At 41.6% G+C, this 57,671-nt stretch carries 41 protein-coding genes; 29 read left to right on the forward strand and 12 right to left on the reverse strand.

Annotated features, from left to right (window positions below):
* Positions 1-849, reverse strand: a complete 849-nt coding sequence (locus tag BLR37_RS10340; RefSeq protein ID WP_090768157.1) for an AraC family transcriptional regulator — start codon at positions 847-849, stop codon at positions 1-3.
* Positions 850-936: 87 nt separating this feature from the next.
* On the opposite strand from BLR37_RS10340, the gene BLR37_RS10345 reads away from it, so the two are divergent.
* A complete protein-coding gene (locus BLR37_RS10345) occupies positions 937-1,878 on the forward strand; it encodes an NADP-dependent oxidoreductase (protein WP_090768160.1) in 942 nt (313 codons plus the stop codon).
* Positions 1,879-2,118: 240 nt separating this feature from the next.
* On the opposite strand, the gene BLR37_RS10355 is transcribed toward BLR37_RS10345, so the two are convergent.
* On the reverse strand, positions 2,119-2,331 hold the full coding sequence (locus tag BLR37_RS10355) for a DUF3606 domain-containing protein (RefSeq protein ID WP_167356589.1): 213 nt from the start codon (positions 2,329-2,331) through the stop codon (positions 2,119-2,121).
* 219 nt (positions 2,332-2,550) lie between these two features.
* On the opposite strand from BLR37_RS10355, the gene BLR37_RS10360 reads away from it, so the two are divergent.
* From BLR37_RS10360 to BLR37_RS10380, 5 genes are all read left to right on the forward strand, one after another.
* The gene (locus BLR37_RS10360; protein ID WP_090768169.1) at positions 2,551-3,759 is read left to right on the forward strand and encodes a glycosyltransferase family 87 protein; all 1,209 of its coding nucleotides are present in this window, start codon (positions 2,551-2,553) and stop codon (positions 3,757-3,759) included.
* Positions 3,760-3,836: 77 nt separating this feature from the next.
* Positions 3,837-4,133: a Dabb family protein gene (locus tag BLR37_RS10365; RefSeq protein ID WP_090768172.1), complete on the forward strand. Its 297-nt coding sequence runs from the start codon at positions 3,837-3,839 to the stop codon at positions 4,131-4,133.
* A gap of 128 nt (positions 4,134-4,261) precedes the next feature.
* Complete coding sequence (locus BLR37_RS10370; protein WP_090768175.1) at positions 4,262-4,582, forward strand: hypothetical protein; 321 nt, start codon at positions 4,262-4,264, stop codon at positions 4,580-4,582.
* A 103-nt stretch (positions 4,583-4,685) separates the two neighbouring features.
* Positions 4,686-4,883 carry a hypothetical protein gene (locus tag BLR37_RS10375; RefSeq protein WP_039472104.1) on the forward strand — a complete coding sequence of 66 codons (198 nt, stop codon included), beginning with the start codon at positions 4,686-4,688 and terminating at the stop codon, positions 4,881-4,883.
* A 28-nt stretch (positions 4,884-4,911) separates the two neighbouring features.
* On the forward strand, positions 4,912-5,415 hold the full coding sequence (locus tag BLR37_RS10380; RefSeq protein ID WP_090768812.1) for an RICIN domain-containing protein: 504 nt from the start codon (positions 4,912-4,914) through the stop codon (positions 5,413-5,415).
* 59 nt (positions 5,416-5,474) lie between these two features.
* Here BLR37_RS10380 and BLR37_RS10385 read toward each other — a convergent pair whose 3' ends face one another.
* A complete protein-coding gene (locus BLR37_RS10385) occupies positions 5,475-7,877 on the reverse strand; it encodes a TonB-dependent receptor (RefSeq protein ID WP_090768178.1) in 2,403 nt (800 codons plus the stop codon).
* Between the two features lie 156 nt (positions 7,878-8,033).
* On the opposite strand from BLR37_RS10385, the gene BLR37_RS10390 reads away from it, so the two are divergent.
* Both BLR37_RS10390 and BLR37_RS10395 read left to right on the forward strand, forming a co-directional pair.
* Positions 8,034-9,209 (forward strand): DUF3095 domain-containing protein, encoded by a 1,176-nt coding sequence (locus tag BLR37_RS10390; RefSeq protein ID WP_090768183.1) that lies wholly within the window; start codon positions 8,034-8,036, stop codon positions 9,207-9,209.
* A gap of 78 nt (positions 9,210-9,287) precedes the next feature.
* Positions 9,288-10,433, forward strand: coding sequence for a sensor histidine kinase (locus BLR37_RS10395; protein WP_090768186.1), 1,146 nt, complete (start codon positions 9,288-9,290; stop codon positions 10,431-10,433).
* Positions 10,434-10,480: 47 nt separating this feature from the next.
* Here the strand turns inward: BLR37_RS10395 and mgrA are convergent, their stop codons facing one another.
* Both mgrA and BLR37_RS10405 read right to left on the reverse strand, forming a co-directional pair.
* Entirely contained in the window at positions 10,481-11,470 is a 990-nt protein-coding gene (gene mgrA, locus BLR37_RS10400) for an L-glyceraldehyde 3-phosphate reductase (protein WP_090768189.1), read from the reverse strand.
* A gap of 65 nt (positions 11,471-11,535) precedes the next feature.
* A complete protein-coding gene (locus BLR37_RS10405; RefSeq protein ID WP_244154635.1) occupies positions 11,536-13,542 on the reverse strand; it encodes a beta-L-arabinofuranosidase domain-containing protein in 2,007 nt (668 codons plus the stop codon).
* A gap of 259 nt (positions 13,543-13,801) precedes the next feature.
* Here BLR37_RS10405 and BLR37_RS10410 point away from each other — a divergent pair, with 259 nt between their 5' ends.
* Positions 13,802-14,974, forward strand: coding sequence for an aldose epimerase family protein (locus BLR37_RS10410; RefSeq protein WP_090768192.1), 1,173 nt, complete (start codon positions 13,802-13,804; stop codon positions 14,972-14,974).
* Between the two features lie 147 nt (positions 14,975-15,121).
* Here the strand turns inward: BLR37_RS10410 and BLR37_RS10415 are convergent, their stop codons facing one another.
* A complete protein-coding gene (locus BLR37_RS10415) occupies positions 15,122-15,787 on the reverse strand; it encodes an HAD family hydrolase (protein WP_090768195.1) in 666 nt (221 codons plus the stop codon).
* A 214-nt stretch (positions 15,788-16,001) separates the two neighbouring features.
* Here BLR37_RS10415 and BLR37_RS10420 point away from each other — a divergent pair, with 214 nt between their 5' ends.
* Entirely contained in the window at positions 16,002-16,619 is a 618-nt protein-coding gene (locus BLR37_RS10420) for a Crp/Fnr family transcriptional regulator (RefSeq protein ID WP_090768198.1), read from the forward strand.
* Here BLR37_RS10420 and BLR37_RS10425 read toward each other — a convergent pair.
* Both BLR37_RS10425 and BLR37_RS10430 read right to left on the reverse strand, forming a co-directional pair.
* On the reverse strand, positions 16,616-17,254 hold the full coding sequence (locus BLR37_RS10425; RefSeq protein WP_090768201.1) for a phosphatase PAP2 family protein: 639 nt from the start codon (positions 17,252-17,254) through the stop codon (positions 16,616-16,618). The genes BLR37_RS10420 and BLR37_RS10425 overlap by 4 nt on opposite strands.
* A 566-nt stretch (positions 17,255-17,820) precedes the next feature.
* Complete coding sequence (locus BLR37_RS10430) at positions 17,821-18,171, reverse strand: hypothetical protein (protein WP_090768204.1); 351 nt, start codon at positions 18,169-18,171, stop codon at positions 17,821-17,823.
* A 199-nt stretch (positions 18,172-18,370) separates the two neighbouring features.
* Here BLR37_RS10430 and BLR37_RS10435 point away from each other — a divergent pair, with 199 nt between their 5' ends.
* From BLR37_RS10435 to BLR37_RS10520, 19 genes are all read left to right on the forward strand, one after another.
* Complete coding sequence (locus tag BLR37_RS10435; protein WP_090768207.1) at positions 18,371-19,588, forward strand: sterol desaturase family protein; 1,218 nt, start codon at positions 18,371-18,373, stop codon at positions 19,586-19,588.
* Positions 19,578-20,270 (forward strand): lysoplasmalogenase, encoded by a 693-nt coding sequence (locus tag BLR37_RS10440; RefSeq protein ID WP_090768210.1) that lies wholly within the window; start codon positions 19,578-19,580, stop codon positions 20,268-20,270. The genes BLR37_RS10435 and BLR37_RS10440 overlap by 11 nt, the downstream gene beginning before the upstream one ends.
* Positions 20,271-20,744: 474 nt before the next feature.
* Complete coding sequence (locus tag BLR37_RS10445) at positions 20,745-21,353, forward strand: Pvc16 family protein (RefSeq protein WP_090768213.1); 609 nt, start codon at positions 20,745-20,747, stop codon at positions 21,351-21,353.
* Entirely contained in the window at positions 21,350-22,459 is a 1,110-nt protein-coding gene (locus tag BLR37_RS10450; RefSeq protein WP_090768216.1) for a hypothetical protein, read from the forward strand. Before BLR37_RS10445 ends, BLR37_RS10450 begins: the two co-directional genes overlap by 4 nt.
* Before the next feature lie 18 nt (positions 22,460-22,477).
* Positions 22,478-24,268, forward strand: a complete 1,791-nt coding sequence (locus BLR37_RS10455; protein WP_090768219.1) for a phage tail sheath family protein — start codon at positions 22,478-22,480, stop codon at positions 24,266-24,268.
* A gap of 3 nt (positions 24,269-24,271) precedes the next feature.
* On the forward strand, positions 24,272-25,717 hold the full coding sequence (locus tag BLR37_RS10460) for a phage tail sheath family protein (protein ID WP_090768222.1): 1,446 nt from the start codon (positions 24,272-24,274) through the stop codon (positions 25,715-25,717).
* A gap of 21 nt (positions 25,718-25,738) precedes the next feature.
* A complete protein-coding gene (locus BLR37_RS10465; protein WP_039472131.1) occupies positions 25,739-26,173 on the forward strand; it encodes a phage tail protein in 435 nt (144 codons plus the stop codon).
* A 5-nt stretch (positions 26,174-26,178) separates the two neighbouring features.
* On the forward strand, positions 26,179-26,637 hold the full coding sequence (locus BLR37_RS10470) for a phage tail protein (protein ID WP_039472133.1): 459 nt from the start codon (positions 26,179-26,181) through the stop codon (positions 26,635-26,637).
* 11 nt (positions 26,638-26,648) lie between these two features.
* Positions 26,649-26,810, forward strand: a complete 162-nt coding sequence (locus BLR37_RS25335; protein ID WP_156131399.1) for a DUF5908 family protein — start codon at positions 26,649-26,651, stop codon at positions 26,808-26,810.
* 2 nt (positions 26,811-26,812) lie between these two features.
* A complete protein-coding gene (locus tag BLR37_RS10475) occupies positions 26,813-27,532 on the forward strand; it encodes a CIS tube protein (RefSeq protein ID WP_039472136.1) in 720 nt (239 codons plus the stop codon).
* Positions 27,533-27,538: 6 nt separating this feature from the next.
* Positions 27,539-29,266 carry a type VI secretion system tip protein VgrG gene (gene vgrG / locus BLR37_RS10480; RefSeq protein ID WP_090768226.1) on the forward strand — a complete coding sequence of 576 codons (1,728 nt, stop codon included), beginning with the start codon at positions 27,539-27,541 and terminating at the stop codon, positions 29,264-29,266.
* 2 nt (positions 29,267-29,268) lie between these two features.
* Positions 29,269-29,547: a PAAR domain-containing protein gene (locus tag BLR37_RS10485; RefSeq protein WP_090768229.1), complete on the forward strand. Its 279-nt coding sequence runs from the start codon at positions 29,269-29,271 to the stop codon at positions 29,545-29,547.
* A 1-nt stretch (position 29,548) separates the two neighbouring features.
* Entirely contained in the window at positions 29,549-29,968 is a 420-nt protein-coding gene (locus BLR37_RS10490; protein WP_090768232.1) for a GPW/gp25 family protein, read from the forward strand.
* A gap of 4 nt (positions 29,969-29,972) precedes the next feature.
* The gene (locus tag BLR37_RS10495; RefSeq protein ID WP_090768234.1) at positions 29,973-33,098 is read left to right on the forward strand and encodes a baseplate J/gp47 family protein; all 3,126 of its coding nucleotides are present in this window, start codon (positions 29,973-29,975) and stop codon (positions 33,096-33,098) included.
* Positions 33,099-37,043 (forward strand): hypothetical protein, encoded by a 3,945-nt coding sequence (locus tag BLR37_RS10500; RefSeq protein WP_090768237.1) that lies wholly within the window; start codon positions 33,099-33,101, stop codon positions 37,041-37,043.
* Between the two features lie 11 nt (positions 37,044-37,054).
* Positions 37,055-40,693 (forward strand): hypothetical protein, encoded by a 3,639-nt coding sequence (locus BLR37_RS10505; protein WP_090768240.1) that lies wholly within the window; start codon positions 37,055-37,057, stop codon positions 40,691-40,693.
* A gap of 6 nt (positions 40,694-40,699) precedes the next feature.
* Complete coding sequence (locus tag BLR37_RS10510; RefSeq protein ID WP_090768243.1) at positions 40,700-42,193, forward strand: contractile injection system tape measure protein; 1,494 nt, start codon at positions 40,700-40,702, stop codon at positions 42,191-42,193.
* Positions 42,160-43,539, forward strand: a complete 1,380-nt coding sequence (locus BLR37_RS10515; RefSeq protein ID WP_208599631.1) for an ATP-binding protein — start codon at positions 42,160-42,162, stop codon at positions 43,537-43,539. The genes BLR37_RS10510 and BLR37_RS10515 overlap by 34 nt, the downstream gene beginning before the upstream one ends.
* A 2-nt stretch (positions 43,540-43,541) precedes the next feature.
* Complete coding sequence (locus BLR37_RS10520; RefSeq protein ID WP_090768246.1) at positions 43,542-47,585, forward strand: eCIS core domain-containing protein; 4,044 nt, start codon at positions 43,542-43,544, stop codon at positions 47,583-47,585.
* 55 nt (positions 47,586-47,640) lie between these two features.
* Here BLR37_RS10520 and BLR37_RS10525 read toward each other — a convergent pair whose 3' ends face one another.
* From BLR37_RS10525 to BLR37_RS10540, 4 genes are all read right to left on the reverse strand, one after another.
* Entirely contained in the window at positions 47,641-48,621 is a 981-nt protein-coding gene (locus BLR37_RS10525) for an SH3 domain-containing protein (protein WP_090768250.1), read from the reverse strand.
* A 166-nt stretch (positions 48,622-48,787) separates the two neighbouring features.
* Positions 48,788-51,169, reverse strand: coding sequence for a penicillin-binding protein 1C (pbpC, locus tag BLR37_RS10530; RefSeq protein WP_090768253.1), 2,382 nt, complete (start codon positions 51,167-51,169; stop codon positions 48,788-48,790).
* Positions 51,170-51,310: 141 nt separating this feature from the next.
* Positions 51,311-51,946 (reverse strand): hypothetical protein, encoded by a 636-nt coding sequence (locus BLR37_RS10535; RefSeq protein WP_090768256.1) that lies wholly within the window; start codon positions 51,944-51,946, stop codon positions 51,311-51,313.
* Positions 51,947-52,044: 98 nt separating this feature from the next.
* Complete coding sequence (locus tag BLR37_RS10540; RefSeq protein WP_090768259.1) at positions 52,045-57,636, reverse strand: alpha-2-macroglobulin family protein; 5,592 nt, start codon at positions 57,634-57,636, stop codon at positions 52,045-52,047.
* Between the last annotated feature and the right edge of the window lie 35 nt (positions 57,637-57,671).

Raw genomic sequence — 57,671 nt, forward strand, 5'->3', positions numbered from 1 at the left:
TTACATAATTGGTGCTTGTAAGGACTTCCTAAATGCTTTTGGACTATTTCCCCGCTGTTTTCTGAAAAATTTATTGAAATGGCTTTCATCAGTAAAACCAAACTCGTTTGCAATTTCATTCAGGCGCTTATCACTAAACTGCAAACGGTGCTCAATCATTTTCGTTTTGTAGTTGGCAATATACTGTTGCAGGGTTTCGTCTACATGTTTTTTAAAATAGCGGCCCAAATAGGCTTCAGAGATACTAAAATGATGGCTAATGGTATCTGCCCGCAATTTTTCGGGATAATAAATGTTGCTTTGTACATATTGTAGTATATCCAAAGCTTTTTCTTCCGTACCTGCATTGGCTTGCTCAGGCAGATATTTGGCGATGTTGCGGGCAACAATAATAATCAGCGTGTTAACCAGTTGCTGTACCAGTTCTTTATTGTACAGGTCTTTTTCGCTTTGCTCTTCAATAATATTCGATATCAATGAGCGAACAATCTTTTTGTCACGGGTATTTTTTAGAATACAGCCCGGCTGGTGGTTGGCATTTTGAAGGATATATTCCAGTCGCCTGATATTTTCGGTTTGTAGGCCACTATTTTTCAGATAGATGTCGTTAAAACGCAGGAAAAATAATTCAGAAGTTTCCTCAATAATCAGCTCATGGCAATCTTCCGGGGTAATTAAAAACATGTGTTCGGCGTGATAATTAAAGCGGCTGTTATTAATGCACTGTTTTCCGGTTCCATTTAACACAAAAACCAGTTCAAAAAAGTTATGTTTATGTGCCTGTTTGGGGCAATCGTTTAAAATAAGGTGCGCAGTTGAAAAAGGCTCGTACAGGTTTTCTTTTAGCATGAAGCAAAAATACCAAATTATGGAAATAATATACCAATATAATTGAAATTATTGGTATAAATTTGAAATATAAATTCAAGATAGAATATGAAAGCGATTATATTAAAAGATTTTGGAGGTGTAGAAAACCTCGAATTGACCGAAAAAGAAGTTCCTGCAGTTGGAGCCGGAGAAGTATTGGTTAAGTTAAATGCCATTAGTATTAACCCCGTTGATGTAAAAACCAGGTCGGGTAAGGGGATTGCAGGTTTGATTAAAGATCAGCTACCCGTTATTTTAGGTTGGGACATTTCGGGCACCATTACCGAAGTTGGAGAGGGCGTAACCCAATTTAAAACCGGCGATGCGGTATTTGCAATGTTAGCCTTTCCGGGATTAGGAAATACCTACGCCGAGTATGTGGTAGCTAAAGCGGATGAACTTGCACTAAAACCTGAAAATGTGAGCCATAATGATGCCGCTGCGGCAACTCTTGCAGCATTAACGGCCTGGCAGGCACTTACCACGCATGCCAACGTTCAACCTGGTCAACGGGTTTTAATTCATGCTGCTGCGGGCGGGGTGGGGCATTATGCCGTACAAATGGCTAAACATCTGGGCGCTTACGTAATTGGTACAGCATCGGCTGCTAACCGCGATTTTGTGCTGTCATTGGGTGCCGATGAGCATGTAGATTATCGTGCGCAGCCTTTTGAAGAAGTAATTGCGGATATCGATTTTGTACTCGATTCGATGGGTGGCGACTATATCGACCGCTCTTTACAAGTGACAAAAAAAGGCGGTACCATCATCAGTATCCCTTCAGGTCTAAATGAAACGGTAACCGAAAAAGCAAAAGCGCTGGGCATTAATGGTTATACCATTAGGGTTAAACCATCTGGAGAGGACATGCAGCAAATTGCCGCATTGTTGGCTGATGGTACAATCCGTTCGCATGTATCGGCTGTTTTTCCTTTCCAAAAAATGGGAGAAGCACATCAGCAAATCGAAACAGGCAGAACAGTAGGGAAAGTAGTGTTGACTTTTTAAGCTATAGACAAAAATATAGCCCGGCAAATGTGCTGGGCTTTTTGCTAAATAAGCATTAAAGCAAATTCATTAAGCCGTTTTTGGGATAAAAAACACTCAATACCCTGATGCAGGCTTTCGGATTAGTAACTGCATTACCTTTAACCTTATGATTAAAAACCGACTTTGTTGCGGGCAAATCGATCAGATGTGCGCAATCAGTTATAGGCTTTTCGTGCTTAACTTTCGATTGAATACCCATTACTGCGGATTAACAAAACGTTGATAGGTATTGGCCTCTTTAATCTTTTCCAGCATTAAGTAATCTTTCAGTTTGGAAAATTCCATGCTTTGAATTGCTTTAACAACTGATTTCAGCTTTTCACTACTTACACCTAAACGGGTAGCCCAGTACTGGCGGTCCTGCTCGTCAGCAATGTCGATAAATTCTTTCCTGGCATTTATCGAATTCATTTGATATTCCATTGATTTATAAATTGGTTAGGTAGGAAACACCTTTCCGGGGTATTTAGTTTTCGTGTTTTGTCAGCCAATTTTCATTTATCCAAATGGCTACAAGAAATATTTTTTGATATTGGTCAAATATTTCTAAAAGGAGTATTATTTTCTTTACAGAACTGTTGGAAATGTGATTTTTGCTTAATATTATTGTATTGTAATGTATTTTTTACAATGACTAATTATTCTATCCCGGATACCCTAAATACTTCGCCCAAAAAGTTTTATGAGCAAAACCGCTTCGTATTATTTTTATGGGTATTAGTCACACTCATCTTTGTAATCGATTCGTGGGCAACCCATCGGTTTAATAATTACCTCATTTTCGAAAATACTTTCAGAAACCTGCTTCACGAACGTTCATTGTATGCAACCTATCCGGCATTTCATGATGATGCGAATCACTACGGGCCCATTTTTAGCGTTTTAATTGCACCTTTTGCTTTCATGCCCAACAGTATCGGTTTATTGTTCTGGAATTTATTTAACTGTTTCCTGTTGTTTAAAGCCATTCAAACCCTGCCTTTAAGTGATGATAAAAAAGTCATTATCGGTTACATTGCCATTCCCTGCCTGATCGAATCGATGCTGAACCAACAGTTTAATGCGGGTGCAGCTGCGCTGATTATACTCAGTTTTACGCAATTGAACAAAGGCAATAATATATGGACTGCCTTTTTTATTGTGTTGGGTACTTTTATCAAACTTTATGGCATTGTGGGCCTGGTTTTTTTCTTCTTCGTTAAAAATAAACCCCAATTTATTCTTTGGCTGATCATTTGGTCGGCCGTTATTTTGGTTGTACCCATGTTGTTTGCCTCGCCGGCCTTTGTACTCCATTCATATCTGGATTGGAAAGCTTCGTTAATCGGCAAAAACGAAATGAATATTTTGGGTGGAGGTATCGACATCTCGATTATGGGCTTCTTCAGGGAGATTTTAGATCAGTCTGGCATACCCAACCTGCTTTTTCTTTCGCTGGGTGCTGTAGTGTTTATGCTTCCCTTTATGCGGATCGGCCGTTTTTCTAAACCAAAGTTTCAGCTACTTATATTGGCTTCAGTGCTCTTGTTTCCGGTGTTATTTAGTACCGGTGCAGAAGATTGTACTTTTATCATTTCAATTGTAGGGGTAGGGATCTGGTATATCTTTGAAAACAACCGCGGCATGAAAAAGGTACTGCTTCCCGTTTTACTTGTTATAACCTGTAATTTTCCTTTACTGTTGTTCCCTGTATTTGCGAAAGCGCATCCCTTATCACTGGCTATAATCAGTTTACCTTACTTTCTGGTATGGTTAAGGATCATTTACAATGCTGCTAAAGGTAATGTGGCTTACGCAGCAGATACCTCTGCTGATCTGCTTACTGCGTTAAGCAAATGATGATTAAATGATGCAGGTTTTCTGATAAAAAGGCTTAACTCTTGCCGCTTTCCTTATATTTGGGAAAAATTATATTCATGATCGCACACCACGTTTTATTCTGGCTAAAAGCCGATACCACTGAGGAGCAAAAACAGGCTTTTCGCAACAGTTTACAGACTTTAGAAAACATTGAAGTAGTTAAAACCTTCCACATTGGTGTACCTGCACCTATTGAGCGAGCAGTTGTAGATACCACTTATACTTTCAGTTTACTGTTGTTATTCGAAGATTTGGCCGCGCATGATGTTTATCAGGTTCACCCGCTGCATAAAGCCTTTTTAGACGAATTCAGGGTTTATTTTGAAAAGGTTGTAATCTACGATGCCGAATAAAGAAAAATGCCAGATGTAAGTCTGGCATTTTTTTTATCAAGCTGTAACATGAATAAAATTATTATTTGGAATTATTCTAAATAATGTGATATTTGTTTAATCCTATTGACGAATATTAAATTTAATTTATGTGTAAAACCACCGTTCTGTCTCAAAATGAAAACATTACTATTGCACAGTGCAAAAACTGCAGCGTTATCAATATCTGGCGGACAGGTGTTTTGATGAACTTTTCTTTCGATCAGTTTGATGCCTTTTACGTCGCAACCAAAAAACTCGCCTTTGACGATTTTCTGGAACGGGCCCCTGATGGGCGGGAGGTTGTAATTTTGTCTACCCCCTTTCCAGATATCAGTCTGGTGTTTACCCGAGGCGAATGGCATGAGTTCTTTGTGAAAATTGAGGAAGCCTTATATATGAAAAGGGTATATGAACTTGTTCATTACTAATTATATTTACACTAAAGTAGTTTGCTTTACTTATTTTTAAGTATTTTTAATTGCCACGAATCCAAAGCTTTTGAGATTACGTAGGTAGCTAAAAAACAAGCTCATGGAAAAAAGCGCTACATTAATTAAAAGGGCAGCAATTAATATAAACCAGCTGGATAGCATTAAAATTGGTGATTTTTTAGCAGATGAATACGGAAAATCCGGTAAAGTATGCGATATCGAAATCATTAACAGAAAAGGCGAATGCCATTATTATTTTAAGCTGCTCAAATCAGGAACAATTTTGATTATTGTTTAATTCTTTTTTACTGATTAAATTAGTGGTAATGAGACGATATCTGATTACAACTAGTTTGTTGCTGCTGATTAATGGTTATGTTTCAGGGCAAACCATAAAAGGTAATTACGCAATTAAAAATGTAGCAACCGGCATGCTTTTGCGCGTTAAAGATGCCAGTAACAAAAACGGAACACCTTTGGTGGCCTACACGCCACAAAACTGGAAATGCATGACCTGGAATTTTATTCCTGTAGCCGGCAATACTTACCAGTTAAAGAACCTGTTTACCGGCAAAACGTTTCAGCCGAAAACCGGTGATACCACAGAAACTGTTTTAGAAGAACAACCACTTACTTCAGCAAGCTCCATCCAACAGTTTGATTTTGAAACGGCAGGCAAAAATATTTATTGGATTAAGCTTAAAGGAACGGAGCTTTATCTAACTTCCGGCGATAAACAGGGTGCTGTAAATTTGCCGGTCATCCTCAGTAAAAAGAGTAGCAATAAAGAGCAGCAGTGGACGATATATGAACAAGCGCCAACGATGTAAAATAAAACGGGCTGGATTTAATCAAATCCAGCCCGTTCTGTTATAGCAAATGTAACTAATTAGAATTTATAAGATAGAGTAGTTAAGAATTGACGTGGCGCAATTGGATTAACACTGTAGTTTTCGTGTACAAAATAATTTAACTCGTTGGTAATGTTCGAAACTTTAGCCAGAAGCGAGAATCTTTTCCAGCTATATCCTGCAGAGAAATCTATCGTGGTAAATGCGCTTAAAGGAATTAGCCTTAAAGTTGTTGCATTTTTCGCATCGTTCCAACCGCCGTTACGTTTGCCTGTGTAGAATGCAGAAGCCCCTAGTTTAAGCCCTTTAACAGCTCCATCCTGGAAAGTGTAGAATAAGGTTGCATTAGCAGTATTTTTGGTTGTACCTACTAAACGTACATCTTCAATCATTCCGGTAACATCGGCAGTGTTGGTGTAACGCATAAAGTTGTAGCTATAGCCCAGTAAGAAGTTAAGCCCTTTAGCTAGTGTACCATTTACATCCAATTCCAAACCATCACTTGTAGTTTCACCGTTTAATTGTTTAAATACGGTACTTACGGTTCCATCAGCAAGTATAGCTGCCTGAGCAATATTGTTGTTGATTATTTTGTAATAGGTTAAATTAGCCGATAGTTTTCCTCCAAAGAAATCGTTCTTAACTCCTGCTTCGCATTGATTAACAATTGACGGCTGAAGCGCATTATTATTAATATCAACACCGGTATTAGGAATGAAGTTGTTGGCATAACTTACATACATGGAAGTACTTTTAAGCGGCTGATAAATTAAACCCAATTTAGGAGAAAAAGCATCATCAAATTTGGTTGCACCTGTTGCAGTAACCCCTGTTTCTAAATTTAAAGCTCTCGAGCTGGCATTTTTCTGATCCGTATAACGCAATCCGGCAAGTACTTTAAATTGTTCGGTTACCTCGATTAAATCCTGTACAAAAGCACCGTATCTGTATATTGGGGCAAGTGTTGAAGTAGTGCTGAATGCCTCAGGCATGATACCTGAACCATAATAAGTAGATTCGTCGAAAACGTTCACATTACCATAGTTGTAAGTGGTAATGTACGCTCCCTGGGCATTTTTACCGTAAGCAAATGCATTGCTGGTTACTCTAGATTGATCTGCATCCACACCAAATAATACTGTGTGTTTAATGCTTCCTGTATTAAAAATACCGTTAACATTAATTTGCTGATTGTATGTATACTCTTTACTTAACGCTCTGGAAAGGTTCCGTGCAGAAATACCTGCAGAATTTGCCTGGATACGGTCAGATCCGTAATAATTACGGTTATAAGCCTGGAATGATCCCACAGCACTTAATTTCCAGTTTTCGTTAAAGTTATGCGTTAAATTGGCCTGAGCAGTAGTGGTGTTGGTTTTATTATAAGCCCAAGGTACATTAATAAATTTATCGCGACCAAAATCAACAATCTGGCTGTTAACCGATCCTACACCAAAATCCGGAGTATAATCGCTTTTTAAATAATCACCCTGAACCAAAACTTCTGTTTGATCACTTATTTTATACAATAACGAAGGGTTAATGTAGATACGGTTTGATTTTACATAGTCTCTGAAACTGCCTGCATTTTCATAAGTACCTATAGCTCTAAAAGCAAGTTTTTTAGATATTGGTCCATAAAGATCGATAGTTGGTTTATATTGGTCGTAGCTTCCGGTTCTCATGCTCACTTCGCCACCGTTAACAAATTTTGGTTTTTTGGTAACCATATTTACTACAGCTCCGCCAGTTACACCACCATAAAGTAAAGCTGCACTTCCCTTTAAAACCTCTACCGATTCAAGCGTGCTGGCTTCCGGGCTACCACCAATAGTGGTTCTTGCACCGTTTTTGAAAATGTTATTGCTACCCAAGCTGTAACCTCTGGCAAAGAAGTTTTCGCCAACTGCGCCGCGGTTTGCACCCAGGGCAACTCCGTTAACGTTTTTCATTACATCGCCAAGGCTGTTTACCTGCTGATCGGTAATTACCTGATTGCCAATAACCTGAACCGCCTGTGGTAAATCCATTGGCGCTATTGCAATTTTACCCAGGTTAACAGGCTTTCTGTTTGGTGTTTTATAACCATTAACAGCAATTTCATCTAACTGAGAAGAAGACTGTGCAAGGGAAAAATCGGCGTTGGAGCTCTGACCAGCAGTAACCGTTACCTGTTTCTCTTGTGCTGATACGCCTACAGCCGAAGTTTTTAATGTATAAGTACCCGGAGCTACATTTTTAATGGTGTAGTTTCCTTTTTCATCTGTTTGGGTGGTTTTGGTAGTGTTCTTTAAACCCACGCTTACATAAGCTGCCGGATTGCCATCACTGGTTTTAATTGATCCTGAAATAGAACCGTTTTTAGATTGCGCCATAGCATTCCCGGCAATCAGCAGTACTACAACGATTAAAGTTAATAATCGGGTAATTGTTTTACTCATCTTTATTTAGATTAATTCTTAGTTGGCGCAAAGGAAATGTTTTTACTCCGGATTACCAAAATTATTTTTATTTGTTCTAAATAAGGGTTGTCCGATTTGATTTTTGAAATACACATCGCACTCAAATCCGTATATTTAGTTTGTTAAGCCAGTTTTATGTCTAATCATACCGATCATTTTTACGCTAATCTCCCGGTCAATAAAATGGCATTGGCCAAGTTGCTGATTCATAGTGATATGTTTAAGCCCGTACCAGCCGATTGGCAGGTAATTATTACCGACATTAAAAATTCTACAGCAGCAGTTAAAGCAGGTCAGCACGAAAATGTAAACCTCATTGCTACCGGTAGCATAGTAGCTGTGCTTAATATTGCTTTTAAAGCCAATATCCTGGTTCCTTTTTTCTTTGGCGGCGATGGGGCAACTTTTATTGTGCCGCCAGGTATGGTATCGGAGGTAATGAAATCGCTGTTAAAATACCGCGAAAATACTTTGCAAAACTTCAGTCTTGATTTGCGGGCAGGTATTATGGCTGTTGATGAAATTTACAAGGCTGGCCATCAGCTCCAAATCAGCAGGTATAGCAGTAGCGAAACCTTTTCGATTCCTATTGTTTTGGGCGATGGGCTGGCACATGCCGAAGCATTAATTAAAGGCGAAAATTATCTGCTGTCAACGCAGGATACAACCGCCAATGAAATTGATTTGAGTGGGATGCAATGCCGATGGGATAAAATTGAACCACCCGAAAACAGTGAAGAGGTGGTAACTTTAATTGTTGTGGCCCGGCAATGCGAACAGCAGGCAATGGTATTTAGCAAAGTAATACAACACCTCGATCAGATTTACGGTACACCCGAAAAAAGACAGCCCATATCGATACCTAAACTGATTTTTAAAACCAGCTTTAACAGTTTGGGTAAGGAAGTGAAACACCGTTTGGGTAAGATCAGGTTTTGGGAACTGCTCAAATCCTGGTTGATCAATATGTATGGTTATATCTACTTCCATACGGCCAGCGGTAAAAAGTATCTGAAACAGCTGGTAGAAATGTCTGATACACTGGTTATCGACGGGCGTATCAATACCGTAATTACCGGCACAGCAAAACAACGCCATGCGCTGCAGGAAGAACTGGATAAGTTAGAACAAAATAATGAGATTTTATATGGTTTGTATGTAAGCGGCGAATCAATCATGTCGTGTTATGTACGCGATTTGGAAGACGAGCATGTTCATTTTGTTGATGGGGCAGAAGGGGGCTATACCAATGCTGCCGGGGTGCTAAAACAGAAAATACGCGACAGACTTACTCCAACCAGTGATATTTAAGCACTAGCCCAAACATTTAAGGGCATTAGTTGTATGATAAATGAAAACTAATCAACAAGTTCAATAACCGTTAATTACATGAGCGCACATTCCAGAGTTTTAGATAGTAGTCAGCTTTTAGAGATTCTTGCCTTATCTAAAGATGCTACCGCTATTTATACCTCTGAAGATATTGTAATAGAGATGGCCAACGATGCGATGATTGCTTTTTGGGGCAAAGACCGCTCTATTATTGGTAAGCCTTTACAAGAGGCCGTTCCCGAATTGATCGGGCAGCCTTTTATCAATATGCTTAAGAATGTTTTGCTAACGGGGATCACCGACCAAGGTGACGCTGTTCCGGCAGAAACCATGCGCGATGGAAAATTGCAGACGGCCTATTATGCTTACGAGTACCGGGCTATTAAAGATGAATCGGGTCTGCCTTATTGCATTATCCATACCGCAAGCGATGTTACCGATATGGTTAAGGCGAGGGAGGCCATTAAAGAAACGCAACTGCAACGCGATGCCCTGGATCAGGAACAGGTTTTGATCAACATTAAGGAAGAGCAGCAGAAACACGATTTCATCAGCATGGTAAGCCATGAACTGAAAACACCTTTAACTTCCATAAATGCCTATATTCAGCTGATGCAGTCGAAAAGTTCATCCGATCAGTTTATGGTAAATACATTGGATAAAGTGCAGTTACAGGTCAGGAAAATGAGCACCATGATTAACTCATTTTTAAATGTTGCCCGGCTCGAATCTGGTGAAATTCATTTGACCAAAACAAATTTTGATCTGGATCAGGTAATCATAGATGCTATATCAGATGCCAGATTCATTTATTCATCAAATTTGATTGATTTCACTACCGACGGACCTAAAATAGCGCACGCCGATAAAGAGAAGTTAACATCAGTTGTTTCAAACCTGATCAGTAATGCCATTAAGTATTCTGATCATGGGAGCACCATTGCAGTGCAATCGGAAATTGCCGGCGACAACATACAGGTGAGTGTTACTGATAACGGAATCGGGATTAAAGAAAATGATCTGGAGAAACTTTTCGACCGGTTTTACCGGGTAGAAAGCACACAGACCAAAACAATTTCAGGCTTTGGCATCGGATTGTACCTGAGTGCAGAAATTATACACCGCCATAAAGGAAAAATATGGGCAGAAAGCACTTACGGCGCAGGTTCTACCTTTTATTTTACGCTTCCTTTAGCAGATTAACCTGATGAAAAAGCCCCTGTACTTTTTATAGCAAGGGGCTGTTTCGGTTATTTTAAGATTTCGTCTATCTGTTTTATTTCTGCTTCGCTAAATTCGATATTATCCAAAGCTTTAATGGAGTCGGTAATTTGTTCTGGCTTACTGGCGCCTATCAGCACTGTGGTAATTCTTTTATCTTTCAAAATCCACGATAAAGCCATATGGGCCAGCTTTTGACCGCGAGATTTGGCTACCCCATTCAATTTGCCAATTACCTCCAGCTTCTCAGGCGTAATGTTGCTCTCTTTTAAGAAAATGCCACTGGTGGCCACACGCGAATCGGCCGGAATGCCATGCAGGTATTTATCGGTTAGCAGGCCCTGTGCCAATGGAGAAAAAGGAATACAACCCACACCATTATTTGCTAAAACATCAAGCAGCCCACCTTCAACCCAGCGTTCAAACATCGAGTATTTGGGTTGGTGGATTAAGCAGGGCGTACCATTTTGCTTTAAAATTTCGATAGCTTTTGCAGCTTCTTCGGCCTGGTAGTTAGAAATACCAACGTACAAAGCTTTTCCTTGTTGAACGAGTAAGCTCAATGCGGCCATGGTTTCTTCGAGTGGGGTTTCCGGATCTGGGCGGTGGTGATAAAAAATATCAACATAATCAAGCTTCATCCTTTTTAAACTCTGGTCTAAGCTTGATACCAGGTATTTTTTCGATCCCCAATCACCATAGGGACCATCCCACATGGTATAACCGGCTTTGCTTGAAATAATCATCTCATCGCGGTAACCATTAAAATTTTCGCGTAGTATTTTACCAAAAACTTCTTCTGCCGAACCCGGAGGCGGACCATAGTTGTTGGCCAGATCGAAATGGGTAATGCCATTGTTAAAGGCCGTATATATGAGGTTTTTGCTGTTTTCAAAAACGTTTACATGTCCGAAATTATGCCATAATCCCAACGAAATTGCAGGTAATTTAATGCCACTGTTTCCACAACGGCGGTATAACATTTTGTCGTAACGATCGGTTGAAATGTGTTGATTCATAACTGGGTTTTGATTGGTCGCAATATTAATCAGTTTTAACGGATTTTACTTCATTGGTTGAAAGATTATCTGCCCACTATTGGGAATTGTGAAATCCTTAGCCTTGTGGATCCGTACGGAATCAGGGTAATTTCTTCAGTTTCTTTGGCTGTTTCTAACTGGTAAGTAATGCTGTAAGGGATAGGACCTGCCATTTCATTGTATAATTTCCAGGAAGGGATCCGTTTGGCTTTCGTTTTAATCTGGATCGGTGCATTTTCAAGGTTCCAGGGATAGTTACTGATCGGCGCTGCTTGTTCTACCGTGAATTTTTCCTCCAATTTATTATTCGGTACATCGAAGAGCCCATAATTCCATGGGGTGGTTGGGTGAACTTCATCGAAAGCATCACCTGTGTCAATTGGATCGATCGTATTTTTAACCGGCTTTACGGCTTCACCCATTTTTAAAGCATAGGTTATGGGGCCTCTTTCTACCGAAACTGAATTTTCGAACCAGGTATTTTTAAAAATATGCATGGGCAATTGCAGTTCAACTACATCACCCGATTGCCAGTTGCGGTTGATTTTAACAATCGCATTTCCTTTTGAAGTTTGCACTTCGGTACCATTTACTTTTACAGTAGCTGCTTTACACCAGGCAGGTATCCTTAAATGAAAGGGGAAATTGATGGCTTTTGATTTTTTGACAAAGCTGATCGAAAATTTAATCGCTTCCTGAAAAGGATAATTGGTTTCTTCCTTAATGGTTATTTCTTTTCCATCTGCAACAGCTAGTTTCACTTCGCTTGGCGAATAAACCAATGCGGCTACACCTTTATCAGCAGTGGCATACCAGAGGTTTTGGGTAAACTTTGGCCAGCCCTGATGCATATTGGAAGTACAGCAAGGATAACCGGAAAGCAATCCATAACATAAATCGGTACCATGATGGTTTACATCGAAATTGTGCATTTGCCTGCTAATCATTACCTGGTTTGCCTGCTGGAAGTATTGCCTGCTCATATAATCGTCTGATGCCTGTGCAGGCAGGGCGTTAAAGGCAATTTTTTCTAAACGGTCTGCATAATCTACGTCACCGGTAATTGCTAAAGCCGTTTCCAGGGTAAACATCATTTCAACAGCTGTACATAGTTCTGAACCCTGGGTCGGATTATTGCCATGCAAAGATTCGTCGCCGCCAAACATACCGTTGGCAAAGCCATTGTATTTATCCAGGTCTTTAAAACCTTTTTTCAGTGCATCCAGGTATTTTTGTTCGGGGTGTTGCTGGTAGTAAACCAAAGGTTCTTTCATGCCTTGTGCCAGATTTACGGCATGTACACTGCCAAAGCGGGTAAGCATTTTCCCATCAGCAAAAGCGTTGGTGAAATCGAAGGTCTGGCGGTGAATCAGGTCGGCCAGTTCCAGTAAAAACTGGTCATTGGTTTTATTGTATAGCCAATATACCACAGCTAAATTGTCACCGGCACGGTATCTGGCCCAAAACGACCAGTGATCGAGTGGTTTCGATGGCAGTTCTTTCAACTGGTATTTGAAATAATTGGTCATCAGCGTAATAATCCGCTTATCGTTAGTTGCGGTGTAGTATTGCTTTAAAATTTTAAGCATTACCATTTTTGGCCACCAGTCGCGGCTATTATCACGTTGCAAACCAGGCTCGTTGCCATAATCTTTAATGGGGCCGAAATAACCGTCGGGTTGCTGGCTTCTAATGGCCCACTCAACCCAGGGTTTGGTTTTGGCAATCAATTCCTTATCCTGTAAAATATAAGCAAGAGGCAGTAAACCATCTACCCAGTAGGGGCCACGTTCCCATTGGTCGCCATCGCCGCCCAGCCAGCCATTACGCTGTCCCATAACTGAAGGATAAAGCTTGTCGAGATTTCCTGTTGCACCTGTTTTTTGTCTTACCAGCATTTCTTTTAACCAGCCTTCGGCTTTAATGGCACCAAGGGGCAGTTCGAGGTAAGGGTTTTTACGGAGAGCAGTAGCCTGCCCGTTTTGGCCTTGTGCAAAGCTTGCTGTAGTGAGGCAGAGCAAGGCAATTTTAAGTAAATTTTTAAGCATCATTTGTGTGTTTTGGTTAGAAAAATTAGTGTTCTTTTTTGGCGTTATAATTCTCATATTTCCGCTGGTGGTTCAAAAAGAGTAAAGGTTTATACATTTTGTGATCACCATTTCTACATATCGTCTCATAGATGGTGGTTTGCTCAAAATATGCTGCAATATATTGTTTTGAATTCTTCTAAATCGTTTTATTTGTAAAATTAAGTGATATCATTATATTTAAAAACTTAATTAAAAAACGCTAAACCAAATATTCATTTCTATGAAATTAAAATCATTAACGGGCCTGGCAGTTGTAGCTGCAATGGGATTTGTTTCCTGCCAATCTGGAACCAAAAATGCTTCATCAGCTGATAGTGCAAAAATCGATTCAGCAGCAGTGGTTAAATTAGTTGCCGATTCGTTTAAAAAAGAGATCGATGGTAAACAAACCGCCTTGTATACCTTAAAAAACAAAAACAATGCAGAAGCCGTTTTCACCAATTACGGCGGGCGTTTGGTAAGCTTACTGGTGCCTGGTAAAGATGGTAAACTGGTTGATGTGGTTGTAGGTTTTAAAAGTGTGGGTGATTATGAAAAATCGACTGAGCCTTATTTTGGGGCAACAATCGGCAGGTACGGGAACCGCATTGCCAAAGGTAAATTTACTTTAGAAGGTAAAACTTATTCGCTGTTTACCAATAATGGGCAAAATACGCTTCATGGTGGTAAAAAAGGCTATCAATATGTGGTTTGGGATGCTGAGCAACCCAATGCAAACACGTTGGTATTGCACTATTTATCAAAAGATGGTGACGAAAATTTCCCTGGCAATCTGGACGTTAAAGTAACCTATACATTAACTGACGATAATGAGCTCAAAATGGATTATGAAGCCAAAACTGATAAAACTACCGTGGTTAACTTAACCAATCATGCCTTTTTTAACCTGAATGGCGATGGCAGTGGTGAAATCTTAAATCATGAGCTTCAAATTTATGCTGACGAATTCACGCCGGTAGATTCGACATTGATTCCGACCGGAAAATTGGAAAAAGTTGCTGGTACACCTTTCGATTTTACTAAAGCTACTACCATTGGTGCACGTATTAATGATAAAAACGAACAATTAACTTTTGGTAAAGGCTACGATCATAACTATGTGCTTAATAAAACCGCAGGCATGGGTATGTATCATGCAGCGACCGTTAAAGGCGACAAATCGGGCGTTGTGATGGATATTTATACCCAGGAGCCAGGATTACAGTTTTATAGCGGTAACTTTATGCAAAGTAAAAATACTTTTAAATCTGGTGCTAAAGACGATTTTAGAACGGCAATTGCTTTAGAAACACAACATTTCCCTGATTCTCCAAACCAACCGGCTTTCCCGTCAACGGTTTTGAAACCAGGGCAGGTATATAAAACGAGTTCTGTTTACAAGTTTAGTAAATAGGTTATGTAGCCAACAATTGTGATCGTCATTCCTAACTTGATCCGATAGTTATCGGATGGGAATCTTAATTCATTTTGCTTTAAGATTCCCGCCTGCGCGGGAATGACGATCATCTTTTTATTGGGTAATGCTTAAATGCAGCCTGAGTTAAAAAAGTTGCTGTAAAGCAGGGTCGGTATAATCTTTAATAAATGCAATGATGTTGGGGTAATCGCCAAACTCCTCCCGGGTGTGCATCGTGGTGAGCACCACACAAGGCATCCCTGCATTTAAGGCAGCTTCAACACCTTTAGGTGCATCTTCAAAAACTACACAATCACTTGCGGCTACTCCTAAAATTTCGGCGCCTTTGGTAAAGGTTTCCGGATCAGGTTTGCTATTGGTTACATCTTCAGCGCTTACAATAGCTTTAAAGTACGACCTGATTTTTAAATTATCCAGCACGAAATTAATGTTGAAAGGAATAGCAGCCGAACCAATGGCCATTTGGATACCTGCAGCCTGTGCCTGATTGAGAAAATCGCCCAGTCCGGCAATTAGTGTTAAATGTTTTTTATAGGCCGCCTGGTAGCGGTATTCTTTTTCTATCGATATTTGATCGATCTGTTCCTGAGAAAAATGACCCACGCCAAAAACACGTTCCAATAAGTCCTGGTTTTTACCGTACATCTGTTTTTTAACAGCATCGAAGCTAATTTTTGCGCCTAAATCCTGCGTTAATATATTGTGCCAGGCATGATTATGAAAGGCCATATCGTCAATCATCGTTCCGTTCAGATCGAAGAGAAAAGCTTTGGGTTTGTGATTCGTCATGGAGGCAAAATTATCAGATTTTTTTAATCAGCATGTTAAAATGCAATGATCTAACAGAAAATTAACAAATCGCAAACAGTTCATAAATTATTGTTGTAAGGGTTGAAAAATAAAAAACTGTTGCACTGTAATTTTTTTGCTGTTGGATACGTTTTGGTTTTGGAAATCCGGGAGCAGTGCAATAACTTGCATATAAAAAACGGATTAAAATATTATGGTTGCGGCTAGTCATGAAAGCGATCCCCTTATTCAATTCTTAAATGTGTTACAGCCATTGAGTGCTGAGTTGATTGAGGAGGCAAGAAAAGAAACTTTCAAAATTTCTGTGCGCAAGAATAATATCCTGCCTTCTTTCGCAGAGCTGGTTAAGGATGGCTGTTTGTTTTTTGTAGCTAAAGGGCTTGTCAGGGCTTTTGTAGTAGATGACGGGAAAGATATTACCACCTGGTTAACCGATGAAAATGATTTTATTGGTAATATCAGAAATCCGGGTACTTTTAAACCAACTTTCGAAGAACAATACCAGGCTTTGGAAGATTCGGAACTGCTGGTGTTGCCTTACCGTGTGATTGATGATATGTACACGTTGTTTCCTGAAGCGAATGTACTGGCCCGAAAATTACTGGCTATACAGTACCACATGTCGCAGGAGCGCTCTATTTTATCCCGTATTCCATCAGCTGAGGCCCGTTATAAACAGTTTAAAATCGGGCATCCAACCATTAAATCTCGTGTACCCTTAAAATTTTTAGCAAGTTACCTGGGGATGCGGATCGAAACCCTGAGCAGGATTAGAAAAAAAGGAAAAATTGATGCCTCGGCTGAAGATTAGACTTTTTTATTTCTGAAATAGTAATAACATAGCGGAAACAGGCAAATTAAGCCCAGCAAGAACCCACCCAAAGTATCAGTAAACCAGTGTGCTCCTAAATAAATTCTGGAAGGGGCAATAGTAAAGATTAAAAATGCCGACAAGCAAGTGAATGTAACGCGTGTTACTTTGGGGACGCTTTTTAAAGTATTCATCAAAATAATCAGGAACCCGAAAAAAAGGGTGTAAGAAAGCACATGCCCGCTTGGGTAGCTCTGAAACCGGTTAACTTCTACCAAACGTACATGAAAAGCGGTAGGGCGTGGGCGGTTAATGATGTTTTTGATCCCAAGTATAATTAATCCCGAAAGTAGTACAGAGGCCATGTAAAGCCCTTCCCGCTTGTACTTTTTCCAGTAAAATATTGCGGCCACAATTACCACCGACAGGAGCGAGTAGGGCAGTTCGCCGAAAAAGCTAATGGCCAGCATTAATTTATCCAGCCAGATTGCCTGATAGCGCTGAATAAACAAAGAAGTTTTGATGTCGAAATCCCAGATAGGGTGTTGCGCTACAAAAAAGCTCAGATAGCTGAAAGCTGCAATGAGGACAATTAGTATAAAAATTAAAGTATTTCGTTTTAATAGAGTAGACATAGGCACATCGGAAAATCAAAACTAGAAATTTTAAGTGAATTGCAGTAAAAATCTTAGACTTTTGGAACGCAGTCGGACAGAAAAGTTGTAAAATAATACCATTTTTATCACTAATATGAGATAAAAATAATGTGCTCCGAATGCTATTTAAACCGAGTTTTTTATACCTAAGCATTAAGTTCATCAAGGAAACAAAACGATTCATCACGGAAATGTACCTTTATGTGTAACCTGTTTTGAAAAGTTAAAATGAATTGCAACCTTCGTCGTAGATAATAAGGATATCTATGCTTATGAGGTTGGCAGGATCTAATCCTGCCGACTGAAAAGGCAACTGCCACTACAATTTATTTACAAATTATACTTTTTGTATTAACGCTCCGACCGAAGCTATCCTCCTTAAAACTAGGAGGCAGCTTGGTTGATTAAAATAAATCTACACCTGCCTTTTTAGAGGTAATTACAAATTCAAAATTGTTTCACGTAAAATTTATCGGTCATGCCAGCAATTAGGCTTTTAGGCCTTGTTGATTTTGAGTTGAGGAATAATTTAGCTTGACGGGAGGTTATTTAACCACAATTTGTTTCGGATCAGTAACCACAATCTGCTTTTTACCTTTAAAATCGGTTATGGTACCGGTAACGCATATTTTATTTCCCATAAACATGCTCGAAGGTTCTGAAGGGAATTTAGCCTGATCTTCTTTGTTGATCACTACAGTAAGCAACTCTTTTGGGTAGGCGCCACCTAAATTAATCAAAGTAATTTTATCCAAAGCCTTTGTGCTGTAAACCGAATCGCAAATGGTTACACTTTTTCCAACATATTGTGCTGCATCCTTAGCCAGAACCAAAGTTTGACTTTTTGCGTAAAATGCCGGAGCAATAAGCAATAAAAGCAGAAATAATTTTTTCATGATGCCGGGATGAAGGTGAAAAGCAATTGATGAGCTATAGATCAGCTCAATTACCCAAAGGTATGATGAATTTTGGTCTAAGCAATGCTTATATCTAAAAAAGGCAGAAATATTACACAAACTAGATTTTATCTTAACACGAATATTAGCTAAATTGTAGCAACAATATGCTAACCAGATTATTCCTTTTTCCCTCCCTATGAAAGTAGATTACATTGCTTTATCTGTGCCTGTTTTTTTTATCCTGATTGGGATAGAGCTTGCCTATAATTTTTATAAAAAGCTGAATTATTACCGGCTAAATGATAGTATTGCCAATTTGAGTCAGGGAATAGGGCAGCAGCTTACCGGTATATTTATGAAAACCGCACTGTTTTTTGGTTACAAATACATTTTTGAGCATTGGCGCTTATTCGAAATGCCCAAAACCATTTGGGTATGGATAATTTTATTTATCGGCGTCGATTTTTTCTATTACTGGTTTCACCGGATGAGCCACGAGATAAATGCACTTTGGGCTGCTCACATTGTGCACCATCAATCAGAAGAGTATAACTTGACTGTAGCCCTGCGCCAGAGCTGGTTTCAGGGTTGGTTTAGCTGGGTGTTTTACCTGCCGCTGGCTTTTGTGGGCTTTGATCCGATTATGTTTCTAACCTTAAGTTCTTTCAATACCTTATATCAGTTCTGGATTCATACCCGTGCCATTAAAAGTATGGGCTTTTTGGAATATATTTTGAATACGCCGTCGCATCACCGGGTGCATCATGGCTCTAACCCAAAATATATTGATAAAAACCATGCGGGCACTTTAATTATCTGGGACAGGCTATTCGGTACCTTTCAAAAGGAAGAAGAGGAGGTTTATTATGGCATTACCAAGCCGCTGGCCAGCTGGAACCCGGTTTGGGCTAACCTGCACTACTGGGACGATTTAGTTAAGACTGCCCGGCAATCGCCCAAAATAACAGATAAGATAAAAGTCTTTCTGAAGCCTCCGGGCTGGTTCCCTGAGCATTTGGGTGGTTTTCAGCATGCGCCAGAAATCGATGTTGATGGTTATCGTAAGTATGATCCGGTTTATCAATCAAAACTTACCGGTTATGTTTTGGTACAATTTATAGTGGCTTTAGCCGCCGGATCGGCTATTTTATTTTCCTACCATAAAATGGAAACCTTAGCCTTAATATCGGGAACCATATTTACATTGTTAACTTTAATTGCTTGTGGCGCGCTGCTGGAAGGGAAAGCCTGGTTGGTTAAATTCGAATATTTCAGGTTAATGCTGGGCATATTGCTGCTACTATTATTAAAATTCCCGGTCGGATATCAGGTAATTTTTGCGGCCATTCAGTTAATATCCGTAATTTGGTTCTTGAATTTGCAAAAGGCAAATCCCAACACTGATGAAAACTAAACTATTCTCTTTCATTTTTGCACTCGTATTTATTGTTCAATTGTATGCCGAAACAGCTGGCAATATATTCCTGCTCCAGTTTTCTAAGCCTTTAATTGTTATCAGCTTAATGGTTTGGCTTTACAGCAGTACTAACCTGAAAGGAAGGTTTCACAAGCGCATTTTCACCGGATTAATTTTTGCTTTGGCAGGCGATGTACTGCTCATGCTGCAAGCAGGTAAGCCAGCTTTCTTTATGTATGGATTGATTGCTTTTTTGCTTTGCCATATCTTTTACATCAGGGCTTTTACTTTAGATCACAGATCAAATCCCAAGCATAGAACACCTTATTTTTTATGGATTGTAGGTGTGTTTGCCATCTTTTGTTCAGGTTTATTCTTCTATTTGCAGCCCAAATTAGGCGCAATGCAGTTCCCGGTATTAATGTACGCCATTATTATTACCGTAATGGCACTTATGGCGGTAAATCGCTACGGAAAGGTAAATATTTTTAGTTTTAAACTCATTTTATACGGGGCACTGTTCTTTCTCTTGTCTGATAGCGTGCTGGCCATTAATAAATTTGCACAGACCATTCCACAAGCGGGTGTACTGATTATGGCTACCTATATGATTGCCCAATACCTGATTGTGTATGGTACGGTAGTGCGCGAACTGGTGGTAAAACGAACAGCGGTTTAAATCCCGAAACGATAAAAACATCCGGTTTTGGTATAAGCATTTTGATGCACTCAATTGAATGGGCGTTTGTAAAAAATACAGACGCTTTTTTTGTTTTTTACCCTTTCAAAAAAAATAAAAAAAATGGCGAAGTATCATTAATAATACGGTTTAAAAGGGCGTTTGTACGCTTTTTGAGCAGTTTTAGCCCTGTTTTAGCGCAACTTTTTTGAAAAAGGAAATCTGTTTCTGAAAAAAATGGTTTTTTTGGCTTTGTTTATTTTTAACAACTTGATTTTTAGTATGTTAAAAACTAAGTTTTCAGTCGGTTTATTTTGCTAAAAAACCTTTTCTATTTATTCCTCATAGTTGTTTTTTGCACAACCAAAAATGTTAATAACTTTTTTTGAAATTGTTAATAACTATAGGAGTTTTCGGCTTTAAGTTTATGTTAATCGTTTGATTACCAAATAAATCTGAACCGAATTTTTATCTATGATTAACGCAGCCCTGGATTTTTTTTCGAAGGAAATTAATGGTTACCTGAACCATGTTGCCAATACCACCAATGATGAATATATTGTGGTAAGCAGCATTGTTTCGGATGGTAAATTGGCCATACCCGAAAAAACAATGGGCATTACTTTGATGAATATTGAAGAGGACAGGGCCTTGAAAGATCAAAGGGTTAGCGTGAAGAATATGTTTGGTGATATTGAAACCCGTAACCCCGATATTTACCTCAACCTGTACGTACTCATATCGGCCAATTTTAACAGTGCCGGCACCGAATCGCCAACGCTTGATTATCTGGAGGGCTTGAAAAGACTATCACAGGTTATTGCTTTTTTTCAGGGCAAGAATGTATTTACGCAAGCCAATTCGCCATTGCTTGCCACCATTGATAAAAATATAGAACGCTTAAGTGCCGAACTTTTTAGTTTCAATTTTGAACAGATGAACCATTTCTGGAGCATTATTGGCCACAGTTATTTGCCATCTGTTTTATATAAAATCAGAATGATTACCGTGCAGGAAAATGTGCAGTTGGTGCCGGATGGATTAGTGGAGAATATTCTATTAAACACAAAAACCAGGTTATGACAGCTTACCGCAAGTTATTTTCTGTTCATGTACAACACGATTACTATGAAGATAATTTGTGCAATAACCTCGTTTTCGTACCGGCTGCCGAAACGCTCAAAACCATGCGCAACCAGCGCTGGCTGTTCAGGGCTTTTGCCACGGGTTTTAATCTGATTAGCGAAGTTGGTGCCGATTTCAAAAACAAAATTGAGCTTTTAGACACCAATTTGCACTTTGGCATCAGCTTAAATGATGCAGCCAGATTTTTTGCGGTAACCCAGTTGAACGAAACCGCTCCGGTTAAAGAATTTTTAAGCAATAAGAAGATCTATTTTTCAAACAATGCGCTTAATACTGCGCTTGAGTACCAGATTATTGATGGCATTGCAGGCGATTTAATGGCTTTAAGTTTTACGCTTCCGGCTGTAAATACCGAGGTAACCTTACGCGTAAATTCGGCAAGCGAAAACAATCTGATAATCGACTATGATTCTGCAGGTTTACCAATTAACGGACCATATAAAATTAAACTCAACGGCAGTAAGGTTTTCGAAAAGCTATTAAACCTGAGTAAGCTGGCTGATGGCTTGTATACCATTTCAATCAAAAATGCAGCCGATACCGGTAACGATTTGCTCACTTATAAGATTTTTAAAAGCAACAGCTTAAGTACCCAATCGCTTTTTGGTGTACTCGACATTAAACTGCCGGCCAGTACGGCTGTGGTTACTGAAACGCCGTTTTTAATCAGTTTCCTGCGGAAATCAACCATCTGGAAATATTATGTGATTAACCAGAGCGGTATCGATTTAGATGACTTTGATCTATTGGTAAAGGATAAAAGTTTGGATGGTACACCCAACGGTAACCCGGTATATGCAAAATATACTTTTGCCGGCAATCCTGTACCACCCAACGATCCCGATCCGATTAATAAAATTGCTGCTGCCGAAATATTGCTTTTTAAAAGCAACGTAAAGATCCCGTTTTTTCAGCAGGTAAAACTGGGGCTGCAACTGAGTAAGAAGGATGGTGGAACAGAGGTGGTTTTAACCAAGAATTTGCCCAATCCGATGCCCGAAAAACAAGTGGGCGAGGAGAGTAAAGTATATGTATATGTTTAAAAAATAATTCATTTCGATATGGCGCTAACATATAAACATCCAGGCGTATACGTTGAAGAGATTTCGACAATACCACCTTCCATTGCACAGGTTGATACCGCTATCCCAGGCTTTATCGGCTATACCGCAAAGCGGGAAAAGAATGGCGTAGCCTTCGCTATCAACACACCCATACGCATTACTTCGTTGTTAGAATTTGAGGCAAGCTTTGGCGGCGCCTTTCCCGAAGTTCTGGAAGTAACCATTAACGAACCCGAAAAGGATAAACTGACGCCTAAAATTGATGTAGCAGCCACAACGACAGCTAGTGGGGCTTCGGGTTATGTGTTGTATTATCATGTTAAAATGTTTTACGAAAACGGTGGCGGACCCTGCTGGATCGTTTCGGTAGGTACCTTCGAAGATACACCTGCATTAACCAAAGCAACATTAAAAGCCGGTTTGCTTGCTTGCGAGCGTGAAGATGAAATTACACTTTTGCTCATCCCCGAAAGTACTACTTTAACAAGCAGTTCGGATATTAAAGAGTTAAACGATGCCATGCTTGCACAATGCGCCAAACTGCAAGATCGTTTTGCCGTACTTGATGCCCCACAAATGGGGCAGGCAACGCCTTATCTGGTCGCCGATAAATTCAGGAACGATCTGGTGAGTGCCGATAATCTGAAGTACGGGGCTGTTTATTATCCGCAGGTGCAAACCGGGGCAAGTTATAACCGCGTAACCGACGACAACATTAAAATTGCGGCCGATAACCGCACTGGTGCCAATGCCGGTATTTATAAAAAAGCTGGCAATAACAAAAAAGCAATTACTAAAATTATAGATACTGCAGCACCAGTTACTGCAGTAAAAGCCTCTGCTGATATTACTTTTGGTAGTACAGCTATCAGTGGACATTCTATCTCCATTGCAGGCTTCAGTTTTACTTTTGGCACGGGCGGTGTGGCCATTGGAGCCGATACTACCGCAGTGGCTGCTGCATTAAAAACAGCAATTGCAAGTAATACAGAGCTTGCTGCACTGGTTGATTCTACCGCAACCCTTGGGGTACTTAAAGTGCAGGCTAAAACTGCCGGAAGTGCAGGCAATGCCATTTCATTGGTTTATGATCCGAAAGGTAGTGCGCCAAATATTACTTTAAGCAATCCGTTTTTAACAGGCGGTTTCGATAGTAGCGATTTCGCCCTTTTTAATCAGATTAAAGCCGCACTTGATGCTTTTACCGTTCCGCTTTATCCATCGGGAACAGTTGCCGGTATTATGGCCCGGGTAGATAGCACCCGTGGTGTTTGGAAAGCACCAGCCAATGTAAGCCTGCTAACGGTAGATAAGCCTTTAATTGCTGTGAGCGATGAGGAACAGGATTACCTCAACGTAGATGCCACTTCGGGCAAAAGCATCAATGTGATCCGCAAGTTTGCTGGTAAAGGAACTCTGGTTTGGGGTGCACGTACCCTGGCCGGAAATGATAATGAATGGCGTTATGTGCCGGTTAGGCGACTTTTCATCATGGTAGAGGAATCGGTAAAAAAAGCAACCGAGTTTGTGGTTTTCGAACCCAATGATGCCAAAACCTGGATGCGCGTAAAAACCATGTGCCAGAACTTTTTAAATCAACTCTGGCGACAAGGTGCGCTGGCTGGTGCCAAAGCAGAAGATGCCTTTTTTGTAAATGTAGGCCTTGGCATTACCATGACGGCCCTCGATATTTTAGAGGGCAGGTTGATTATCGAAATTGGCATGGCAGCGGTAAGGCCCGCAGAGTTTATCGTTCTTAAATTTTCTCACCTATTAGCAAAATCTTAAATTATGGCAACGAATTATAAAACCCCAGGCGTTTACATTGAGGAAATAAGTAAACTGCCGGCATCAATAGCACCGGTTGAAACGGCTATTCCTGCGTTTATTGGGCGTACCCAATTTGCCAAAGATGAAAACGGGAACGATATTTTGCCCGCGGCCGGAACCAAGTTGCCAACCCCCATCCGGATTACCTCATTTCTGGATTATCAAAAATATTTTGGCGGAGCCAACCCTGAAACAGCTGTTTTTGAGGGCACGGGAATTCCAACCATTACCGATACCGAAGCTGGTGGCAAGGTGGTAAAACGGGTAATTACCTGCGAGGCTAAAAAGAGTGCGGTAAAGGGCACCTATCTGTACTATGCCATACAGTTGTTTTTTGCCAATGGAGGCGGACCATGTTATATTGTATCGAGCGGAGATTATGCCACCACCATTACAAACGATACTGCCAAAGCAGGTTTAGATGCAATTGCGAAAGTAGATGAACCCACCATGCTGGTGCTCACCGACAGACATACTTCGTTTAGCACCAGTAAGTCGGGCTATAAAGATGTTTACGATTACGCCTTAGCGCAATGTGCCAGGCTGCAGGACCGGATTGCTATTTTCGATGCCTGGGTATTATCCGATTCACCTTTCGACGATGCCGGGATTGTGCGTGACGATGTAAGTATGGATTACCTCAAATATGGTGCGGCTTACTACCCCTGGCTGCAGAGCACGCTCAGCTATGCCTACAATGATAAAGTAGTGGTAAAACATCAGGTAAACGGATCCGATGGACCATACCATGGAGCAACTCTCGAAGCCATTAAAGCCATTGATTTGAGCACTTACCGTGCACTGGTAAATGAGATGGATAAAAATGTAATCGATTTGCCGCCATCAGGCGCTGTTGCCGGTATTATGGCCCGGGTTGATAATAACCGCGGGGTTTGGAAAGCGCCGGCCAACGAAAGTGTAAAACTGGTAACAGGCCCAACCTTAAAAGTTACGGCTCAACAACAGGAATCCTTAAATGTCGATCCGACAACGGGTAAATCCATCAATGTCATTCGCTTTTTTACCGGAAAAGGTACATTGGTATGGGGGGCACGTACCCTGGCTGGCAATGATAACGAATGGCGGTACATCTCGGTAAGGCGCTTTTATAATTTTGTAGAAGAAAGCGTTAAAAAAGCCACCGAATTTGTGGTTTTCGAACCCAACGATGCCAATACCTGGTTGCGTGTAAAAGCCATGTGCGAGAACTTTTTAAACCAACTCTGGCGGCAGGGAGCCTTGCAGGGTGCCAAACCCGACGATGCCTACTTTGTGCGCATTGGATTGGGCGTTACCATGACAGCGCTTGATATACTGGAAGGACGCATGAATGTCGAAATCGGCATGGCGGCTGTTCGCCCGGCAGAGTTTATCATCCTTAAATTCTCGCATAAACTACAAGAATAATTCATCCTAAAACTATAAATTATGGCAAATACTTATCCATTGCCGGTGTTTCACTTTCAGGTGGAATGGGGCGGCTCGCGAATTGGTTTTACAGAGGTTAGCGGTTTAACGGTAGAAACCCAGTCTATTGATTACCGGGAAGGAAACTCGCCCGAATACCACGTAACCAAAATGCCCGGAATGCAGCAATACTCGGCCATTTCAATGAAAAGAGGCATTACCAAAGGCGATAATGAACTTTTTCAATGGTTTAATACCGTGAGTTTGAATAAAATTGAACGTCGCGATCTGACCATTAGTTTGCTTAACGAGAGTCATGAGCCTGTGGTAGTTTGGAAAGTGCGTGGGGCCTGGCCTTCTAAAGTCGACGGGCCAACATTAAATTCTACCGGTAACGAAGTGGCCATAGAAACTGTTGAATTAGCACACGAAGGTTTAAGTATCGAATTTACCTAGAGGTTATGCAAGCTGTAAATCCGCCAGTTGGTTTTCATTTTTTGCTCCGGATCGAAGGGTTATTCCCGCAGTATGAAGGACTGGCCGATATTGGCTTTACTGATGCTACGGGCTTTGAGACTAACATTTCGACCGAAGAATACAAAGAAGGGGGCGAAAACCGCTTCGCACATAAACTGCCAACAGCCGTAACCTACAGCAACCTGACGCTTAAACGGGGTTTGTTAATAGGATCAGCGGCAATGAAATGGTTTAAAGAATCGGTAGAGGCATTTACATTTAGCCCGAAAGATATTACCCTGATTTTGCTGAACGATAAACATGTGCCTTTACAAGCCTGGAATTTTGTTAACGCATATCCCGTAAAATGGTCAGTAGAAGGATTTAATGCCCAGCAAAACGGTTTGGTAATCGAGAGTATAGAGTTTGCCCACCAGTATTTCAGGAGGATAGAAGTTTTTTAACGCAAAAGCTTATGCCAGTAGAAATCAGAGAATTGAACATTACCGCTACCGTAACAAACCATGTTGCGGGTACGGTGCCGCCAAGCCAAACCGGACAAACGGCTACAGATAAAAAAATGAAAAAGGCGTTGGAAGAGTTGCGTTTACAGATCAAAAATAAGAATGAGAGGTAACTATGGCTTTAAGTCAGCTTCACGATAGATTGGGTAATTTAGAAAAACTCGTAATTGATGTTTATTCTGATAACAACTTTTCCGGTTCTCCGATCGAAACCTTTAAGGTATTGTACAATCCCAATACTTATTTTATCGATTATAAAAATGAACTGGATAACGATGCACCCGTAAATGCCGCTGATGGCGTGGGTGAGTTTAAGTCGTCGAGAGGTAAGGAGCTGAGTTTAGACCTGCTTTGGGATGCCACTTCAGCCTCTTACTCTGGTAGTTCTACTTTTCAGGCCGATGTGCAGCGCGATAAAACCGTACATAAAGTTATTGATCAGTTTATTGAGAGCTGTTTTAAAATTAAGGAAGACACGCATCAGCCTAATTTTTTAAAAATACATTGGGGCGAGCTTACCTTTCAGGGCATGCTTACTGCCGTTAAAGTTACCTACACGTTGTTCGATAATAGCGGCAAACCCTTAAGGGCTAAAACCGACTGTACTTTTACCAGTTATACTTCCCTTACCGAACAATCGAACGAACAACGGCGCAGTTCACCCGATTTAACCCATTACCGGAAAGTAGAGGGCGATAATTCGTTGCCGTTAATGACTTATAACATCTATAAAACCGATAAATATTATTTAGAAGTAGCCAAAGCCAACCAGCTGAATAATTTTAGAAAATTGAAACAAGGACAAAGTATATCGTTTCCACCTTTAGCAAAATAACCAGTTATGCCAGCCCCTTCAGGACCACAGAGCTTCAGCATTACCATCAACGGACAAGCCTTGTCTGATGCAGTTGGTATTTTGGAAATCGTGGTTACCAATGTGGTTAATGCCATACCCAAAGCAAGGGTAGTGGTAATGGATGGCAGTGCAGCTGCTCAGAATTTTGAACTCAGCAATGGCAGCGATTTTATTCCTGGTGCCGAAATCACAATTGCTGCCGGCTATAACGGCGAAAATGAAACCCTGTTTTCGGGGCTCATCATCAGTCAAACCATTAAAGCCAATGAAGAGGGCAGCCAGATGGAGATCGAATGCCGCGATAAGGCCATTAAGCTAACTGCTGGTCGCAAAAACAAAATATGGGAAGATACTACCGACAATGATGCCATAACTGATCTGGCAGGTCAATGCAACATCAATGCAGATATTGACGGACTGGATTTACAGCATAAACAACTGGTGCAATTTAACTGCAGCAACTGGGATTTTATTGTTACCCGTGCAGAATTAAACAGTGCATTGGTAATTACAGAAGAAGGAAAACTGAAGGTAGGCCAGCCCGATGCCAGCCAGCAAAGCACAGCCACTTATACCTATGGTACCGATATTTATGATTTTGAAGCCCAGATGGATGCCCGTACACAATACCCACAGGTAATTACCAAAAACTGGAGCTATACCAATCAGGAAGTAAAAGAGGGTACTTCAACAGCTAAATCTTTACCCGAGCAGGGTAATATTTCTGGCGATGACCTGGCCGGTGTACTGGGCTGGGAAGATAACAGCCTGTATCATTCGGGTAATGTAGCCGAGCAGGAATCGGCAGAATGGGCCAGTGCACAATTGTTCAGGAGCCGCTTAAACCGGGTAATCGGCAATTTCAGGGTGCAGGGCGATAACAAGCTAAAGCCCGGAATTATAGTAGAATTACAAGGAATGGGCGAGCGGTTTAGTGGTAAATGTCTGGTAACCGGTGTGGTACATTCCTATTCGGGCGAAGCTGCCTGGTATAGTCATGTACAGTTTGGACTCGATAAAACCTTACACAGTTATAATTTCGATGATATTGTAGAAAAACCAGCCACAGGTATCATTCCGCCCGTAAACGGTTTGCAAATAGGAATCGTAACCCAACTGGAAAATGATCCCGATGGCGAAAACAGGATCAGGGTGCGTTTGCCCACCGTAGAAAAAGATAGTGACGGCATTTGGGCAAGGTTAGCCAGTGTTGATGCCGGGAAAGACCACGGTTGGGTTTGGAATCCCGAAAAAGATGATGAAGTAATTGTAGGATTTATTAACGACGATCCGCGTGATGCGGTAATACTCGGAAGATTATACAGTAGTACATTTCCACCTCATTTAGCCGCTAAAGATGATAATTACTTAAAGGGATTATCTACCCGTGCCAAGCTTCAGGTGCTTTTTGATGATGATAAGAAAATCATCAAAATTGAAACCCCTGGTGGTAATGTGATTACAATGGATGAAGATCAGAAGCAGATTGCCATTCAGGATATGAACGGTAATAAAATTGAAATGGGGCAAGATGGCATTACAATAGAAAGTATAAAAGACCTTACGCTCAAAGCATCGGGCGATATAAAAGTTGATGGGACTAACATTACTGCTACAGCCAATGCGCAGTTAAAATTAAGTGGCAGTGCGGGTACTGAGGTGAGCTCATCGGCCATTACAAAAGTTAAAGGAAGTATGGTACAAATCAATTAATTATGGCAAACGCAGCAAGAGTTACCGATACCACCAACCATGGTGGAACCATCGTTGGGCCTGGTGTAGCCACCGTTTTAATCGGCGGGATGCCAGCCAGCGTAGTGGGCGATAATCATGTGTGTGTGTTGCCGCCCAATAGTCACCAGCCAACCGTTAGTGCTTTTCCGGCTGGCAGTAGTACCGTTTTCATTGGTGGGATGCCTGCCGTAAGAACAGGCGATAGTTGCATTTGTGGCGCAAGTGCAGTAGTAGGATGTCCGACAGTTACAGTAGGTTAATATGGATACAGAGAACAATTTTTTAGGCAAAGGATGGGCTTTCCCGCCCATTATAACCAAATACCAGGGTACGGCAGCTTTTGCTACCCAAATGGTAAGTGAGGTAACTGATATTAACCAGAGCCTCGAAATTTTGTTCGGTACCGCTGTAGGCGAAAGAGTAATGCAGGCCGAATATGGCTGCAATGTAGAAGATATGATTTTCGAACCCCTGAACGTAACCCTGGTTACCCGGATTACCGAACGCATCCGCAGGGCCATTATTTATTACGAACCCCGCATTAAGCTCGATAAGCTCGATGTTTTTAAAAACGACGAACAAGGAATGATCAACCTGGTGGTAGAATACACCGTTAGGAGCACCAATACCCGTAACAATATTGTTTATCCTTATTATTTAACCGAAGGCACAAATATTTAAAGAAATGAGTAGCAACTGCAATAAAAATAATGCCCCAAGAAACGGAACAAACCGTTTAAATCGCTTACCCAAGGCCTTGGATGCATCTTTTGTTGCTATTGATGAAAGAGATAAAAATAGCCTTTACCAGTTTTGCGATAAGCTGGCGGCCTACATTAATTACTATTATTACGATGGTCTGGAGAAAAAATCAAACTGGCAAAGCGTTTTCAATAACAATGCAATCAAAGAAGATGGCACTTCCGAACCACATCTGGCGCTTTTTGATGCTTTTCTCGAACTGTATGCCATCGCACAAAAAGACCTGAACGAATTTACCGGTAAACACCTCGATTATTTTTTCGAAACAGTATTAGGCTTTGAGAAAAAAGCTGCCCAGCCCGATAAAGTCTACCTCATTGTTGAGCTGGCCAAACACATTACCCAGTATGTTTTAAACGATAAAACCGAATTTAAGGCCGGTAAAAACAGTAAAAAACAGGAGCAGTTTTACCAGCTCTTATCTGATTTCAGTTTCAGCCATGCGCAAGTGGCCAGCATTCAGTCTATTCTTGTCGATCAGACCGAAAAAACTAAAATTTATGCTTCACCTATAGCAAATTCAGGTGATGGCAAAGGTGCAGAAATTACCAACCAGGATGGTAGCTGGGATATTTTTGGTAATACCAGCAGAGATCTCGCAAATATTGGTTTTGCCATCAGTTCGCCCTTGTTCCGCATGTCAGAAGGGGTAAGGAATATTACACTTCAAATCGTTTATAACGTAAACATGGGTGCCATTCCTTTAACCCCATCAAATTTTAAAGTAAGTATAAGTGCTGAAAAAGCCTGGCTTAATTTAGGTGTTACTTCAGTTGGATTTACCAATAACAAGTTAAAAATTGTAATTGATGCTGATGCTTCGCAACCTAAATTTGTAGATTACAACCAAAAAATCCATCAAAACGATTTCAGAACATCCTTTCCCGTATTAAGAGTAGAAATTGTTACTGCACCTAATTTATACAGTTTGCTAAATGGAGCGGCTGTTAATCAAATCAATATAAACACAGCGGTAACCGGTGTTAAAAATCTATCGGTTCAAAATAACCTTGGAAAGCTCGATCCTGCAAAACCCATGGAAATTTTTGGTGCTATACCAACTGTTGGTAGTAATTTTTACATTGGAAGTAAAGAAATTTTTCAGCAAAAATTAGCCTCACTTAAATTAAATTTTGAGTTTTTGGATTTGCCCGCAACCAGTTTTACAGACTACTATGATTATTATACAGCTAATGGAGATACGTACGTCAGCAACACCGATTTTAAAATAAAATTGTCTTACCTCTCTCAGCGTAGCTGGATTGAAACTGCAGAATCTATTGCTATACCTATTACACAAATCATAGACGGAGTAAGTACACCAGGTTTCACGTATATTTTAGGAAATGGATATCTGTTTGGTGATGATGATACGGTAGCACCAGTCTCAGGTTTTTCATCCAGTTTTGGTATTCCATCTTCAATAAAAGCCAATTATAATCTCGATTTTAATGAAACCTACAATTTAGATGCGGCAGATGGTTACATTAAACTTCAGCTTATAGGTGGTAAATTCGGACAAACCGATTTCCCGATCGCATTCAGCAGGGCAGTGATTAACAAAGGAACAGGTGCAGCAAACTTACCCAATGCACCTTATTTGCCATTAATAACCAATTTAACAATAGATTATACCTGCAGCGAAACCATTGCACTGGGAGTGGGGGCTACGCAATCGGCTTATAATGACCGAATACATCAATTTTATAACCTGGCACCTTTTGGACAGGCAGAAGTTCATCCTTACACCCATGGTACAGTGTATTTATTGCCGCAACAAGATAATGAAGGGGAGTTGTACATTGGTTTAACAAATGCTGTTGTTCCTCAAAATTTAAGCCTGTTGTTTAAGGTGAGTGAGGGAAGTGCCAACCCTGATTTTGATAAAGCCGTGATCAAATGGGCCTATCTTCAACATAACAGGTGGGTTGAGTTTGAAAAAATAAATATATTAAGAGAGCAGACTAATGGTTTGTTAACCACGGGGATAGTGACTTTAAATATTCCGAAAACTGTAAATACCGATAATACACTTTTGGCAAATGGTCTCCTGTGGATCAGGGCTGCAGTAACTACCAACGCAGCTGCAGTGTGCGATATTATTTCAATTACGGCTCAAGCTGCAGAAGCACAATTTGCTGTTTATGATGATGTTGTACCCGAAAATATAGCCATTGGAGCAGGAGTGATTTCTAAACTGAAATCGGCTGATAATGCGGTCAAAAAAGTGACACAGCCTTATGGCTCTTTTGATGGAAAAGCCATTGAAAGTGCTAATGATTATCACATGCGGGTAAGCGAAATTTTAAGGCACAAGCGAAGAGCCATCACTTTGTGGGATTATGAACACCTTATTCTGGCGCAGTTTCCGGAGGTTTATACTACCAAGTGCATTAACCATACTTTTTATAACGGTAACGTAAGCAGCTACAATGCTTTGTCGCCCGGCGAGGTAACCATTATTGCTGTGCCCGATATTGCCATCAGCAATGCGCCTAATCCTTTGCAGCCTAAGGTGGCTAAAAATACCCTCGGGCAGATTAAAACTTATCTGGCTAAAAACAATTCAGCTTTCGCGAAGCTGCATGTTCAAAACCCTATTTTCGAAGAAATTAAGCTTCATTTTCATGTTAAACTTAGGGAAGGTTACGAAGAAAATATTTACCTCCCTCAGCTTAAAATACAGTTGAAGGCACTTTTAGCCCCATGGACCAGTAACGCAGCCACACAAATGGAGTTTGGAGGCAAAATAGAAAAATCAACCATTATCTATCAGCTCGAAAAACTGGCCTATGTCGATTATATCACCTGTGTTAAAATGTACCTCTTCAGACCTGCCGGTTTGGAAGATATATCGGCAAAGGATTTAGAAACGGCAGAAACAGCTACGGCAGCGAGTATTTTAACAGCTTACCCCGATCATTCCATCGTCAATATCAACGACATTGCCGGCATTGGCAATCCCGATTGCGACTGTGTGGATTGTGACGACAATACAATTGATGTAAAAGGAGATTTTGTTCCCATTAACGAATGCGGTTGTAATTAAATGAGCGATTTAAAAACCATATCGAAAAACACGCCACAGCAGGAAAGCATGCAGTTTGATAAACTGCGTGAAATAGGTATTCACCGGATTCAGGCGTTGAGTAAAAGCAACTGGACCGATTATAACCTGCACGATCCGGGTATTACTACGTTAGAAGCGCTGTGTTATGCCATTACTGATCTTGGTTACCGGCTCACTTTCGATATGCAGGATTTACTTGCCAGTAATCCTGATGAAGCTGATGTCGATTTTCATAATTTTTTTACCGCCAGGCAGTTGTTACACAATGCGCCGGTTACGCTCAAAGATTTTAGGAAGCTGTTACTGGATGTTGCTGTGCAGGTGGATACAGAAACCCTGGGGATAAAAAATGCCTGGGCCATTCCGGCTACCGATGCCGAAATAAAACTCTACGTTAACCAAACGCAGCAAAAACTATCTTATTTTCCAACCGCAACTGATGGAACCGGTTTTTATGTGAAAGGTTTGCATAACTTCTTAATCGAATTTGATCAGTCGACCGTTTACGGCGACCTCAATTCAAATGCAATAACCGGTACTTTTTTCATTAATAAATTTGATCCCGATCCCTGGATAGAAGGCGCTGAAATAAAAATAAACATCCATTTTCCTCGCTGGGACGATCAGACTGTCGATTTTAGCCAGGATTCGGTCATTATCAATCACATTAAAAGCCTTAAAATTGAGGTTGATGAATTGCCGACCGGTTACAAACTTGTGGATAGCAACGAAATCGACCATACCGTTACCCTTGCCGGAACCAAAACCGTGGCAGGAGTAGTTACCGCCATTACAGGCCTAAGCGAAATTGATACCCAATTAAATGATTTCATTTTTAATGCACCAAATGGCCTGCTGCAAAGTTACAAACGTAAAATAGGCATAATAAAAAGCATTATTCAAAAGGCGGCAGACAGGTTGCACGATAACCGGCCGCTTTGCGAAGATTATTTAAGCACCAAAGCTTTAAAGGTTGAAGAAATAGCCATTTGCGGCAATATTGAGATTGATCCCTTTGTGGATGCGGCTACCGTTGCGGCCGAAATTTATTTTCAACTGGCCCGTTTTCTTTCGCCGGATGTGTACTTCTACAGCCTGCCCGATATGGTGGCCAAAGGTAAAGCAACCGAAGATATTTTTGACGGACCAGCGCTGGAGCATGGTTTTATTGATGACGACGAACTAAACGCCTCTGCTCAGCAATGTACCATTCATGCCAGCGATCTGATCCGGATCATTATGGATGTTGAAATCGATGGCAAAAAGGTAGTTCAATCGGTTAGCGGATTACAACTGGCCAATTTTCCTGAAGATAGCAGTGATGGCATAAGCCAGAAAACAGTGAAATGGTGCCTCTCATTAGCTATCGATAAGTTTTATGTGCCCCGCTTATCTATCGACTTGTCTAATTTGTCATTTTTTAAACATCAGCTTCCTTTTGCTTTCGATAAAGATGATTTGAAGGCTAAATACAAAGCGCTCTGGAATACTGCCCCTAAGCGCTATCCGATAAATCCGGTTTTAGACCGGAGTTTACCCATGGGTAACTGGCGCGAAATAACTGATTATACCTCCATACAGGAAGATTTTCCACTTGTTTACGGAGTAGGAAGCGATGGAATCCCGAATTTGCCCACCAACGAAGACGAAAGAAACCTGAGGATAACCCAGGCTAAACAATTCAAAGGTTTTCTGGCCTTTTTCGATCAGTTATTGTACAATTACCTCCAACAGGTAAACGGTTTAAAAGCCTTATTTAGCTTAAACCAGGAACTTGATGAATATGGACAACCGCTGATGAATAAAACTTATTTCAGCGAACCCTTAAAAGGAGCAACGGGCCTGGCCGATATTGTACCCAATGCAACTGCCCAAAATATTTTTACCGATGGTTATACGGCCCAGCTACAGGGGATAACCGAAAGTCAGGCCGATTTTGAAAAACGCAAGAACAGTTTTTTAGATCACCTTTTGGCCCGTTTTTGTGAACAGTTTAGCGATTATGCTTTAATTGCCTACACCAACGAAGGACAAAAAGCAGGAGCGGAACTGATTAAAGACAAGCTCTCGTTTTTAAATGCCTATCCCGAAATTAGCAGCAACAGAGGCAAAGCTTTTAACTATAAAAATGAACTCAGCTGGTTTTTCCAAAATGTTTCAGGTTACGAAAAACGGGTGGCTTTACTGCTCGGCATTGATCCTAAAAAAGCCGGAGAATTACATTTTTCTAAACCGTTCAGGATTTTGCCGGTATCCGCCAGCTGGACTATCGACACCAAAGTATCCACTAAAATCCTTTTTGAGGGGGTAAACAGCTTTGCTGATCAGGTATCTGCCAGGGCTGGTATGGAAGCGCTAATCAGCGCCGCGGTACACCTCAATAATTATAAAATTGTAGCCGGTACTGCTGCGGGTAAACACCAGGTTGTATTGTATGCCGATTTAATTACAGAGCAGGTAATTGCCAGAAGTAAAAACACAACTTTAAATCTTGCTGACAGTAATACTTTAATTGCTGATCATATTGATTTGTGTACTAAAGAATTATGTAATACTGTTTTAGCTAACAGGAAGAATATGGCATTACCGGTTTCAGCTTATTTTGAGATCCTCTCACACACTGTTGATGGCTCTACCACACCACCTTTACATAAAATCGGTTACCAGTTATTCGACTTGCCAGCGCCTGATGCCAGCCGCAAAGTTATACTTACAGGTGAAGTAGAAGGCCCTGAAGTTAAAGGTGCGGATGCTGCCGAAACCAAGGCAAATACCGAAGCCAGCTTGCTGTGGAAACTGATTCGCTTTGCGGCTGACGAAGATTATTACCGTTTTGTGCCCGAAAATGTAACGGTTTACGATCCAAATTACCATTTCGAAGTATTCGATATATATGGCAATGTAATGGGCAAGCATAAAGGTAAAAATTACAACCGTCCGCTGGCCGAAATTATTGAAGACAGTACCGCTTCGCCACTGGTTAAAATTGTAGGATCACTATCCAATAACGGCACCTATACTGTTAATAATACGGTAGCACTGGGACCGGACATTAAGATTGAAATTAACGAAACACTGCCCAATAATTACCCTGACGGGCAATTGAGCTTTAGCGAAACCTTTACGGCCTATTTATACGAAAACGGTCGCGAGCTAACGGTTACCGGAATCGATTTAACCGATCGCCTGCGTGCCGGCGATCAATTAAGCTTCATTAAGCCTGCAGCTGAGGCAATGGAGTTCGGGATTTTGCAAATCAGCTTTGCTGATAACAAAACCACGATTATTTCGGCCATTCCACTTGATTTTGTTGTAGCGCCCAAGATCAGTTATACCAAACTTTTTGAAATTAAAACCGTAACCCCAAAAACCATTGTGGTTAGGGCTGGTATGGAAAAACTGGCCCGGCTGGATATGGTACGTTTCTTTAACCAGGTATTTATAGACCGGGAAGGTTTACATCTGATTGAGCACCTTTTATTGCGACCTAAAAAACATGATTTCGATCAGTTGATGGCCATTCATACCGATGTAGATTGTGCGCAATGCAAAATTGCCGATACCTACAGCTTTGTCATGTCAGCCGTTTTGCCATACTGGCCAAACCGTTTCAGAGACCGGAATTTCAGGACTTTTATTGAGAAAACCTTGCGGGAAGAATGTCCGGCGCATGTGGTGCTCAATGTATGTTGGGTAAATCCCTTGCAAATGGCTCAGTTCGAACTGGCTTATAAAAACTGGTTAATTCAGATTAATACCACCAGCACAGGCGATTTGGAAAGGGTAAAGGCGCTGAAGAACCTGATCGATATCTTACAGAATTTACGGAGCGTTTATCCTTCAGGCAAACTGCACAGTTGCAATGAGAACGAAGTACAGAAAAACCCACTCATATTAAATCAAACTAACATTGGCATTTTTTAACTAATCTAGCTATGGAACTCATTAATAAAACAACGGTTTTTGAAGAAAACCAGGTACTTACAGCAGGTCAGCTGAATACCACACAGCAGTTTTTGTTTCAGGAAAGCAGGTTAACCAGAATTAGATTGATTGGAAGGGGCATTGTTTGCGGTTTACATGCTACTTATGGCGTTAACACTGTGCATCTTTCTCAGGGAATTGGTGTTACTTCCTGGGGTTTTTTGATTTCGCTAGGCGATTGCGATTTAACCCACTACAAAACCTATACCTTGCCTGATGGCTTAGATTATAACTATTTTAACAATGCGCCGCTTATAGAGCTGGTTACCGCCGCAAATGCCGCGGCCATGGGCGCCGTTCCAATTACTGCGACTTTGATTTTGAGTGATTATGTAGTGGTACTGTTTTTAGAATCGGCAACACGCGATTTGAAAAGCTGTTTGGGCAAAAGTTGCGATGACTTGGGCAAGGAAAATACATTCACTATCCGTAAATTATTGATCAAAAGGTCCGATCTGGTTGGAATTAATACCTTAAATAATAATAAAGGTGGGGTGCTGTATCCTGCTCTTTATGAGTTAGAAACGATCGAATATCCCCGCGCTTTAATTACCCGGATAGCGGCTGCCAATTATCCCGCTTTGGTAAATGCCTATTTAAGCCCTGTGGCGGCAGTTTTAGAGAAATTAACCAAACAGCTCAGCATCATCTATAAAGAATTACCCGCTTTAGGGCGGCATTTTCCAGGTGTCGATTTCGATAATATCTGCAGTAACTGGGAAAGTAAACTGATTGACCTTGCAGCGCAATACCTGGCGGGTAAGGCCTACGGATTTCAATACGTTTACGATGCTTTCGAAGATATTATCAAATCATATGAGGAGTTGCGCTGCATCGCCATGAACCTGCACAGCGTTTGTTTGCCTAACGACGATGCTTATCCGATGCATTTAATGCTGGGTAGCAAAGCCTGTCCGCCTTCTGTTTTCAGGCAGGAATTTGAATACTCGCCCTTGTTTAACGAATATAAAGATTGGAGTAAAAAGCTGGTTTCGGTTTTTGGCCGTACCCTGACCATGTTCAATGGTTATTTCGATAGCCTTACTGAAAAGGGCGAGCGCGGTATTTTAGCCACGCCCAGCAAAGAGAAATGGCAAAATATAGGCAAAAGGGCCCTGCCAATTTATTTTGATCCCAATAACGGCGATTTCGAACAATACTGGAACGAATCTTTATGCCATGGCTGTAGTAACGGCAAACCGCTCAGCTACCATTATCAGGCACCACTTAGCTTACAAAGCTATGGGATGAGCCGGTTGGAAGCGCCTTTGCTCTACAATTTCTCTGATACCAGTTTTTTCAGGATGGAAGGGCATTTGGCGCTACCCGAAGATGATGCTGTTGCCCAATACAAAAAAATGCAGCGCAGTTTCAATCTGCCATTTAAAGTGCGCTCGGTTTTTATGGGCGAAGGTGGTGTAATTAAAACGGTTTGCCGTTACCCCGATTTGGATTCTCAATACCTGGTTTGGCGTAATGTAATGCTGTACTACCTCAATAACCTGATTAAGTATAGTACCCTGGCTGAAAAGATGGTAGGCCGTTTTGAAGATGTTAAGGACGCAGCCAAAGATGCCGTGAGTGGGGTAAATACCAAAAAAGAAGCTGCCCCTAATGCAAAAGCAGCCGGAAAGGAAAGTTTTACCGATGCAGGTGCTACTACAGAAAAAACAACCACTTTTGGCAATCTGAATAAGGTTTTTATGAAAGCCGGTATGGTGGGCGAACGCATCAACCAGGCCAACTATTCAAAAATAAACAATAGCAGAGGCCGCCTGGAAATCACTGCCGATGAACTGCAACGCGATGCACTGCGTTTGGTAGCACGCTTTAATGATAATCTTGAGGAGTTGATTGCGACACTCGTTTTAGAATTTACTGATTTTGACGAGAAACGCTTTAAATCGGCCTACACCGACCTAATAACCACATACGTAAACGGGATGAAACTGCTCGTGCGTATCATCAATAGGGATGGTAACGTAGAGTTGCTGCCTTACCTTATGGCTGCTACTATATTGCACCGGGTAATTAATGTGCTCATGATCAGGCCTTACATTACAGTAGGCACTTTAACCGATATCAGACTGCAAAGGAACAAAAGCCTGCGTAATAACCTTTCGTTTTTCGATTATATCCGTAACTCGGGGGCTGTAGAACACCTGGCAGGGGTAAATAAGGGCAATATGCTGCTATTGCTGTACCATACCGGTAAAGAACTGGAGTATCAAACGATAGAAAGAGCTCCGCAGGCGGCAAGGGCAAAAGCTAAAAAGGCCGAAAGCCCTGAGTATAAGGTAGCTGAACAAGCTTTGAAAGCTACTTACGAAGCCAGGTCTTCGGACATACAAGCGCGCATAGTTGAGCAGGAAAAAGAACTTAACCAAATGGAACTTCAACTGCGCGAAGGGCTTGAAATTAAGCTGGCTGAAATTGATAAACGCGAAGTGCGTAGCGCTGGCGAGATCAGGAAAGAAGAATCGGCCATTAAAAGCGAACTGGAAGTAAAACGCAAAGCACTGAAACCTACCGATGGTGCTAAAGCCGAAGCACTTGAAAAAGAATATAAGGAAAGGATTGTATTGATGCGTAAAAGCAGCGAGGGTGATAAAGCCAAAGAAATTAAAGAGCTGAATAAAAATGCCGAAACCGAACTCGCTGAAAGACGGAAAATACATACTGAAGAAATAGAGAAGGCCAAAAAAGAAGAAGCTGAGGCCTTAAAAGAATACGAAGCTCAGGTTAAAATGCTCGCTAAGAAAATCGTAATTGAGGAAGAACTGGAAGAAATTATATACACAGGAGAGGGTGAAAAGGAGCGTAAATATTTAAGTGATTTCGAAGCTAAGTTTAACCAGCATTTTAGGGAGTTAAGTGAAAAAATAGGGAACCAGGGGCTTGAAAATATTGCAAACAATGTAATCGCCGATTTTACCGTCTACGATGACGATGCTTGTTGCGAGTGTAATGCCAATGATTACCGGAATAAAGAACTTACACCATTGGTTGCGCCCATTTCGCGTTTTGTGGTGTATAATCCCAGCCGCATCAATTCGGCAAAGATACAGGTGCTCAATAATCTCTATCACCCGGGCGAGTACAGTGTTATCGTAAAGAGCGAGCCTGAATTAGGTAAAATAAGCTTCGAAGATGAGGTTTACGAACCAAAACCTGCGTTAAAGAAACAGATTTTGGTTTATACGCTGGATACCGATCGGGTAGCCAAAAATGCCAGGGCTATGAAATCAATCGTGGCTACCGATGAAATTGAATATGCGATAATCGAAAATGAAACCGGCGAAGAAGTAGGAACTGATAAAATTACTTTCTTTATTGGTATTGGCAGAATCGGGCAGGATACCTACGAACTGAGTGGCAATGTAGCCTATGCCAAACAGTTTAAAGTGTCGGTAAACGATGCAACTGGTGCAGTTATTCAACAAAATACCTTTACCGGCAATAAATACAGTTTCAATCTTAACCCAGGCAAATATTTCGTGGTGATGGAAGGTATTACTCCTCACGGAGGAGGAAAAGGCGAAATTGAAATTGTTAATGAAGATGTGGTTTTGAATTTCAGTTTAGGATAAAGCCATATGAACCAGCACCTCATCCAATCGCAAAAAATGTTGCTTACTGTTGCCAGTCAACAGGATTGGGAGCGGGTGCAGGCCGAAATCAGCCATTTTTGCAAAACGAGGCTGCCCCAGGTGCTTGAAAATATCTTTGATGAATTTGCCCTTAACCATACCATTCGCATCGATCAGCTAAATATCGATATCGGTAGTTTAAGTTTAAATACACTTGCGCAAGACATTGAAGAACAGCTTACTATTCAGGTTTACCGTTATCTGCGTACGCACCATCAACAAGAGGTTAATGCGGTTTTGGTAAAGGACGAAAAACTCATCGACTTTCTTACACATCTTAAAGTAAACGCGCCCGATTCCGGATCGGTTAATGCAGTTTCAGCGGGATACCTGGCCGGAGCAAACGGTTACGAAGCACTGGCATTTTACTGTGAAACCGGATTAAAACCCTGGTGGCTGGCCACTACGACTTCGTTTAAACCAGCGCCTCTACTGTTACAACTTTTAAATGCTGATGCCGGAATATTTGCTCAGTTTGTAAATGCTGTAAAACATCAGACTGCCACTTACAGGCGCTTAATTCAGTTGGTAGGTAGGAAAATGTTTTTCTATCAGATTCACCAGTTTATAACCGATTTTAATATTTTAAAATGCTTAGAACCAAATATAAACGATAAATTATTTAAATTAATAGTTGAATATTGGTTTAGCCGGTTAGCAGTAGGTGAAAGCGAGTCAGACCACACAGATTTTGGCTTGTGGCTCTTTACTTTGGTTGAGCAGCAGCCTGTTTTAAGAACAATAGTACTCGAGGCTTTGACATTAACCCGAACAGAAGTGGAAAGCAGGCAAACTGAGGCAGAGTTGGTTTTGCGGCTCAACAAATTATACACTGCAATTACCCGGCAAAAACAAGAACCTGTTGTTGCTTCGAAACCTGCTGTTAATCCGGTAGAAGAAAAAATAAATCCGCAACGCGTTGATGGGGTAAATCAGGAAGCATCCATATTAATTGAAAATGCAGGTCTGGTTTTGCTTTATCCTTATTTCAAAAACCTGTTTAACTCCCTGCAATTGTTAAACGGAAAGGAATTTAAGGATGAAATCAGTTTGCACAAAGCTGTCGTATACCTCCATTATTTAGTTTATAACGAAATGCCGGAAGATGAGTGCGCCCTGGCATTAAATAAGATATTGTGTGGTATAGCGCCAGAAACCATCATTTTGTTTAACGAAATAAGTTTTACCGATGAAGAACTTGGCTGGAGCGATACCCTGAAAAGTATGGCCATTCAACATTGGACCAAACTAGGTTCAACAACCGTACAAGGTCTGACCGAAACTTTTTTGAAACGGGATGGCAGCTTAATTTTTCGCACAAACAACTATCATGTACATGTAGAAAGAAAAGGATTTGATGTTTTACTGGATACCATACCCTGGCCTTTATCCATAATACGCTTACCATGGAACAATTATTTGATCAGTCTGAACTGGTAAACAGCACATTAAAGGCAAATGCCGATGCACTTTTGGCCGAATTAAACTGGTTTGAAAAGGTGTTGCAGCTCCGTAGTGCCATCAATGCAGGGAGTGTGGCTGAAAGCACCAGTATTTTCGACGTTCAGCCGCCCGATTTAAGCCAGTCCAATTCCAGTTATGGCCGTTTTCTGGTACAGCATCAGCTTGGATTTGCTGATCGTTTTTTGCTTTTTCTGGCCATGGTAACCCAGATCAAGCCGCAATGCCTGGATATATTTTTGGTACAGAATCCGCAAACCGGCCAGATCTTCACCGAGTTTGGAGGTAGAAAAGGCAATGTGTTCAGTGGTTTTTTGCCTACAGCCGAAACGTTTTTGTTTTTGCTGGCTGCCGATAACTTAATGCTGCGTTTCGATCTGTTAAAACTGTTTGATGCCCGAAATCCACTCTTTGCACTCAATGTACTGGAATATGAGCCCTTGCCACCCGGCGAACCCATTTCGAGCATTCCATTACACATCAATAAAAACTGGTTCGAAGAATTTACTACAGGTGAAAGAAGTAAACCGCGGTTTTCGGCCGACTTTCCGGCACATCTTATCGAAACCAATATGCAATACGAAGATTTGGTGTTGCCTGAGCATACCTGCGAGCATTTGGAACTGCTTGATTCGTGGCTGCAGCATAATAAAACCATGATGAACGATCTCGGGCTCAGACATAAAATAAAACCCGGTTTCCGCACGCTCTTTTATGGTCAGCCAGGCACCGGAAAATCACTCGCAGCAGCAGTATTAGGCAAAAAACACAATTTACCTGTTTACCGGATTGATTTAAGCCGGGTAGTGAGTAAATATATTGGCGAAACTGGCAGAAACCTGTCCAAAGTGTTCGATGCTGCAGAAAATCAGGGCTGGATATTGTTTTTTGATGAAGCGGATGCCCTCTTTGGTAAGCGGACTAACGTTAGCGATGCACGCGATAAGTATGCCAATCAGGAAACCAGTTATTTGCTGCAAAGGATTGAAGACCACAACGGATTGGTAATCCTGGCCAGTAATTTTAAACAGAATATCGATCAGGCATTTTTACGCCGTTTTCAATCCGTTATCGAATTTCCGATGCCACAGGCCAGTCAGCGGGCTTTACTTTGGGAGCAGGGCTTTTCGCCTTTGATTCAGCTCGAAGCGAAGGTAAATCTCAATGATATTGCTCAAAAATTCGAGCTCACCGGCGGTGTCATTATCAATGTGGTACAATATGCCACCATGCAAATGCTCAAAGCCGGTGGAAAAGAAATCAGGCAAAGAGATATTGTTGAAGGGATAAAACGCGAACTTAAAAAATCAGGCAGAACATTATAAACATGGGCAGCGTACTGGCATATAGCAATTCTCAACCGAAGTCTGTTACACACAACAGGCCCGGAACAGGCTGTATCCAGGCTAAGCTAAAAGTTGGTGCTGTAAACGATCCACAGGAAAAAGAAGCTGATCAGGTTGCAGAACGGGTAATGCGGATGCCGGCCAGTGCAGGTTTTGCCATGGCGGGAGCAAGCCGAACCGCACCTGAAATGAAAGTACAACGCAAATGTTCTGGCTGTGACCAAAAAGAAAAAATAGCGCGTAAAGAAGAAGAATTAAAGGAAATAGATCAACCCGGGGTATTACAAGCAAAGGCTGGCAGTGGTTTTGCAGCAGGTGGAACTGCACCGGCCAGCGTTCAATCCGGAATAGCAGCAACCAAAGGGGGTGGCACAAGTCTGCCACGGCATATAAGTGCAGATTTAGGCGGTAAAATGGGCGCCGATTTTTCTGGCGTACGCATTCACGATAATACACACGCAGCAAAGATGACCGCTCACGTAAATGCCAGGGCATTTACAGTTGGCAATAACATTTATTTCAACCAGGGCGAGTACAATCCAAATTCCTCCGGTGGGAAATTCCTTTTGGCCCACGAGCTTACGCATACCATCCAGCAGGGCGGAAGTGTGAAGCGAAAAACAAAGGAGAAGGATAAAAAATTACAGCGGAAAGCAGAACCTGAAAAAATAAAGCGGAAGGAAGAACGCAAGGAAATTTTGCGGGTAGTAAAAGAACCTGAGCAAATCAATCGCTGTGCCTGCAATGAGGAGCAGGTGCAACGCTGGTCGTTAGGCGAGTGGCTGGCCGATAGTGCCTGGGAAATTGTAGAAACCATTGCGCCTGCCGAATTTGTACAGGTGCTTAGGGAAATTAGTAGTAAAGGTATTTTAGGCTTCCTGCGCGAAAAACTGATGGCCGGGCTGAACAGGTTATTTGACCGCTTTCCTGCTGTAGGTAGTTTCGTTACCAATTTAATAGCCGTATTCTCGATGCTGTACCAGCGGGTTTCGGCCATTATGCAGGCCTTAATTGCCGGCGATTGTGCACCGCTGCTGGCTGCTGTTAACGAACTCAAAGAGGTTATTACTACCCTAGCTACCGATGCATGGGCAGGTTTAACCGATTTTGTACGGCCTATTGGGGAGTTTTTCTCCGGTTTGTGGACTTCGTTTGGTGCACCGGTGGTTGATTGGCTCGGGCAAACAGCGGCCGATGTATGGGCCTGGATGCAGGATATCGGGCAACGGATTTGGGATTGGACATCGCCAGTACGCGAATATGGTTCAATGGCCTGGGATTGGGTAAAATCGACACTGGGATTTGGTACAGACAGTTCGGGTGCCGAAAATTCAAATGGTGTTATCCAGTGGATCACCGGAAAAGCTGAGGAAGCCTGGACTTCTATTCAGGAAACGATCAGGCCTGTAATTGAGCCTGTTCAGCAAATTGCAACGCGGGTAATGGATATTTTGCCGCTCAATGCCATCATGAACCTGCGCGATACCGTATCTAATTTTGCTGCCGGTGTTAACGGAATGGCTACCGCAATGGGCGATGATGGATCGGGAGTTGCGGCACGGGCACAGCAGGCCTCACTTCGTGATACGATTTTGCCGGCAGTGCAAACCAAAATTGTCGAAGTGCAGCAGGGCATTAGTAACGCAGGTTTGTGGGTTGCCGAAAGTGTGGGCGGTTTTGTAGGTCAAATTACAGGTTTCTATAATTCAGTTGCTTCAAGTTCGATATTTGCAGTGGCAGCGCCAGCAATTGCATGGGTAAATGATACGGCATTAAGTTTAAGCACCTGGGTACAAACCGGGGTGGTCGATCTGTTTAACATGGCAAGCAGTGGTTTAGGGTATCTGGCAAGTTTTATCCAGCCCATATTAAATGCGTTGCAAAGAATAGTCGATACATTGAGTGATTTGGCAGGACGAGCCGGAGATTTTATTCTGGGACCTTTTATGCTCATCCCTGAATGTATCCGAACACCGATAAAAGACTTCCTTATTGAGCAAATCCTGAGCAGAATTCCACTGTTTAACCAGATTATGGCTATTGGCGATGTGTGGGCCAGGGCACAACAAATTGTGATGACCATTTTGTACCAGGTTTTTGTAGATGGCAACTTGCCGGGTGCTATGTGGACATTCTTCAGGGAATTGCTGAGCCTGGTAGGTATACCGCCCGAACTGGTTGTTTCCATATTGGCCAATGCATCGCAGGCAGTTGTCGATATTTTGGGCAACCCGGTTGGTTTCTTCATTAATTTGTTGAGTGGTTTACAACAAGGATTTACTCAGTTTTTTGGTAATATCGGCACGCATTTACTATCAGGTGTAGTCAATTGGCTAACCGCCGAAATGCAGGCTTTGGGTATTACGCCACCTACTGATTTTTCATTTGGCTCAATTTTTAGTTTCATCCTCCAGATTTTAGGCATTACTGTCGACAATATTTTTAATCTGCTGGCTACCAGAATTGGCGAAGAAAGGGCACAAAGATTACGCGGTATGCTTGATATGGCTACCGGTGCCTGGAGTTTTGTTGCTGATGTGGTAGAGCGTGGACCAGCTGCAATATGGGAGCGAATTCAGGAACAACTCAGTAATTTATGGGATACGGTAATTAATAACATTGTAACCTTTATTAACGAACGAATTATGGCGCAGGCAACCGCCTGGCTGTTGAGTATGCTCGATATTTCGGGTATTATGCCGGTTGTGAACAGTATTTTGGCGGTTTACAGGGCTATTCAGAGTTTTACAGAATATTTTGTGCCTATACTGCGCATCATCAATCAGTATGTTACCATGCTTGCTGATGTGGCCCGCGGAAATATTGCCGGGGCTGCCAATTTCTTAGAAGGAATTTTGGCTAACTCACTCCCCATTATGATCGGATTCCTGGCCAACCAATTTGGTTTCGGCAGAATAGCGACAAGGATGCAGGAAATTTTGACTGCGGTAAAAGTACGGATCGATAACGGAATTCTGTGGGTGATCGATCAGGCTATCAGGGTTGGTGGAGCCATAATGAATGCAGGAAGGGCAGTTGTAGATGCTATTAGGGGCTGGTGGAACCGGCGAAGACCTTTTGTGGCAGCAGATGGAGAACATCACGAAATGTATTATCAGGGCGAAGGCAGAAATGCCCAGCTTTATGTGGCCAGTGCCAATCCGCGTCCGGCAAGTTTACTGATTACCCAATTACAAGCGCAATATGCTGGTGAAACTACTGGTCCGGGTGCGGCTAAAAAACAATTAGCCGATAATGCCAGGGCACTTTATGATAGCCATATTGTAACCTTACTCAATGCTGTTAAAGCACTTTCTGACGATCCATCAAACGAAAATTTAATTGAGCAAAACCCAAATTATCAGCAGCTGTTAATTAAAGAAACCGAGCTGATGGAAATTCTGCGGCAAATTATGGGTACAGCAACATTGGCCGATGCCAGGCAGAAATACCTGTATGAAGGAGCTGTTGGTACTTATACTGGTGTACCAACGCCTACTTACGATAGTGTTACGCCAGATCATCAACCACAGTGTGCTACTTTAGTCGAAGCCTCGGGAATGGTTTTTGGCGCAACAGGACAAAGGGTTTTTCTGGCAGGAAATCCGATTTTTAATTTAACCAATGGAAGCCATTGCAGCGGCGCCTATGTCATTAATCTGCACAGTAACAGGCATAATTTTGGTGTAAGCCGTACTTACGGTTCTACTCCGCACACCGCAAATTTTGTTGCCCGTACGAGGCCGAGATTAAGTATGGCACCAACCCGTAGGGCAGCACAACAAATTGTTGAGTCCGAATTAAGGAACGAGCTAAATGCCGATGTTGCACACATTAGAAACACTGTTTTAAATGCCAGCCTGGGGGCTGCGACGGTTTGGCGTGACGTTGATGCCGATAATATGAATGGCTTAACGCTGGCTTTATCAGATAAAACGCAATTGTTTAATTTTGTTAAGGGTAATATTGCACAAGGAGAGCGCCAAATAGCCAACCAGCCTTTGAATAATATCGTAACCGGATAAATATGGAAGATTAAAACCTTGCTTTATAAACAATCCGTTTATGGAGCGTTTCAAATTAAGTTAAAAATTCTTTCTTCACCCATTTATTGTCCGAACTGATTTTACTCCAGCCATTACTTTCTTCAACAATAAAAACCTCCTGATTTTGAGCTAATGCCGAAACCTTAGGGAAATTAGTGCCGGGACCGCTTCTCACATTCAAAGTACTTGCATTTACTGTGGCCCTGGTTACAGTTTTGGTGTAACTGCCATTTACCCAATGCTGTTGCGATCCGGAAATTTTATACCAGCCGTTTTTTTCTTCATAAACCCGCAGAACTGCCCCTAAAGTTGCTGGTGCTACGCTACTTACTTTTTTACTCTGGGCGTTTGCATCCTCCCTGATGTTCAAGCTATCGGCTGTAACCGCTACATATTTAATTACGTTTTGCGCAGGCTGTGGTACTGCGCCATTTAAGGCGGCACTAACCAGCGGTAAGAAATTTTGATTGCAATCTGCAACCATATTCCCACCAAAAAAGTTGGTGCCGGGGCAGGTTTTGTTGTTGCCGGTACCATTGTTCCGAACACCGGTAATCAGGTTAAACCAGTGGTGATAAACTACTTTATCACTATTAACCGCAATACCGAATTTTTTGCATAGGGCTGCGGTTAACTTAATAATCGTATTTTGGTGCTCAGCGGTCATCGTGTCCTTGCCCGCATCAAAATTTCCGAGATTTTCTATACATATCGCATTCGAATTAAAACCCAGAATGCAGGCAGGTGTATCCTCCAGACTTCGGCCGGTTAAAATGCTTCCATCCGGAAAAGTGGTAAAATGCTGGCCAATATCTTTCCAGCCGTTGTGACTTACATGATAACTTTTCATGCCCTGCTGTAAGTCGAAATGATTGTTGCCTTTAAAATTTACATAAGAGGGGCTCCAGGTGTGGTGCTCCTGAACATACAAAATGGTTCTGGCGACCCTTAAATTTGAAATCCAGGTTTCAAATTCAGAGATGTCCATTTTGGTAAAACCGGATTTACTGGTCATAACAAAATTGGTTTAGGTTTACACTAAATAGCTATACTTGAATGGTTGGTTTCGGGGGCTCGCGCCGCTTATATAAATATAGCTAATAGTGTTGAAAAAGTGTATAACTTTTTTAATATCAGTTTGTTATGTTTTTGTGTCGCTTTTGGTCTTACCAATCTAAAGTTTAAGGTGATTTACCTTTTTCCTTATCTAAAACAGTAAATACCTGCACCAGTCTTTCGCCGCTTTCATCAACCAAAGTTAAGGTGTGTTTTCCCGGTGGCGGATTAATGGCCAACTGGTGGAAATTGGTTGTAGTGGTTACGTATTCGTTATCAAGATGCCAGTATATTTTGGCGTGTGGGTTTCTGTGCGCAGCGTTGAGTACAATTTTTCCACGCGTACCATCGAGTTCAAGTGGGATGTACACTGTGGCGTTGTTTTTAGGATAGATGAGTTCCATCACACTGTTTCCGCCCGAAACGTCGCAGCCACTTTTAAATGGGGGCAGGTCTTTGTAATCGCTGTTTTTGATTTTATAATAGTATTCCATTGCTGGTGGTAAAATAAACCAGCTCTTGTGCTGCATCTGGGTTACACTTTCGCATAAATCGGTTACCCGGTAAGCGCCCGTTTTATCGAGATGGATTAGTTTATGATATGGGCAAACAGCTGTTTTTTCGCCTGCTGGAGGTACCAGTTCTTCTACCACGTTTTCGCAATATTCGCCAGCTTTGTAGCCACTTTGCCTGCAGATTTTGAGTTTTTTTAATTTGGTTGCAGGTGTTTCGAACCATTTTCCGTTGGGTAACAGCCTGAAAATATCGAACATTACAGGGGCGGCAGCTTCAATTCCTACCAATCCCGGGCGACCTTCGCCATCGGCATTGCCAACCCAAACACAAACCACATAATTGGGGGTTAAACCCACTGCCCAGGCATCGCGGAAACCAAAACTGGTACCGGTTTTCCAGGCTATGCGTTGCGAAGATGAAAATTGCTCCCATAAACCCTCATCACCGGGCCGCATTACTTCTTCCATGGCATTAAAAGTGGCCCAGATAGCTCCATGATCTAAAAATGAATTGCGCTGAAGATCGGTTTCATCTTTTTTATTGTCTTTAAGATAGCTGGCCTGAAGGTAATCATTAGGATTGTACAACCCTTTGTAGGTATTAAAATGGTTTAAAGTGCGCGCCATACCCATGTAGGTGTTGGCCAGATCCCACATGGTTACTTCGCTGCCACCTAAAATGAGCGATAAACCGTAATGATCTGCCGGTTGATTAAGCGTACTGATCCCGATTTTTTTGAGCTTATCGTAAAAACGTTCATACTTATATTGTTGCAGCATTTTTACAGCCGGAATGTTGAGCGAACGGCTTAAAGCTTTATCAGCAGCGATGGCGCCATCGTAACCTAAATCGTAATTTTGCGGCGAATAACCTGCAATTTGTGTCGGGATATCGGCAATCAAAGTGTGCGGTAGGATAAAGCCATCATTCATCATACTGGCATACAAAAGCGGTTTCAAAGTGCTCCCTGGACTGCGTAAAGCCTTTATCATATCTACATGGCTTTGCAGATCGGTATTTTCAGGTTGATAAATGTTACCCACGTAACTCACTACCTGGCGGGACCTAACGTCTAAAATCAACGCTGAAATATTGTTAATGTCGTTTGCCCGGTAGCGGTTATTGTACCGTTTTAAGATCGCGTTTACCTTGATCTGGATATTTTCATCTAAGGTTGAAGTAATTCTGGTCGAATTTACATCGAGGTTTTTCTGCTCTGCCTTAAAGCGATTTAACAAATGTGGTGCATTTTGCGGCAGGGGTAAAGGTTTGCCTGGAACAGGTTCTAGTTTGGATAAATTAGCGGTAGTTTGGTCGATATATTTCAATTTGACCAGTTTATCTAATAAATCGTTTCTTTTTTTGATCAGTTTTTCGGAATTTTTACCCGGATGCACCAGCGAAGGACTATTGGGTAACACTGCAAGCGTAGCCGTTTCGCCCCATGAAAGCGTTTTGGCATCGCGACCATAATAGCGCCAGCTGGCAGCTTCCAAGCCTACCACGTTACTCCCAAAAGGGGCATTGGCGGCATACAGGCCAATGATTTCATCTTTATTGTATTTAATTTCCAGTCGGATAGCCAGTATCACTTCCAGCAATTTTTGCCAGATGGTTCGATCTTGCTTACGCGAAAGTCGGATTACCTGCATGCTGAGCGTACTGCCACCACTTACCACACTTTTAGCCCTTAAATTTTGTTTCATGGCCCTGCCCATGGCCAAAAGATCGACGCCAAAATGATGATAGAATCTCTTATCCTCGAAGGCGATAATACAATCTTTAAATTTTACCGGTACCGAGTCGGCAACCGGAAAACGCCATTGCCCATCGCTGGCTATTGCTGCACTTAGTAAATTACCATTGCGGGCTTCGATAACATAAGAGGTAGGCGTTTTAAAAAGCTTTGCCGGTAGGGAAAAAAGAAATACCAAAAGCAGCACCACACACAAAAAATCGGAAATCAGGAATGCTTTTGGTATTTTGTTCATTGGTTTTTTGAGTGTACTGGTTGGTGTGCCATAAATCCAGTTTTTATTTGCCGGTCGGTGCGGACACCAACCGATAGTTTAAGTGTTGTTATTAAATAAGTAAAGGCTAATTTGTTGTTACGGGTCATCGATTGGTATCAATCATTTATCAAGACCATTATTTAATATCGTTTCAAAAACAGGTTGGAAATACATTAAGACCTTATCGTTTGCTAGTTTGTAATTTTCTTTATCCAGAATCACATCATCGAATTTGTGATTTTTATAGCTTGGAGACAGAAGTATTTTAAAATCATTGCTTCCTTTTAAATACTTGATTAGCGAAAAATTATAGAACAAAATTGGTCGTTTATCATACATACTCAATGTTGCAATGCCAAAATCGTGATTGAAACCATCAAACATTTGCATAGGATCTGTTAGGGTATAGGCATTCTTCTTTCTAATGATTATAATTTGATCCAGGTTATTTTTAATGCAGAAATCTTCAGCATAAGCAACCATTTTTTTGTATTTATACCGTTGTGGAAAATATTCAAGCTCATTAAAATCGAAGTTTTCAAATTGCTTATTCTCAATGTTTTTTTTATTTAAATAAGTTGTTAAATAAGTTAACAGATTAAAATTTAGGTCGTTTTCGGCAAGAACTTTTGTTTTAAAGGCTCCCTTAAGATAAACGTAACCCATTTGGTAATTAACGTCTGATACAATTCCGGTTTTTTGTGCAATTGCACAAAATGGAATAAGAAAAACCAGAATTGTGATTTTAATTTTCATTTGAGGTTATCTTTTTTTAATTATCTACTGGTTGGTGTCTTCACCAACCAGCGTTTACTATCCTTTTCATTTGGTGAGACATCGACCAATAGTGTTTTCTATTTTACCACCTGCACCCATTTACCAGGCTGTGTTGCCGAAATATCATTATTGTACATGGCTTCGCATTGAACTGCCGACAGATAATATTTGCCCAAATATGAAGCATTCAGTAATACCTTATAAACCAAACTTTCGCCTTCTCTAATATTAAAATAGGTGAAAACGCGGTCGTCTCGAATATCCTGATAGGTAAAAGGAGAGGAGGCCAGCATACTCTGATTATCATTTAATCTGGTATTGATGATTTCCCATCCCGAAGGGAAAATCTGTGTTAAGGCCATTTGCTCATATAAGCCCATTCGCCCCGGATTTTTAACCGTAACTTCTGCATAAAAATCTGTGCCTTGTTTGATCGTAGTCGGATCGATTACCGTTCCGTTTAAGCGCTTGTATATTACATTCATATCCAGCACATCAGATCGGTTGGGCAGAAAATTATTCTGTCCGGCAACAGGCTGACCCGCTAAAACCAAACGCACAAACAGCACATTATTGCCATTATTGGTAACTGATGCTGTGCTGCCTTTAAAGTTTACCGGTGTACTGTTAATGTATTGGTTGCTGTTAACCGGGGCCGATTTTCCATCCAGTACATATTGATATTGCAATTTATTGGCCGATTGATTGGTGCCGCAGAATTTGGCAATGGCCAATAAGCTGTAGGCGGTGGTTTGCGTACTGTACCAGGTATTTTCGCCTAGTTTAGCCGCTAAAGGTTGCAATAAACCGGCTGCTTTGGCTTTTTGTCCGAGTAGGGTAAGTGTTTCTAAAATCATGGCCTGATCACGGACATCTGAACCATAAGTGCCACCTAATTGCTTATAAGCTTCAATTGAAGTATCTAAACCTCTGATCATATTTTGGGCTACCTCATTTTGTCCGGCCAGTTTATAAGCTGCTGCCAAGCGCCATTTAGCTGCTACCGATAAGTACTCAAAGGCTTTTAAACGGTTCATGGCCGCCATTTCAGGTTTTTTGGCCAGGGCCAGCATATATAAGCGGTAAGCTTGCGATAAGTCGCCGCCATAAAAGTTATTGCTGTTTGGTGCCCAGTTTGCGGCTTTCGATTTTTGGTAACGTAAAAGATCATCTAACAGGCCAACCGGAAGGGTATAACCTGCGTTTTGGGCTTCAACTAAAAAGTGACCGGCATAATTACTTCCCCATTCATCGGCACTGCCTTCGCCCGGCCAGTAAGATAAGCCACCTTCGGTAGTCTGGAAACCTTTAAGTCTGTTAATACCAGCTTTAATATTTTTCTCTGTAGCTGCTTTTTGCTGCTCATTAAGTGCGCTGAGCCTGTCGAGGTACAATTGCGGAAAAATGCCCGAAGTAGTCTGTTCGACACAACCGTGCGGATACTGGATCAGGTAACCCAATCGTTTGCTAAGGTTAATGGCCGGGATCGATGAAACTTCGAGTGCACCCGAATTGGTCCCCACCATTCCGATAGGTTGATAATTTACCGCCCATTTGGTATGCGGTTGAACGGTTGCCGATACGACATTGGTAACGTAAGGATTCGGATTTCTGATGTCCATTTCCACATCGTAATCGGTACGTTCGCCACCACTGGTTGCAATTACCTTAACTTTAGCAATGCCCACATTATTTGGTGCTTTTACTTCAAAATAAGCCATTTGCTCGCCCGTTTGTTTGTAGTACAGCTGTTGCTTGTTGTTGCCCTGAACCACTAAATTACTGGCCTGCAACTGTACTGAAACATTTTTAAGGTTGGCTTCGGTAGCAAAAACCGTTACCGGAAGTGTAAAAGTTTCGCCCGGACCAATTACCCGCGGTAAGGTAGCCAATACCATTAAAGGTTTTTTAACCTGTACCGCTTTCTCGGCAAAGCCATAAGCAGCATCCTGACCAGCCACCACCATTGCCCTCACTGAGCCAATGTATTGTGGTAGTTTAAATTTGTGGGTTTTGCTTTCGCCTTTGCCAATGGTAAATGGCCCCATAAATTTAACAACAGCCTTAAAACGGTTTGCTTTAGCAGGATTGAGGTTTTTATTGATGCTTCCATCACCACCAATGCTTAAAATCCGTTCTAAATTTCCGCCCCAGGCACCCAATACATAATCAAATAGATCCCAGGTTTTAACCCCCAAACCTTCGCGTGCATAGAAAGCGCTGTGCGGATCAGGTGTTTTAAAACGGGTAAGATCGAGCAAACCTTCATCAACCAAAGCAATGGTATAAGTCATGGCCTTGCCGTTCTGTTCGCCTACGGTAATGGTATTTTCAGTCTCCGGTTTAATTTTATCGGCCATTTTTATGGTGGGTTTTAAAATGGTTTGCGGATCTTCTACCGATAGCGGAATAGCTCCATACATTCGGATTGGTAGATCATTTACCGTTTGAGCATGCGGTTGTAAGAGTGTAATGTTGGCAAAAACATTTGGCGCCATTTCTTTTTCGGCCTTGAACTTAAACTGTGTTTGTCCGGCTTTGGTATCAACCCAGAAAGTTTTAAGCACACGGCTGCCATTTTCGATAGAGATTAATGCCCGGCCATCTTTTCCTGTTGGAATGGTGAGTGTAATGTCTTCGCCTACTGTAAATTTCTCTTTATTGGCTGTGAAAGAGAGCATCGAAGCTTCGGTCGGATTGCTTCCTTGCTCACGCTGCGCCCAGCCCGGCCAATCTACGTAAACAGATTTGCCGGTTACATGGCCGCCATTGATATCGCGTACCAGGATGAGGTAACGGCCCCATTCGGGTTCATTAACGCGTAAATTCCAGCTTCCTTTACCGTTGGTAAGGTTAACCTGATGGCTTTCTACAAGTTTATTATATTGGTTTTGGGTAAAATTAGCATAAGTATACTGATCATCTTGTTCCCACCACCAGCGCCATTGCGTTTTATACAATTCAACCTGAACGGTCTTGCTGCCACTCAACAGCTTGCCATCGGTATTTACATTTACAATTTCGATCTTATGATCCTGCCCGGTAACCAGCATGCCACTTAAACGGTCGCCTTTTGCCGGACGTATACCCAGATAACTGCTGTACACATGGTAAGGGATACTAAAATTATCGATACTGAAGTTACCTCCGGGCTCGAAAACCTTGGTGGTGAAATTTGCCCGCAATACTCCTGGTGCAGTATTGTTCTCATTCAGATTGGTATTTACCTGTGCCGAACCATTTTGATTTAAAGTACCTTCAAAGATGGTTTTAACCTGCGACTCGAAATTTACAGTTGGATTATCAAAACTAAAACCTTCAAAACCTTTAAACTTGGTTTCGGTGGTATTTAAATTCACATCTACCTTGGCTTTCAGGTTTTGGGCTACAGCGCCAAAGAGCCATTTGGCCGATAGGGTAGCGGCAGAAGTACCACTGGTTAAATAAGGTCTGTTACCAACATTGAAATCGATTTTAAGGCGGTTAGGCATAACCGTCTCAATTTTAAGTGTTTTGGTGAAAGTAGCTCCGCCGGCTTTTACTTTGGCCATCCAGTTACCTGTTGGAGCTGTATTATCAGTTGCAGTCTTAAACGTATAGAAACCGTTAAGTGGTTTGCCATTAATCAGGCGTTTATACAACTGGCCTTTTGGATTATAAAACTCCATCGTTACCGGATAATTTGCCGGAAGTTTCTTGAGTTTATCTTCGAGCACAAAGGAAACAAATAAGCTGTCGCCCGGACGCCAAACACCTCGCTCGCCATAAATAAAACCCTTTAAGCCGCTTTGCACCACATCGCCACCTACGTCGAAACGGCTTAATGGCAGCGAACTGCCATCATCGAGCTTTAAATAACCACGTTCTGAACCATTTTTTGCAATCAGTAAAAATGGCTGGCGTTTTAAATCAAACCTGGCCAAACCATCACCATCCGTTTTGGTGGTGAAAATAATCTGTTTCTGGTAATCCATCAGCTCCAGATTTACGCCACTCAATGGTTTGGCAGTTAATAAATCGGTAGCCACTACCAGCATCGAATTATCATTACCGCGTTTGGCAACTAAACCAATGTTCGAGGCAATTAAGTTTCTGCTGGCCCAGCGCTGATTGGTGTAGAAAGATGGGGTACAAGGATTGTCCTTATCGTTCCATCTGTAATTTGAAGGGTAATAGTTGTTGTAGCGCGACCAGAAATCGTCGTCTTCATCAATTTTTTCACCATAACCTTCGTAATCTCCATATTCGGCGCCATCTTCGCCTTCATCAGCTTTTTCTTCGCCAGCTTTACAGTTATAAGCATTGTATTCCTGCCTGAACGCAATGGTAACGCGGTACATCGCACCAGGCTCCGTGCGGATCATCTTGTCCAGATCGAGCGTAAAACGGTTCTTTTTGTGCAGATTAAGCGCTTTATCCTCATCTAAACGCACGGTTTTCTGTAAAATGGGCTTGGCCACCCTGCGCAACTCGTTGCCATCTTTATAACTGTTTGTCTGGAAGAACTGCGGAATATTGTTTTCGTAAATCTTAATTACAGTTACATCAACTGCTTTCAGGTTAATGGCTTCGAAAGGTAAGACCAGTTTGCCTGAATTGGGTAGAATAGAACCACCACCGGAGATTGTTACTGCAGGTAGCTTATCTTCAAAAACGAGGTTGGCCATTTTACCTGTGGCCAGTTTTTTGCCATTGATGTTTTCGATACCGGCATTGGCATTTAAGGCATAGTTACCTTTAAGCTCTTCGGCAGCGTAAACCTTAACCTGACTGGCATCAATCGTGTAGCGTAGATCGCTCAAATTCCCCAGTGTAATCATACCGGTTAAATCCTGCCCAACACCAATAGGCTCTGAAAATTGCACCAGGGCATAATCTTCCTCACCCTGAATGGCTTTAATGTCGAGAATTTCGAATTTGTTGAGTGCCGGAACCCTGATTTCTTCGCTCCCTTTTTGGTCGGCATCAATGGCGTCGCCATTCCAGTCTATTTTTAAAGTCTGGTCGCTTCCGGTTTTCTTAATGCTGTCTATTGTAAATTTAGAGGTGTTTTTTGCCGGATCGTGCTGCCATTTTACTTTTAATTTTTGGTCGAAATCGAGCTCAATGGTTTTTTCTATTTTACTGGTTTCTTCCACGTCGGCAGTGGCTACTTCACCGGTTAGCTTCATATAATCGAGCGCGGTATTGTTTTGTGAAACGAGCCCGTTTTGAGAGAGCATGATACCAGGTGTAATTACTTTAAACTCAAAGTCGAAATCTTCGAGCCCTTTTTCAGTAGCCGAAACTTCTGAAAGTTTAAAGGTAGCTTCGTAGTTTTTGCCTGGTTTGAGGTTTTCATCTGGCCTGAATTCTATCGTCTGCGGATCAATCCAATAGGCTTTTCCGGAAATAGAAGGAGAGAAATCGAACAATTCGCGCGAATCGGCTTTGCCGAGATCCTGCATGCCGGTTGCTGCATTGGCCAGGTGCACACGGATAAAACTTTTTTTCGAAATGGTACCCGAAGTATAAGCCTCGATGTATTTGGCGTAAGCCTGGTTTTCTTCGTTTGTTTTTTTCTTCTTGTTAAAATATACAAAAAGAATAGCGGCAATTGAAACCAAGAGGAGTCCGCCAAAGATTAATCTCTTTTTTGATGATGATCGGTAACTAGATGGATTTTCCATAGGTATTTTAGGTAATTTGAATGAAAAATAACTAA

The organism is Pedobacter soli, assembly GCF_900101435.1.
Classification (GTDB): domain Bacteria; phylum Bacteroidota; class Bacteroidia; order Sphingobacteriales; family Sphingobacteriaceae; genus Pedobacter; species Pedobacter soli.

Bases quoted from the DNA above. Each gene is read 5' to 3' on its own strand.
- BLR37_RS25335 (WP_156131399.1), top strand. From the start codon at position 26,649: ATGCCAGTAGAAATCAGAGAATTGAACATTACCGCTACCGTAACAAAC.
- BLR37_RS10425 (WP_090768201.1), bottom strand. From the start codon at position 17,254: ATGTCTACTCTATTAAAACGAAATACTTTAATTTTTATACTAATTGTC.
- BLR37_RS10415 (WP_090768195.1), bottom strand. From the start codon at position 15,787: ATGACGAATCACAAACCCAAAGCTTTTCTCTTCGATCTGAACGGAACG.
- BLR37_RS10385 (WP_090768178.1), bottom strand. From the start codon at position 7,877: ATGAGTAAAACAATTACCCGATTATTAACTTTAATCGTTGTAGTACTG.
- BLR37_RS10365 (WP_090768172.1), top strand. From the start codon at position 3,837: ATGATCGCACACCACGTTTTATTCTGGCTAAAAGCCGATACCACTGAG.
- BLR37_RS10475 (WP_039472136.1), top strand. From the start codon at position 26,813: ATGGCTTTAAGTCAGCTTCACGATAGATTGGGTAATTTAGAAAAACTC.
- BLR37_RS10505 (WP_090768240.1), top strand. From the start codon at position 37,055: ATGGAACTCATTAATAAAACAACGGTTTTTGAAGAAAACCAGGTACTT.
- BLR37_RS10355 (WP_167356589.1), bottom strand. From the start codon at position 2,331: ATGAATTCGATAAATGCCAGGAAAGAATTTATCGACATTGCTGACGAG.
- BLR37_RS10395 (WP_090768186.1), top strand. From the start codon at position 9,288: ATGAGCGCACATTCCAGAGTTTTAGATAGTAGTCAGCTTTTAGAGATT.
- BLR37_RS10510 (WP_090768243.1), top strand. From the start codon at position 40,700: ATGAACCAGCACCTCATCCAATCGCAAAAAATGTTGCTTACTGTTGCC.
- BLR37_RS10405 (WP_244154635.1), bottom strand. From the start codon at position 13,542: ATGATGCTTAAAAATTTACTTAAAATTGCCTTGCTCTGCCTCACTACA.
- vgrG (WP_090768226.1), top strand. From the start codon at position 27,539: ATGCCAGCCCCTTCAGGACCACAGAGCTTCAGCATTACCATCAACGGA.
- BLR37_RS10520 (WP_090768246.1), top strand. From the start codon at position 43,542: ATGGGCAGCGTACTGGCATATAGCAATTCTCAACCGAAGTCTGTTACA.
- BLR37_RS10435 (WP_090768207.1), top strand. From the start codon at position 18,371: ATGAAAGTAGATTACATTGCTTTATCTGTGCCTGTTTTTTTTATCCTG.
- BLR37_RS10470 (WP_039472133.1), top strand. From the start codon at position 26,179: ATGCAAGCTGTAAATCCGCCAGTTGGTTTTCATTTTTTGCTCCGGATC.
- BLR37_RS10440 (WP_090768210.1), top strand. From the start codon at position 19,578: ATGAAAACTAAACTATTCTCTTTCATTTTTGCACTCGTATTTATTGTT.
- BLR37_RS10490 (WP_090768232.1), top strand. From the start codon at position 29,549: ATGGATACAGAGAACAATTTTTTAGGCAAAGGATGGGCTTTCCCGCCC.
- BLR37_RS10540 (WP_090768259.1), bottom strand. From the start codon at position 57,636: ATGGAAAATCCATCTAGTTACCGATCATCATCAAAAAAGAGATTAATC.
- BLR37_RS10390 (WP_090768183.1), top strand. From the start codon at position 8,034: ATGTCTAATCATACCGATCATTTTTACGCTAATCTCCCGGTCAATAAA.
- BLR37_RS10535 (WP_090768256.1), bottom strand. From the start codon at position 51,946: ATGAAAATTAAAATCACAATTCTGGTTTTTCTTATTCCATTTTGTGCA.
- BLR37_RS10455 (WP_090768219.1), top strand. From the start codon at position 22,478: ATGGCGCTAACATATAAACATCCAGGCGTATACGTTGAAGAGATTTCG.
- BLR37_RS10380 (WP_090768812.1), top strand. From the start codon at position 4,912: ATGAGACGATATCTGATTACAACTAGTTTGTTGCTGCTGATTAATGGT.
- BLR37_RS10485 (WP_090768229.1), top strand. From the start codon at position 29,269: ATGGCAAACGCAGCAAGAGTTACCGATACCACCAACCATGGTGGAACC.
- BLR37_RS10370 (WP_090768175.1), top strand. From the start codon at position 4,262: ATGTGTAAAACCACCGTTCTGTCTCAAAATGAAAACATTACTATTGCA.
- BLR37_RS10500 (WP_090768237.1), top strand. From the start codon at position 33,099: ATGAGCGATTTAAAAACCATATCGAAAAACACGCCACAGCAGGAAAGC.
- BLR37_RS10430 (WP_090768204.1), bottom strand. From the start codon at position 18,171: ATGAAAAAATTATTTCTGCTTTTATTGCTTATTGCTCCGGCATTTTAC.
- BLR37_RS10465 (WP_039472131.1), top strand. From the start codon at position 25,739: ATGGCAAATACTTATCCATTGCCGGTGTTTCACTTTCAGGTGGAATGG.
- mgrA (WP_090768189.1), bottom strand. From the start codon at position 11,470: ATGAATCAACACATTTCAACCGATCGTTACGACAAAATGTTATACCGC.
- BLR37_RS10445 (WP_090768213.1), top strand. From the start codon at position 20,745: ATGATTAACGCAGCCCTGGATTTTTTTTCGAAGGAAATTAATGGTTAC.
- pbpC (WP_090768253.1), bottom strand. From the start codon at position 51,169: ATGAACAAAATACCAAAAGCATTCCTGATTTCCGATTTTTTGTGTGTG.
- BLR37_RS10345 (WP_090768160.1), top strand. From the start codon at position 937: ATGAAAGCGATTATATTAAAAGATTTTGGAGGTGTAGAAAACCTCGAA.
- BLR37_RS10375 (WP_039472104.1), top strand. From the start codon at position 4,686: ATGGAAAAAAGCGCTACATTAATTAAAAGGGCAGCAATTAATATAAAC.
- BLR37_RS10450 (WP_090768216.1), top strand. From the start codon at position 21,350: ATGACAGCTTACCGCAAGTTATTTTCTGTTCATGTACAACACGATTAC.
- BLR37_RS10420 (WP_090768198.1), top strand. From the start codon at position 16,002: ATGGTTGCGGCTAGTCATGAAAGCGATCCCCTTATTCAATTCTTAAAT.
- BLR37_RS10460 (WP_090768222.1), top strand. From the start codon at position 24,272: ATGGCAACGAATTATAAAACCCCAGGCGTTTACATTGAGGAAATAAGT.
- BLR37_RS10525 (WP_090768250.1), bottom strand. From the start codon at position 48,621: ATGACCAGTAAATCCGGTTTTACCAAAATGGACATCTCTGAATTTGAA.
- BLR37_RS10410 (WP_090768192.1), top strand. From the start codon at position 13,802: ATGAAATTAAAATCATTAACGGGCCTGGCAGTTGTAGCTGCAATGGGA.
- BLR37_RS10340 (WP_090768157.1), bottom strand. From the start codon at position 849: ATGCTAAAAGAAAACCTGTACGAGCCTTTTTCAACTGCGCACCTTATT.
- BLR37_RS10495 (WP_090768234.1), top strand. From the start codon at position 29,973: ATGAGTAGCAACTGCAATAAAAATAATGCCCCAAGAAACGGAACAAAC.
- BLR37_RS10515 (WP_208599631.1), top strand. From the start codon at position 42,160: ATGGAACAATTATTTGATCAGTCTGAACTGGTAAACAGCACATTAAAG.
- BLR37_RS10360 (WP_090768169.1), top strand. From the start codon at position 2,551: ATGACTAATTATTCTATCCCGGATACCCTAAATACTTCGCCCAAAAAG.